Raw genomic sequence first — 57,671 nt, forward strand, 5'->3', positions numbered from 1 at the left:
TAACCCAGTTCACCACCTTCATGGATTGAACCGGGCGTATCGGGTGACGCATGACTGGGAATGCCGCCAGGGAAGGAGAATTGCCGGAAAAGCTGGCGCAGGCCATCTTCGTCGGGACCGATGGCAGGATAGACCTCGCTATAGGTGCCCTCGAGCCATGTGTTGGCGACGACACCTGGTGCGCCATGACCAGGCCCGGCGATGAAGAGCGCATTGAGGCCGCGCGCCTTGATGACACGATTGAGGTGCACATAGAGGAAGTTAAGCCCGGGGGTCGTACCCCAGTGTCCAAGCAGCCGCGGCTTGACGTGATCCATCTTGAGCGGTTCGCGGAGCAGCGGATTATCGAGAAGATAAATCTGCCCAACCGAGAGGTAATTGGCGGCGCGCCACCAGGCGTGGATCAGGCCGATCTCATCGCTGGAGAGTGGCTGGCCATTTGCCTCGGGCTGCGGGTCCATGGTCATTCTTCCTGAAACTGAAAAGGCATGGGTTCCCGGCCGCCTAGCCGGAGCTGGTGTAATGCCGGAACGCTGATGCGCCACCGCGCAGCGCTCGAACTGCTTGCGCACCCATGAATGGCGCAGACCGCTCGCAACATGCGTATTGATACGGATGGCAGTGCCGCACACTTATGCCAGGCAATCACGTCGCTTCCGGCATCAGCTCAGCCCCCTACTCCGATACCGTCCTGGTTCGGCAGCGTGCGCGTGCCCCGGCCGCCAGCTCAACCACCTCGGCGGTGATTTCCTCCTGACGCGTCAGCCGTTCCTCGCGTTCAAGCGCCTGGAGTCTGGCGTCGATATTGGTTTTCGCGGCCGCCATCGTCGCCATGCGAGCCTCGTTTTCAGCGGCGAAGGCCTCGGTGGCCGCTTCGCACAACTGGGCGAAGACATATTCCTGGGCCAAGCGCTCGACGAGTTCGCCTGCCGTCAGATTGATCAGGGGTATCGACCCAACTGGCTCCGGCGGAAACATATCTGGATCGAGCGGCAAAAGACTGCGGCGGACGACCGACGCACCATGCCCTGCCGTCCAGACCGGATAGATCATTGCGACCGGGACCGCGCCGGCCATGGCCACATAGTCGTAGAGGGCGCCAAGCAGCTCGGTTGCCATATCGGCAAGCGCAGCGGCGCGACTAGGAAGGCTGGTGGCCCAGGCAACGGGCAGTGTCCGCTCGGCAGCAAGCGCGGCGGCACGATCGCCGACGAGGAAGATGTGCGCCACTCGGGAATCGCTCGCAGCGGCGTTCAAGACCTGCTCTGGAAAGGCGCCCGCGAACCCCTGCTCTGCGCCGAAGACGATAAGACCTGTCTTGCCCTTTGCGCTGTTCAGCGGCGGTGCCGCAGATCCTGTCTGTAGCTGCCGCGCCCTCCCAATCGCATGGCCCGCCGTCGCGGCATAGGCGCGGATCGCGGGCAACAACGCGCGGCCCTGCTGGGCACGGGCGCCGGCGATGCCGCGCATCGCATTGACCACCGCACCGAGTTGCCGCACCGTGGCGATCCGTCGCCCGACAGTGGCCAGACGATCGCTCATGTCGCGGCGCCAGCGCTGGAACTGGCGATCATCCGCTTTACGGCCGCCAACAATGCGGCCCGCAACGTCGCATCCATTGTCCCCTTTTCCTCGACCTGCCCTATGAGCTCGGCGGCATTGGCATCGAGCCATGACGGCAGCGTCGCGCGGATCGCAGCGATGTCGGGGATCGCCAGGGCATCCAGGAGGCCCTCCGTGAGCGCGATTGCCAGCGCCACCTGATCCACGACCCGCAGAGGCTGGAAGCGCGGCTGGGAGAGCAATGCGCGCAGCCGCCTCCCACGCTCGATCTGGGCCTTCACGCGCGGCTCTGGCTGCTCGCCGAAGCGGGTGAACATCTCGAGTTCGAGGAACTGGGCATAGTCGAGCCGCATCGTGCCGCTCGTGTCCCGCAGCGCCCGGGCCTGCGTCTTGCCGCCTACGCGACTGACGCTGGTGCCGACATCGACCGCGGGTTTGTGGCCTTCGGCGAACATCCGGGTGTCGAGCACGATCTGCCCGTCAGTGATCGAGATCAGGTTGGTCGGGATATAGGCGCTGACATTGCCGGCATCGGTCTCCGCGATCGGCAGCGCCGTGAGCGAACCGCCGCCCTTTTCGGGCGACATGCGGGCGGCGCGCTCCAGCAACCGCGAATGGAGGTAGAAAACGTCGCCCGGATAGGCCTCGCGTCCCGGCGGCTGGCCGGTCAGCAGCGCGATCTCGCGGTGCGTGGCGGCATGCCTGGTGAGGTCGTCGAGCACGACGAGCGCATGACCGCCCTGATCGCGGAAATATTCCGCCATGGTGAACGCGGCAAATGGCGCGACCCATTGCAACCCCGGTGCGGAAGCCGGGCTCGCGACCACGAAGATGCAGCGTTCCGGCGCGCCATGGCGGCGCACCTGATCGATCACGCGCGCGACACTGGAGGATTTCTGGCCGATCGCGACATAGATGCATATCATGTCGCTCGACCGCTGGTTGATGATCGCATCGACGGCGAGCGCGGTCTTGCCGGTCGCGCGGTCGCCCAGGATCAGCTCGCGCTGGCCGCGGCCGAGCGCGAACATCGCGTCGATGACCAAAATCCCGGTCTGCACCGGCTGAACGACGAGGTCGCGCTCGATAATCGACGGCGCGGGACGCTCCACCGGCTCGAACCGCTCGGCGACGATCGCCGGCCCGCCGTCGAGTGGCCGGCCGAGTGGATCGACGATACGGCCGAGCAGTCCCCGCCCCACTTGCGTGCGCACCACTGCGCCGGTGCCCGAGACGATGTCCCCCGCCTCGATGCTGTCAGCATCCTCGAGCATCACGCAGCCGATGCGATCGCGGTCGAGCGTTTGTACGAAGCCCGCCTGACCTCCGGCAAACTGCAGCAATTCGTCGAGCCGGGCCTCCGCCAAACCCGAGACCAGCGCTACGCCATCGCCGATGGATTCGACGCGGCCGATCTGGCGGACCTGTGCGCCGATTTCCGCCGCGGCCACGCGCGTCGCGGCCCGGGCAAGCCATTCATCCGCGGAGCCCGGCATGATCGTCCTCCTTGAGTGCCGCCAGCTGCGTGTCGAGATCGGCTCGCCAGCTGTTGCGGACGAGCATGTGCGGTCCATGGAGCTCGAACCCGGCAATCAGCGCGGGATCGACGGTGAAAGTCGGTGCTGCAAGCCCCGGCAGCGCCTCTGCGAGCTTTTGCACGCACCGCGCCTGGGCCTCCCCATCGAGCGCGGCCGGCGTCACGATGGCGAGAGGAGCGTCACCGGCCAGGGCCCGGCGTTCCTCGATCGGCAGGCGTTCGATCCGTTCGAGCAGGGCAGCGAACATCATATCGGTGGTGGCCCCGGCCGGTAGCCGGTGCAGCAACGCAGACGCCATCTGTCCCGCGAGCACCGCCGCTTTTTCCTCTAGCTGTGTCGCCATGCCCTTTTGCGCATCTCGACAGAAGCAAGCGCCTGCTTCGCTTTTGCATCGGTCTCGGTCGTGGCCGCATCAAGGAGGCGGCTGCGTTCGGCCTCTATGCTGGCCAGCAAAGCTGACCGGCGTGCCTCTCCATCGGCGGCGAAGGCGTCGGTCTGCGCCTTGAGATCCGCTTCCAGCTTGAGCGCAGCTGCCTTCGCAGACTCCGCATCGGCGAGCAGCTGGTCCATAGCCGTCTGGCGCGCGGTGATAGCCCCCATCACCGGACGAAACAGGAAGCGTGCGAGCAGCCAGACGAGGATGACGACGTTGATCGCCTGCAGCGCCAGCGTCCACCAGTCGATACGCATGTCAGGCGAAGGGATTGGCGAAGAGCAGCAGCAGCGCGATCACGAGACAATAGATCGCCATCGTCTCGATCATGGCCAGGCCCACGAACAGGGTGCGCGAGACGGTGTTCGCCGCCTCAGGCTGGCGAGCGATCGCGTCCATCGCTGCGGCGACCGCCTTGCCTTGGGCGAGTGCTGGCGCGATCGCGCCGATGGCGATGGCGAACGCCGCGCCGAGGATGCTGACGATGTGGATCCAGTTCATGAAGAGACCTCGTGGTTCGGCGCTTTCGGGGATGGGTTCGCTTCGCTGATGGCGCTGCCGATAAAGACCATTGCGAGCGCGCCGAAGATGTAGGCCTGGACGGCTCCGGTCAGCATCTCGAGCGCCATCAGCGGGATCGGTACGAGCAACCCGGCAAGGCTCAGCACGACGCCGATCATGAACACGCCGCTCATGACATTGCCGAACAGGCGCACCATCAGGGAGAAGCTGCGGGTAAACAATTCAACGAGATTGAGCGGAGCGAGCAGGATCGACGGCTGTGCAAAGCTGCGCAGATAACCGCGCGCGCCAAGCGCCCGGACACCGAACCAGAGCGTCGCGCCGAACACGATCAAGGCCAGCGCCGCGTCAGTTTCGAGGGCCGCCGTAGGCGGTTCGACGCCCGGCAAAAGCGATGACCAGTTTGCGACGAGCAGGAAGATGAAGAGCGTCCCGATCAAAGGCAGATAGGGCCGGGGCTCCGCGTCCATCGTCTCGCGAATCTGGCGCGCGATCACATCGACCACCAGTTCCAGCGCCGCCTGGGTCCTGGTGGGACGAAGGCCGAGCCGCCGGGTCAGAAACCAACAGCCGATCGTCAGCACCGCCATGATGCCCCAGGTCGTGACAACCGGCTGGCTGATCGGAACCGGCCCGATCGTGAAGAGGATATGGCTTTCGAGCGGAGAAGCGATCTTCACGACACCGCTCCCAGTCGGTGCAGCACGACCTGTCGCGCCGCCATGAACCCAGCCGCGGCCGCGAGTAGGCCCCCCCAGCCCTGCCTTGCGGCAACGAGCAGCACGCCGAGCGTCAGGAGCATCCGGCCGAGCCGCAGGCCGAGCGACAGCATAATCGATCCGCCATGGACGAGCAGGTCAGCGTCCTTCGCGATAGCGAGGTAATGTGCTGTTCCGGCAGCGGCGCCGAGCAGCAGAAACAGGAGGACGGCCCAGGGCGTCATTGCCGCCCGATCCACTTCCAGGCCGACCAGCAGCCGAGGCTCACGCCAAGGATCAGCAGCGGCGCGGTCCAGAAGATGCCGCTGGACAGCCGATGGTCGAGCCAGCGGCCGATCGCGAGCGCGATCAGCGCCGGCACGACGATCTGCCAGCCAAGAACACCGATCTGGCCGAAATTGCGCGCAAAGGAGGGCAATCCCCGCGCCCTGCGTCGGCGTTCGGCGCGCTGTTTGACCGCGTCCACGAGCCGTTCCTGCTCGGGTGGCAGAGCCTCGGTCATAGACCGATCTCCGCCGGCCCGCCTTGCAGAGCCTCGACCATGCGCCGGATCGCGCGCATGCGCAGCCGCGTCGCGGAGGTGCGACCGCTGCGTTCGGCATCACCGCGCTCGCGGTAACGGCTAAGCACTACCGTCTCGAGTTCGTCGAGATCGTCGCCGACATGCGCCTCGCGCGTCGCGATCGCGACCTCCTTGCCGCCACTCACCGTCAGAATGCCGTTGCGTACCGCGCAGTAGCCGGCGCGCCCGTCCATGTCGCGCCAGGAGACGACCGAGATGTCGAGCGCGGTCAGGAAATCGGCGTGGCCGTTCAGGATGCCAAAGCTGCCCGTCGCATCCTCGGCGCGGATCGCGGCGACCTCCCGGTCGACCATGATCGCGGTGGGATCAGTGATGCGCAGCCTCATGGCTTGGGCCCCACCTTGCCGCGCGCCTCTTCCAGGTCTCCGACCATATAGAAGGCACTTTCGGGCCAGTCGTCGGCCTCGCCGCCGAGGATGGCGCGCACGCCATCAAGTGTGGCGTGGAGTGGCACCGATCGTCCGGGCTGGCCTGTAAAAGCCTGCGTTACGACAAAAGGCTGCGTCAGGAAGCGCTGGAGTCGGCGGGCACGGCCAACGATCAGCCGATCCTCCTGTCCCAGTTCCTCCATGCCGAGCAGCGCGATGATGTCCTGCAGCTCGCGATAATGAGCGATCGTCTCGCGGACCTTTTGGGCCAGCGCATAATGGTCCTCGCCCACGACCAGCGGATCGAGCAGGATCGAGGTGGAGGCAAGCGGATCGATCGCCGGGTACATGCCCTCCGCGGCCATCGTGCGTGACAGGAGCACATTGCTGTCGAGATGCGCCGAGATCGCCGTCACGGCAGGATCGGTGAAATCATCAGCGGGCACATAGACCGCTTCGATCGCGGTCACCGATGCGCCCGCGACCGAGGCGATCCGCTCCTGGAGCGCCGCGACTTCGCTCGCGAGCGTCGGCTGATAGCCGACCCGCGACGGCATCCGCCCCAAGAGCCCCGAAACTTCGCTGCCCGCCTGGACGAAGCGGAAGACATTATCCATCAGCAGCAGCACATTGCGTTTCTGCTCGTCGCGAAAATATTCGGCGATGGTAAGCGCGGTCAGGCCGACCCGCCAGCGCGCGCCCGGCGGCTCGTTCATCTGTCCGAAGACCAGCACGGTCTTCGCGATCACGCCGGAAGTGCGCATGTCGGTGAGCAGTTCATGCCCTTCGCGCGAGCGTTCGCCGATACCAGCAAACACCGACACGCCCTCGTAGCGTGCGACCATCGCGTTGATCAGTTCCATCACCAGCACGGTTTTGCCGACCCCGGCGCCGCCGAACATCGCCGCCTTGCCGCCTTGCGCGAGGGGCGCAAGCAGATCGATCACCTTGATCCCGGTCTCGAACATCGTCGTCGCTGTGCTCTGGGCATCGAGTGGCGGCGGTTGGCGATGGATTGGGCGAAGCGGAACGTCCACTGGAAGTGCCGCCCCGCCGTCGCCAATGACGCCGGTGGCATCGAGCAGGCGGCCCAGAACCGCATCGCCGACCGGTACCATGATCGCTGCACCCGTGGCCTCGACATGGACGCCGCGCGCGAGTCCGCTGGTGGTCTGGAGTGCGACCGCTCGGACGGTGCGCGCATCGACATGGCTCTGCACCTCGGCGATGTGCATTCCCGTTGGGGTTGCGATGCACAGCGCATCGTTGACTGGCGGGAGCGAGCCGGCGGCAAATTCCACGTCGAGCACGGGACCGCGGATCGCGCAGACGCGTCCGCTCGCCTTATCGATGTCGGTTGCCGCGGTGCTCATCTCAAGTTTCTCATAACGGGAGCTAAAGCGAGATCGGGCGCCATCGATATGCGGGACAATACGGATGCTCGTCTCTGCGCCGCGGCTTCGCCGGATCGCTAATGCAATCCGGTCTGGCGAAGTCTGATGCGTCCCGAATTCCAGGACGCCAATTTCGCTGTTCTGTCCGGCTCACGCTTCCCCGGTGGTGCACCTGCCGCAGTCCTGCGGCGCATCGTCGGCGGCCATCAGCAGAACAGGCGCGAAACCGCCACCGGCGGTGCGCATATTGGTGGTTTGGCCCTGATATAGTCGCGCAGCGGCAACAAGTGGCTCCCCATCATAGGTGTAGAGACGGACGTCGATCTTGCGCTTGACCATCTCTCCATCCAGCCGGATGGTCCGCTCGCTTGGCCGCACATAGGCTTGGGCGACATAGTCGCTCTCCAGGATCTCGGCCCACACCGATTTCGTCAGCTTGTCGCCACGATAGGCCGCTTTGCTCCCATACCCTCCGGCCGGCTTGAAGAAGAATTGCCTGCGGCCCGCCCAAAGCCGCTCGGCGGAAGCCTTGTCGACCCGTTCGGTTGCCGGAATCCCGGCAACAAGCGTGTCGACAATTGCCGGGTCGAAACCCCATTCCCGCAGCTGCGCGGTGTCGGACAGCAGGGTGAGATTGCGCTTGTCGGCGAATTTCGCGTGGACATGGGGATTGGGCGTTACGACCACCGAGCCATCGAGATATGCCGCTCGCAATGCCGAGTGCTCGGGTCGATCGAGCGAGAAATCGACGAGCCGGTTGTAGATGAGATCCACATTCCGGTCCCCATAGCGAAGAGTGCCGGACGCATAGGCGAATTCAGAAGGATCGGCGATGCAGACGCTATGGCCGGCCCGCTCCAGCAAATGGCGGGTCAGCAGAAACTCGGGAAACAGATATTGCGATACGGGATCGTCATCGACAATGGCGATAGAGACCGGTTCGCCGCTGCCGCGTTGATAGCGCCATTCCTTCGAGAACATGCCCGCGACCACGGTCTCGAAGGGATCTGCGCGAAGAAAATCTGTCGGCTCGGAAGGACAGCAGACTCGTTGCGCCCGCGCGAGCACGGCATTCAACATTGCTCCTCCTGCATTGGTATTTATTTCGATCAGGGCCGGGCCGCGCTCGCTCAGATGGAAGTCATAGCCCATGAAGACGCCGTGCGGACCAAAGTCCTGTCGGGCACTTACTGGCGCCCAGGCCATGGTGGCTGCTAGATAATCCGGGTGGCGGGCGACCGTCTCGATCGCGGCGATGATGCGCTGCATCCCGGCGAGTTGGGACGCATTGATGAACACCGCGACGTCCGAGAATAGATGTGGACGCGTTTCCAGATATGACGCTCCCATTGCCAGATCGCCCGTCTCCCGGACGAGGGCGTCGCTCAGGGCGGCGCGATCCAAGGTGACGCAAACGCATTCCGGACGTCCGTTCTGGAGGTCTGAGACTCGGGCTTCCTCTAGGCTCGGCACGCTATCGAGCTTCCCTGGAATAGAAACTGGACCCAGAACATAGCCTGATCCTTCTTTGGCTCATGCAAATTTCATTTCACGTGAGCGGCAACGACTTCGCCCTCCGCGCGATGACCTAAGAGGCTCGCTCACGGCGCGATCAGGCCCTGTTCCCGGGCGGCATCGTCATAAAGGAAGGCGGTATTGGGATCAGGATGACCATAGCGATCAGAATCCGTTTCTCCCAGCCGGGTCAGCATATCCCTGATCAGCGCGAGACGGGCCTGGTGCTTGTCGTCCCCTCGCACCACCGTCCAGGGTGCTGCGATGCTGTGCGTGCGGGCGAGCATTGCATCGCGCGCCTTGCTATAGGCCTTCCAGCGCTTGTTCGCCTGATCATCGATCGGGCTGATCTTCCACTGTTTGAGCGGATCCTCGCGTCGGGCGGTCAGGCGTTTCTTCTGTTCCGCCCTCGAGATATCGAGATAATATTTTACCAGCGTGACCCCGCAATGTTCGAGCAACTGCTCGAACATCGGGACGGTCGTCAGAAACTCCTCATATTCCTTGTCGGTGCAAAAGCCCATCACGCGCTCCACCCCGGCGCGATTGTACCAGCTACGATTGAACAGGACGATCTCGCCGGCAGCCGGCAGATGAGGGACCCAGCGCTGGAAATACCACGACCGGCGATCGTGATCCGATGGGGGCCCGAGTGCCACCACCCGGGTTTCGCGCGGGCTCAAGTGCTCGACGACACGCTTTATCGTGCCGTCTTTGCCGGCCGCGTCGCGCCCTTCAACGATGACCAGCACCTTGCGGCCATCCTCGATAATTCCCCGCTGCAGGGCGGTGAGCCCGATCTGGAGCGCGCGCAGCTGCTCGGCGTAACGGGGCTCGTTCTTCGCCTTCACCACCGGTTCTTTCTCCTGTCGGCAATCATACACACCACGGTAGCGGGCCGCGAGGGGCCGGGGCCGCACTCGTGGGCCGGTCTCAAACAGCGGCACCAACGGCATTGTGCTCCACCGCTGATGCCCGACTCATGCCGCCCCGACTGATACCCGCCAGCCGGGTGCGCTTCAGCAGCAGCGCGTTGACCGCGACGAGTGCGGAGCTGCCCGACATAGCCAGCGCAGCGACCTCGGGGCTCAGCAGCACCGGATAGAGCACACCTGCCGCGAGTGGAAAGGCGATCACATTGTAGCCGACCGCCCACCACAGATTTTGGTGCATCTTGCGAAGCGTGGCGCGTGAGAGCGCTATGGCACCGACAATATCATAAGGATCGCTCTTCATCAGGACGACATCGGCGCTTTCCATCGCGACGTCAGTGCCCGCCCCGATCGCAAACCCTACGTCGGCCTGGGTAAGCGCGGGGGCATCGTTGACTCCGTCACCGACCATGCCGACACGCTGGCCCTGGGCCTGCAGCTCCTTGACCTTCTCCGCCTTTTGACCGGGAAGCACGTCGGCAAGGACGATGTCGATGCCAAGCTCATCGGCGATTCGCTTGGCCGTGCCGGCGTTGTCGCCGGTAATCATCGCGACCTTGACGCCGCGCTCCCGAAGCGCCGCGACGGTCGCCTTCGCGGTTGGCCGCGCCGCATCCGCTATGGCGATCAACCCGAGAATCTCGCCGCCGCGCGCAACATGGACGACGGTGCGCCCAGCCCCTTTCAGGCGTTCGCCAGGTTCCTCGAGGGCACCCAGCGCGACTTTTCCTTCATCCATGAGGCGCCGGTTGCCAAGCAGCACGGTTGCGCCCTCGACTTGGGCGCTGGCGCCCTTCCCCTCGATATTGGCAAAGTCGCGCGTCTCAGGAAGGGTGATACCGGATGCACCTTCGAGGACCGCGATCGCAAGCGGGTGGTCGGAGTTGCGCTCGATCGCGCCGGCGATGCGAAGCACCTCGTCCCGGGTTATGCCTTCCGCTGTGACAACCTCGACAACGTTGGGCCGGCCCATGGTGAGCGTGCCCGTTTTGTCGAACACGATGACGTCAAGCTTGGTCGCATCCTCGAGCGCGCTGGCATTCTTGAACAGGATGCCGTTCATCGCGCCAAGGCCGGTGCCGACCATTATCGCCATCGGCGTGGCAAGGCCAAGGGCGTCCGGGCAGGCGATCACGAAGACCGTGATCGTCATGGTCAGCGCAAACAGCAGTGTCCCACCCAGCATCCAGTACCAGATGGCGAACGTCGCGAGACCGATCAGAATTGCCGCGAGCACCAGCCACTGCGATGCCCGGTCGGCGAGCAGTTGTGCCGGCGCCTTCGAGTTCTGCGCTTCCTGGACGAGCTTGACGATCTGGGCGAGCGCGGTGTCGGCGCCCACCTTGGTCGCACGGTAGCGGAAGCTGCCGCTGCGGTTGATCGTCGCGCCGATCACTGTGTCGCCGGGCGCCTTCGACACCGGCATCGATTCGCCCGTGAGCATCGACTCGTCGACCTCGGATTTGCCTTCGAGGATTTCGCCGTCGACAGGAATCTTGTTGCCCGGCCGGATCAGCACGACATCGCCGGCCAGTACCTCCGCGGTCGGCACTTCGACGTCCTTTCCGTCCCGCTCCACGGTCGCCATAGGCGGCGCCAGATCCATGAGCGCGCGGATTGCCTGGGACGCGCCGGCGCGGGCGCGCATCTCCAGCCAATGGCCGAGCAGGATGAAGATGAGCAGGACCGCGGAAGCCTCGTAAAATTGCTCGCCCTTGAACAGGAATGTCGACGCCACGCTGAACAGATAACCGGTACCGACGCTCAACAGGACGAGCACCGCCATGTTGAGCACACCGTTTCGAAGCGCGCGGATCGCGGCGACCACGAAGGGCCAGACCGGATAGAGGATCGCGGCGCTGGCAAGCAGGAACAGGGTCAGGTCGAGACTGAGTCCGAACATCGGTTTCAGCAGGGGATGGTCCAGGCCCATTGGCGACAGCGCGAAGATCGGCAGGCCAAAAACGAGGCTGACGATAAACCTGTTGCGCATGTCGCGCGCCATCGTCGCCATGTCCTTGCCGTCGCCATGGCCCATCTCGTGCGCCATGGCGTCGTGTTCGGCCGTCACGGGCTTGCGATCGGGAGCAACCGATTTGGCGGCGACTCCATCGGAACGATGATCGGCAGGGTGCGTCGCGGCGGGCAAGACAGAGGACAGGGTTGTGCTTCCGATCACGCACACATGCCGCGGGACGAGCCGGCCGCCGCAATGGAAGCCGCAATCCGCGATCTTCTCCTCTATCGCGGCTTCGCTGGTGCGCGCTTCATCAAAGCTGACGGTGACGCTGTCGGAGGCGGCGTTCGCGGAGACCCGCGTCACGCCGGGAACCCGCAGCAACTGCTTTTCGACCCCGAGATGGTCGAGTGTTCCGAATGATCCACGCAGATCGAAGGTCGACGTCTTCAAGGCAGGTCTCCGAAATCGAGGCAAGGCGCTGCCGACGGGTCGGCAGCCATAGATGCGCCCGCCGCGAAGGCCTGCGCGTGTGGGCCAGTCATCACGGCTGACCTATTGCCGCCGATCACCCATGAAGCGCAGCAGGAACAGGAACAGGTTGAGGAAGTCGAGATAGAGCGTCAGCGCTCCCATCACGACCGCCTTGCCGCGAAACTCGGTACCGGCCACATCGAAGTAGACGCTCTTGATCTTTTGCGTGTCAAACGCAGTCAGGCCCGCAAACAGAAGCACGCCGATCGCGCTGACGATGAGATCCAAAGTGGACGACCGCAGGAACATGTTGACAATCATGGCGATGAGCAGGCCGACGACGCCCATGATCAGGAAGGTCCCGAACGCCGACAGGTTCCTCTTGGTAGTGTACCCCCACAGGCTCAGGCCTCCGAAGGCTGCGGCCGTAACGAAGAATGTGCGTGCGACACTCACGCCGGTATAGGCGAGAAGGATGGTCGACAGCGACACGCCCATCAGGATCGCATACGTCCAGAACAATGCCTTGACGGTGGGTTCGGACAGCCGGTTGATACCGACGCTTAGCGTGAAGACGAGGGCGAGCGGTGCGAAGACCGCTATCCATCCGAGCAGTGTCGGAGTGCCGCTCGCGGCGAAAAACACGGCGCGTACCCCGGCGCTGTTCGCAACCAACATCGCGACGATCCCGGTCAACAACAGACCGCTGGCCATGTAGTTGTAGACTGCGAGCATATATGTTCGCAGTCCCGCATCGAAGGCGACCGCGGGGATTACCGGATTCCTGCCAGCAGTAAGCGGCGATGTGGTCGGTTTCAGCGGATCTGCCATAGCCAGTGCTTCTTCTCGGTGTGGCGGTTTCAAGGTTCAGTCACTTCGGCGAGGCGACCGGCACCGTACATGCAGCCGCGCCAGTCTGTGCGCCGCGTCCCGATGCCGGGCGGACGGCTGAGCGGTTCCCTCGGGATTTGCGCCGGTCGGCTGGCAGGGAATTCATCGCTGACCCGCTCCTGCGTCACGCTTTGCCCCGAACAGGCGCGCGAGGTGGGGCACGAACGGTGGAACGGTCTTTGTGTAGCGACGATAGGCATCGCCAAATTCGGCCAGCGCCTCACGCTCCTCGGTCCGCGCCAACCGCAAATACATGACGACGAGCACCGGGAACATCGCGAGCGTCAGGATCGTCGGCCATTGCAGCAGGAACCCGAATATCACCAGCACGAACCCGACATATTGCGGGTGCCGCACATAGGAATAGATGCCCTGGGTCGCGAGCTCGTGGACCTTTTGCGCGTCGTACAGCGCCTTCCAACCTGTCGAGATCAGAATGAACCCGCCGCCGATCAGGAAAAAGCTCATGATATGGAATGGCCCGGCATGCGGATTAGCCCGCCAGCCGAAAAGCATCTCAAGCAGATGCCCGGCATCATGTGAGAACCAGTCGATATTGGGATAATGGCTCTGCAGCCACCCGGACAGGACATAGAGGGTCAGTGGGAAGCCGTACATTTCGACGAACAGCGCCACAAGGAACGCGCTGAATGCGCTGAACGATCGCCAGTCCCGAGTGGTTCGCGGCTTGAAGAAACTGTAGGCGAACAGGATGAACACCGCCGCATTGACGACGACGAGATCCCAAAGGCCATAGGCTTGCGCATGGCCCGTCACTGGCCCTGAACCTCATGGGGCGAACGATCGGCCCCCGGCTGCGGTGTTCCATCGTGACTATGCCCATGTCCGTGATGCATGAAGAGGTGCATCAGGGGACACGACAGCAGCAGCAGAAAGGGCAGCGCGCCAAGTACATGCGCGCGATGCTCCGTGAACAGCAGCACGAAACCGAGCGCAAGAAAGCCCATCATCACGATGCCCGCGCGCGACGTCAGGAAATTCTCTTTCCCAGTATGTGCCGGTCGTTGCCGTTCCATGATCACGTTTCCTTGAATATAGAACTCGTTAAAAATTGCTGATTGCTCACTTGCGCTGCGCCGTCCTAGGGACGCTGCCAATGACCGATCCAATTGTGGAATGCGGCGAAGAGACCTCCCACGGCTGCTCCGAAGACGATCGACCAGCACAACCCCGCCCCCAGCGCGACGAACGATCCCGGCGGAGCTGGCGTGAACATCGTCACAAACATGTGTGACCCGATCGGACCGAACAAAGTCGCCGCGAGCCAGCAAAGCACGAAGACAGTGGAAAGAGCGGCAGCGCTGCTCGCGGCACATCGTATCACACTGAGCTTGCTTGCATCGGTCATGACGGCTTCCTTTCCCCCCAAATTTGGGCCGGATCGAAGACAGCCACTATACGTATTCCACCCAAGGCTTGGTCACTCGACGCTGGTCGATGCTGCCGTCAGCGGGAGGGCATCGCCCATGCCGCAGTCCTTGGCGTGACAACCATAAACCGCCGCATCGTACGGGAGAGATGCGCGTGGTCATTGAACCTCGCATCCGCTGCGGCTGCCATAAGGGGCCGTCAAGCGCTCGGAGGCCGCGCATAGCCCTGCAAGGCCAATGAGCCTTGCCGGACATCGTGGCCATTCCGGTCGGTCTGGGATTGTCTCTTGACCTGATTCTTCTTTTCGGGCTGGCGATGTTCGGTCTCTATCTATGGTGCAGGGCCGAGCGGGAATCCGGCTGGGTCCTCCCCTTTTTGTGCGATGTTCCAAGCAAATGAGTAGCGAATAGAGAAGCGTAAGACGCAAAGATGTCTCCCCGGAGCCTTTGATCCGTCCTCGTAACATTACGCATATTGAGTCGGGAGCTGGGTCCATAGTTCTGGTGGCGAAGAAAGGTTCTTCACCGCCAGGTTTCCTCGGCGGGTCTTGTAAACTCAGCCAAGGAGGCTTCCACCATGTTGCTCAAGAAGAAGATCACCATCGCGCTTGCTGGCCTCGCCATGCTCGGCGCCGCGCCCACCTTCGCCCAGGGCATCGGCCACAGCTTTTTCATGCGCGGATCGATCGTCGGCAAAGACTCGACCGGAACGGTCGTCTGCGTCGGCAAGGCCGATGGCGCGACTGTCGGACAGGTCCTCGAGGTCTACCGTGTGCAAAGCACGCCTGGTCCTTCGAAGACCCCCGGCGCGGGCTTCCGTCGCGTGGCCGTCGGGCACGTCAAGATCGATCATATCTTCGATGACCATTTCGCGCATGTGAGCGTCGCCGATGGCACTCCCGCGGTCCACGACATCGTCGAACTCCGCAAGAAATAAGCTGGCAGCGGGGACGGCGATCGCCGTCCCCTACCATCAACGCGACACCTCGCTGCGAAACCAGACCGGCACCAGCGCTCGCAATCAAACGACGAACACCGGACTTGGCGCTCGGGGACATGAATTGAAAGGAATCGAGATGCGTTTCAGGAAATCAATATCGCTGGCCCTCGCTGGTATCGCCCTCGCCGGCGCGGTTCCCGCTCTGGCGACCGGCATCGGCCACACATTCTTCATGCGCGGATCCATTGTCGGCAAAGACACGACCGGAACGATCGTGTGTGTCGGCAAAGCCGATGGCGCGACAGTCGGACAGGTGCTCGACGTCTATCGCATGAAGACGCTGCCCGGCTCCGGCTTCAAAGGAACTGGCCCCGCTTATCGTCGAGACCTCATCGGCCACGTCAGGGTCGACCATATTTTCGATGACCATTTCGCGCATGTGAGCGTCGCCGACGGCACGCCCGCAGTTCACGACATCGTCGAGCTCCGCAAGAAATAAGGGAGTGCCGGGGAGGGGCTTGCCGCTCCCCATGATGCCTGATGGCGACCGCAAGCAACGAAAAATCGCGCGGCGTTTGAGCGGACAGGAGAGCGGCGATGATCGACCGACGTCCAAATATTTCTCTTGACCCTGGACCTAGGTCCAAGCGGCACGGTGCCTCCGAGACTTGCCATGTCACGGCTTAGAATCGGTGAGCTGGCCGAGGCTGCCGGCGTTCGAAAGGATACCATACGCTATTATGAGCGCACCGGCCTGCTCCCCGCTCCGCAACGGACCAGTGCAGGATACCGCGTCTATCATCCTGCAGACGTCGAACGCATCAAGTTCGTTCGCGCTGCACAGGGGCTCGGTTACACCCTCACCGAAACGCAGGCGCTCCTGCTGGTGCGGGCCGGAGACGCCCTCGCCGGGTCGGAGATCCTCGCCGTCACGCGGGTCAAACTGCACGAAGCACTGGCCAGGGTGGAACAGCTCAAGCTTATCGAAACAGGCCTTGAGCAGCTGGGTGAAGCGCCCTCGCACGAAGCCGAAAGCGACCCTTGCCCGATCCTCTTTCTGGTTCGGGACGGGCGGCTGTCTCAATTGGCCGCAGATCAACCAGAACAAATTTCCGTGGGAGAGGACCACACCACCTGCACCGGGAAGGACTGAACATGAAATACTCTATCTCGCTGGGATTGCTACCACTGGCGCTGCTCGGCGCTTGCGCGACCATTCCGCCGACTAGCGCGCAGATCGCGAGCTGCAAGGCCATGGAAGACAATATGGGTCTCGCGACGCCCCATGATCACAACGAGATGAAGGGACAGGGGCGCAACCCGATGAATCTCTCGCACGATCGCTGCCTGCAGATTCTCAAGCAGCAATGACACCCTGATCCGTCGGTCGAGCACGCTTATCAAGCTCGTCCGACGGGATTTGCGTTCGACCGCTCACTCTCATTCGGAGACACATCATGAAGACTCACCTCACGAATACGTCCGGGAAGATCGTCTCGGGGCTCACAGCCCTTGCGCTTCTCGGAACGCTTGCTGCGTGCGGCAAGAAGACGGACGGCACGCAAAACCAGGCTGCCTCCAATGCCTCTGCAAGCGCGCCCGGCGCGCTTGAAAACGACACCGCCGCCGCCACGGACTCTGTCGGGACCGACAACGCGGCGGCCGATATGGATGAGCGCCACCGTCAGGATATGGACCACAGCGACATGCGCCGGGGTGGGCCGATGATGCCCAATGGCGCCCCGCCTACGAGCACGCCCGACAACAGTCAGTCCGCCCCGATGAAGGACATGTAAGCAAAGCGGGCGGGAACGCCCGGCGCTGCCTGGGCCGAGCAAGATCAAATCGAAGGAATAATGCCGCGACCTTTCGAATGGTCGCGGCAACGGAGACGCGCCATGACATATTTCACGATCGGAAAGCTGTCGCGTGCGCTCGGCATCCGTCCCGATACCATCCGCTATTACGAGCGCAACGGTCTGCTTCCTCCGCCCGCCCGGTCTTCTGCCGGTTACCGCACCTATGGCGACGCCGATCTCGAGCGCGTGCGGTTCATCCGCAAGGGGCAGCTGCTGGGTTTCACGCTTCGCGAAATCGGAAGCCTGCTCGATTTGCGCGCGTCCGACACCGCGACAACTGCCGATGTCCTGGCCATCACCGAGAGCAAGATCAATGAAGCGACCACCCGTATCGATGATCTGACCCGCATCAAGACCGCCCTGTCCGCCCTGTCCGCCCAATGCTCGATCGACATTCCCATCGCGGATTGCCCGATCCTCGCGCATCTCGCGAGCATTCCCAGGGAAGACGCACCAGGGCACGGAAACCCTCCTGCAGCCGGCGCGGTGAAGGCGCCCTCATGAGACCCGTTTTGCAGCGCTTGGGTCCGCCGTTGCTTTGGCCCGGCCGGTCCCCGTCGCTCCGCCGCCGAGCAGGTTTGGCCTTGGCTATCGTCGCTGCAGCTGGCGGCCTGGCCCAGCCTTCTGTTGCGGAGAGCCAGCCCGCCCAGGGTCGTGGCACGAAAACGGATCTTGTCGGTATCTGGTCGTTCGATGCCCGGTCCGGATGCGAGACCGGCACAGCCTGGGAGTTCAGGGCAGACGGCTCTTACAACGAACTCCGTTTGCCCGACCGGACACCGCGCGCCACCGGGAAGTGGTACGAACTCGGTGACACCATCTTCTATTCCCTGGCGCGGCCGGAGACCGCCGCCCCGGGGCCGCCCGAAAACGCATGGTGATCATCGAACGCGAACCCGATCGCCTCGTCGCATTGGGCGGTCGCAGGGTTCGCCACGTGATGCACCGGTGCCCGCGATGACCGAGAGCCTCATCGTGGAGGGCATCCACTGGATCACGCGGGCAATTGAAGTCACGGGGACGGCGATCATCGTCGTGGGCGCGGGTTCTTCGCTGATCAGATTCCTGCAGCAATCCGTGAAAGGTCCGATCGACCAGCATGTGGTGGGCAGCTTCAGGTCGAGCCTTGGCGAAGCCATTCTTCTCGGACTCGAATTCCTGGTCGCGGCCGACATCATCAACACCATCGCGATCCAGCCCACGCTCAGCAGCCTCGCGGTCCTTGCCGGCATCGTACTGATACGAACCTTCCTGAGTTTCTCGCTCGAGGTCGAGATCAAGGGCCGTTGGCCGTGGCAGAGAGCGACAGGAACCCCACGCGATGATTGAGTGTCGTCGCCGGCTCCTGGCGGCCAGGCGACGACGCCGGGCGAATAGGAAATTACGTATATTGGCCAAAATCCATCTGTGGTCCCTCAGAACCGTGGCCAGCCGGATGATCGGCCAGGTCATTGCAATGGAGTATTGATTATGATCATGACAGGTTCTTTCCGCTTGCGCGCGCTTGCGCTGGCAGGTTCCATCTTGCTGTCGCCCGCCATCGCTTCCGCCCAAGGGCAAGCCGCCGGCCAGACTTCGGCCCAGCCCGCGCCTCCCGCCGACAGGTCGATGCCGGCAGGCGGCATGATGGAGAAGCACGACGCGATGCCGGGCATGGCCGGCATGCCGATGCAGCACGACAAGATGCCCGCGGCCATGCCTCCGATGGCGAAGAAGGCCGGATGCTGCGGCATGAAGAAGAAGCCGATGGCCAAGCACAAGGCCGCCCCGCACCGCCATCCGAAACCCGCCGCCGCGAAGCCGGCGCCGATGCCCGCGGACAAGCCGATGCCCATGAAGGATGACATGTAAGGAAGTCCTCAGGTGACGCGCCCTCACAACAACATCACCGGCCTCAAGCTATCGCGGGCTTTGAGGACGAGCGGTATCGCACTCGCGCTGGCGATGATCTCCGGATCACCGCCAGCGTCGGCGCAGATGGCCGAGTCCGAGCACGCGTCGCATCATCCAGCGGGCGGAGCCGCCGCGCCAGCGGCGATGCCAGCGGGCAACGTGATGGGGGCAGCAGCTCCGGCCGCGGCGAAAGCTGCCGATCCCATGGCGGCGATGATGAAAGGGATGATGGCGCCGTCGCCGGGTGCCAAAATGGGCGCGGGACCGGCGGGATGCTGTGGGAACGGCGGCGCCAAACCCTTCTACCCCTCGCTGATGGACTGGCCCGTCCTGACCGATGAGGCACGACGGACGGTACGCGCCGCGGCTCTCGCCCGCCTGGGGTCGGGCGCCGAGGTCCTGACCGCGGAGCAAGCCCGGCTTCACCACGCTCTCATGTCGAACGACACGAAAGGAGCCCAGGATGCGATCAGGGGCGCTCGCGAAGGCCTCGCACTCGCGGACAGCGGAGCAGGCGCGCTCAGGGGCCTCGAAGAGGGCCGCCCTCCCCGGCAGATTGCCCTGAGCTGGTTCAAGACCCAGTCGGGTTTTGCCGAAAGCGACCAGATGGCATACGGAAACGAGCTGGCGGGCCTTTCCTGGTGGCACCTGATCGCGATGGCGCTGCTGGCGGCGGCTCTGGTTGCGGCGCTGCTACTCCGATGGGCGCGGCTGCGCCGCATCGCAAGCTTGATGGAGCGGCTCGCACCAGGCGGGGCTACACCACCGGCCAGGCCGGCCACCTCTCCGGCCCCGGCCGCTATCGTGCCGGCGCCCGCTGCTCCTGCAGGCGCAGCTACGCCCGGAAGCGCCACGCCGGCAGCGCCGCGACTGTGGAAAGGCGTCCTGCGGATCACCGCGATCTTCGACGAGACCCCGAGCGTCAAGACGTTCCGGCTCATGGAACCGAACCGCGGGCCGATGCCGTTCACGTTCCTGCCCGGCCAATATGCCTCGATCACCTCGGAGATCGAAGGCCAGAAGGTCCGCCGATCCTACACGATCTCGTCATCGCCCACACAGCGCGACTATATCGAGCTCACGATCAAGCGCGAACAATATGGGCTGGAATCGCGCCATCTCCATGATCATGCCGCCACGGGCGACCTTCTCGAGATTGCGGCGCCCGCGGGCCGGTTCTTCTTCACCGGCAAGGAAGCCGAGGGGATCGTCCTGATCGCCGGCGGAGTCGGCATCACACCGATGATGAGTGTGCTGCGCAGCCTGACGGACCGCTCCTATGAACACGACATCTACCTCCTCTACGGTGTCAACACGCCGACGGATCTGATCTTTCGCGAGGAATGCGACTATCTGGCGCGGCGCCACCACAAGCTTCACATCGTCTCCATCGTCGCAAAGCCCGAAGGGACCGACTGGGCCGGGCCTTCCGGTTATTTGACGGCCGATTTCATCGCCGCTTCCGTTCCCGAAATCGCCAGCAGGCGCGTTCACCTGTGCGGCCCGCCGCCGATGATGGACGCGGTGAAGGCGGCGCTTGCGCAGCTCAAGGTGCCGGCGGAGCAGGTCAAGACCGAGGAATTTGCCCCCCCCAAGGGCGGCCCCGTCCTTGAAGATGAACCGGCAGCGACCGCGACCGACAGCCAGGCATCGGCCACCCCGCAGACGCCGCCCGCCATTCCTTCTGCGCAGGCGACGATCTCATTTTCGAAGTCCGGCAAGAACGGCGCGCTCGCGCCCGACCAATCCGTCCTCGAGGCGGCCGAGGCGATTGGCGTGGCCATCGACTATGAATGCCGGGTCGGCATCTGCGGAAGGTGCAAGGTCCCCTTGCGGCAAGGCCAAGTGACGATGGAAGTGGAAGACGCGCTTGCCGCCGACGAGAAGGCTGACGGCATCATCCTCGCCTGCCAGGCAAAATCGGTGGGTGATCTCGTGGTGGACGCATGAAATGACCGAAACCGAGAAAGTAACGGTCGGCGCTCTGCTGAGCGCTCTTGCGCTGCTGGTCCCGGCCTTCCTGCTGCATTCCGCACCGCGTTTCCCCGGGAGCCTGGCAGGCGGACTGTTCGGCATCGCCGCCGCCCTGCTTTTCGTGCTTCTGCTCGTCTACAGCATCGTAAAGCGGCAGGCGTGGGTCAAGGAGCGCACGCAGCGCCTCGTCTCCCTCGGAGGACTGCTCAGCTTCCATGTGTATGCCGGCGCGATCGGCGCTCTGCTCGGAATCATCCATTCGGGGCACAAGTTTCAAAGCCCGATCGGCATCGCCCTCGTGATCGCGATGCTGACTGTCGTCGTCACGGGCTTCATTGGCCGATATTATCTGGCGCAGGTCGGGCAGGAATTGCGGTTTCAGCAAAAGGAACTCAAGGTTCTGCGCGACCGCTATGATGTGCTTGCCGCCGTATCGGCCGATCTGCGCCATCAAAGCGTCGTTGATCCGTCAGGGTTGCCGCTGGACTCGCTCCTTGGCGCAATATCCGACCTCGAATTCACGATTACTGCACGCGACGTCATCAAGGCCACGCTCGACAAGTGGGTCGTCGTGCATATTGTCGCTGCGATCATCATGTACGGATTGCTGACGATCCACATCTGGAGCAGCGTCTACTTCGGCTTGCGGTGGTGGCCATGAAGCGGACTGGTATCGTCTGCCTGATCCTCGCGACACTGGTCCTGGCCACCGCGATCATCATCCCCCTTACCATTTACCGCTCGGGCAGCGCCGCGCTGCCGCAATGGGCGGCGTCGGTTCGACCCGGTTCGCTGTCGAACGCCCATGCTTTTCTCGAGGGCAAATGCGAGAGTTGCCATACACCCAATCGGGGCATCAAGGCCGAGACCTGCATAGCCTGCCACGCAGCTTCGCCGGAAATCCTGAAGAAGCCTTCGACCGCTTTCCATGTCAACATCAAGGAATGCAGTGGCTGCCATATCGAGCATCAGGGAAACACGCTCCGTCCGGTCCGGATGGATCACCAGGTTCTCGAGCGCATCGCCGAACGGGCGACAGGGCGTGACACTCCTCTCGATTGCCAGTCCTGTCACGCCCCCCGCGACAAGCACCTGGGGTTCTTCGGCAGTGATTGTGCAAGCTGCCACACCACAACGAGCTGGAAAATCAGCGGGTATCTGCACCCCAGCCCCAAATCCACCGAATGCTCGCAGTGCCACAAGCCGCCGCCGAGCCACAACATGATGCACTTCGAAATGATGGACAAGATGATCAGCGGTGAAAAACGGGCGCGGGTTGATCAATGCTTCAGTTGCCACCAGACCGACTCGTTCAACAATATCAAGGGTGTCGGCATGGTCAAAGTGCACTGAAAATCCTCGCCAAACCCGACCTGCCATCGAAGAGCCCTCCAATTATCAAACCCGGCGACATCTTCGCCCAGGCGAGGAGTGTCACCGTGAACGCGCCCAATGATCCTGCGGAACGCTGTGTCCCCTTGCCCGGGCAGGCCGGGCAAGGGACCACGCTTCTTGAAGCCGATCTGCACTTGCCGCCGACCCCTGGCCAGGCCGCGGGCGAGGGGCAAGTGGCGATCCCGCACGCTCACCGGCTTCAGAGTATCGGGCGGATTTTTGGCCCGGGATTCATTGCCGGGGCGGCCGACGACGATCCAAGCGGGATTGCAACCTATGCGCAAGCGGGAGCGGCTTACGGTTACACGCTCGGTTGGACGATGTTGCTTACCTGGCCGCTCGCCGCAGCTGTGCAGGAGACGTGCGGGCGGATCGGCAGAACGACGGGCGAAGGTTTGACGGCGGCGATCAGCAAGCGCTGCCCGCTCGCGCTGCTCCGAACGGTCGTTCTGCTCCTCGTGGTCGCCAATGTCATCAACCTTGGTGCTGATCTGGGAGCGATGGGTTCGGCAATGTCGCTCATCGGCGGCGGCGCGCCGCACCTCTGGGTCATCATATTCGCCTTGCTCTCAACGCTGTTAGAGACCTTCCTCGACTACAAGCGCTACGCGCGTTTCCTGAGATGGATGACGCTGGCATTGCTGGCCTATGCGGCTACGGCATTTGCCGTGCACCTGTCATGGAGCGATGTGCTGCGTGGAGTCCTGCTACCGAGCATGCCGGACTCAAGCGCCTGGATGCTGGTAGCCGCGATCTTCGGCACCACGATCAGCCCCTATTTGTTTTTCTGGCAGGCCTCCCAGGAAGCAGAAGATGCCAGAGCTAAAGCGAAAAGCCTTTCGACATCGGAAGTCAGCGCCGGCGAAGAGCGCCGGATTAGCCTCGATAGCTGGTTCGGTATGTTTTTTTCAAACCTCATTGCCATTTTTATCATCATAACCACCGCCGCGACCTTGCATATCGCTGGTATTACGCAGATCGATACGGCCGCGCAGGCGGCCGAAGCACTCAGGCCGCTGGCGGGCGACTTTGCCTTTGCACTTTTTGCCAGCGGTATCATCGGGACCGGCCTTCTTGCCGTCCCGGTTCTAGCCGGCTCGGCGGCGTATGCGGTCTCCGAAGCCTTTGGGTGGCGTGCGGGCCTTGGGCTGGCACCTCGGAATGCCAAGGCTTTTTACAGCGTGATAGCTTCGGCCGGCATTCTGGGCATTCTCGTTCATTTCTCGCCGATCAGTCCCATGCAGGCGCTGCTGTGGAGTGCTGTCATCAACGGCTTTGTTGCAGCCCCACTTATTGCCCTGGTGATATGGCTCGGCTCGGATTCCGAAGCGATGAACGGTCACCCCATTCCCCGGCGGCTGCAACTGCTCGGTGGCGCGGCCTGTCTGGTCATGGTTGGCGTCGCCATCATGACGACGGTTTCGTGGATCGCGCCGGCCGCGCGGTAAATGATGATTGGCGCCTAGCGATCCAGCTTTCGCACTGACAGGTCAAGCTCGGCTTGAGATTGAAGCTTTCCGCCTCAGCCAATGCAGCATCGCGAATCCGAACGACGCGCGGCCTCGCTCAGGACGACATCGGTCAGCAAGTCTTGTGAACATTACGTAACGCTACGTGTGTGTGCCTGACATAAATCAAGGAAATGCAAGCCAATCGCCCAAGCCACCGCGCAAGCACTGACGCCTTAAAGCCGGCTTGGGTGCGCAATCCTGCGTCCAAGCTGCTCGGGCCGTGGGGACAGAATATCGGCCTTGACTCTGGACGGTGGTCGAAGCCCGACAACATGGTCGGGTCACGAATCCCACTCCTCAGAAACCGGCGTCCTGCCGCGGCGCGATCATGAGGGAGCAGCGGACGCGGCCTCCAGCCAGTGTAAGCCACTCCCAGAGACACTTTCATATTTGAGGTTGAGCATGAACCACTCTGTGATCATTCCCCCGCTCAAGCGTATTGCCGTGATAGGAACGTGCGTTCCGAGGCAGTGTGGCATCGCCACCTTCACCAACGATCTGCAGCAGGCATTGAAGAACTGCGATTCCGATCTTTCTTCAACGACGATCGCGCTGACGGACGATGCCAACACTTACGCCTATCCGCCCGATGTCGCCCTGGAGATCCAGCAGGCCACGCCCGCGTCCTATGCAGTCGCCGCCGATTTCCTCAACGTGTCGAACGTCGATCTCGTTTCTCTTCAGCACGAGTTCGGGATCTTCGGAGGCGAGGCCGGTGAATACATCCTTGGCCTTCTCAGCGGCCTCAGCGCTCCGATCGTCACGACGCTACACACCGTACTGGCCAACCCCAACCCTGCACAACGTCGCGTCATGGATGGCATCATCGAACATTCATCGCGCCTCGTCGTCATGGCGGACAAAGGACGGCGCATTCTGCAGGACGTCTATGATGTCCCGGCCGAGCACATCGCCGTGATACCACACGGCGTTCCGGACCGAGCCTTTATCGATCCGGCGATGGCGAAGCACAAACTGGGACTTGCAGACCGGACCCTGTTGATGACCTTTGGCCTGCTTGGTCCAGGCAAGGGTATCGAAACGGCAATTCGTGCAGTGCCGGCACTCGTTCGCGACCATCCCAATCTGCTCTATATGATCGTCGGCGCAACCCACCCCAACCTCGTTAGGGATGAAGGCGAACGCTATCGCGATAGCCTCGTTGCACTCGCAGCCGAACTCGGCGTCATCGAGAATATTTGCTTTGTCGACCGATATCTCTCACTGGATGAGCTGCTCGACCATTTGGCTGCATGCGATATCTACCTATCGCCTTACCCCAATGAAGCGCAGATCGTTTCAGGAACGCTGGCCTACGCTGTTGCCCTTGGTAAAGCGGTCGTCTCGACGCCCTTCTGGTATGCGCAGGAACTGCTCGCCGACCATTGTGGCGTTCTGGTGCCGTTTTCGGAACCGGATGCACTCGGAGCTGCCGTCGCTCGATTGATCGTCGATGGCGCGTCGCGTAGCGAGATTCGAACCCGCGCGTACGAGCGCGGTCGCGCGATGATCTGGTCGAGCGTGGCGAAGCAGTACCTGAAAGTCTTCTCCGATGTCCGATTTGAAAGACGCTCCGGCGCGTCGCGGGCTATACGTCCTTCAAATGACGAAGCCTGGAACAGGGCGCTTCCACCGATAACGACGGACCATCTCGCCGCTCTTACCGACATGGTCGGCATAACCCAGCACACAAAATTCGCGGTTCCGGACCGGAGGCACGGCTACTGTCTCGATGACAACGCGCGCGCGCTGTTGCTTCTCTCTGAACTCTCGACGCTGCGTTCTCTCACGCCACAGGAGGAGCAGCTTGCGCTGACATATGCCGCGTTCGTTGAGCACGCCTGGTCGCCAAAGGATAACCGCGTTCATAATTTCATGGGGTTCGACCGCACATGGCTCGACGATGCGGGAGCCGACGACGCGCATGGTCGCACGGTCTGGGCACTGGGCGCGTTCGCAATGCGAAAAGACGATCGATTCCTGGACGGATGGGCCGCCGCGCGCTTGCTGGAGATGGCACCCGCGTTGGTAGCGCTGACCACGCCGCGCGCCTGGGCCTACGGGCTGCTCGGCATCTCAAAACTTCTCCGGCGCTTCCCAGGCCATCGCAACCTGGAGCAGCTGCGAGGAGAACTGTCCAATCGCTTGTTCCAACGTTGGTGTGACGCAGCTGCGCCCGACTGGGTCTGGTTCGAAGACAGGCTCGGCTATGATAATGCCCGATTGTGTGAAGCTCTCATCGAAAGCGGCCATGACACCGGCAACCAGTCTCACCTTGATGCCGGCCTCGATACGCTACGGTGGCTGATGACGCTGCAGACGGCCGAAGTGGGGCACTTTCGGCCTATCGGAACCGAAACATTTGGAAGCGATCGGCGTCATCCGCAGCCATTCGACCAACAGCCCCTGGAAGCCTGTGCAGCGGTTGGTGCATGCCTTACCGCGGCGCGAGTCACGAGCGACGCATGGTGGCAGCGCGAAGCGCGCCGTGCATTCAACTGGTTTCTCGGGGCAAACGACCTTGGCATTCCCGTCGTGGACGTCAAACGAGGCGCCTGCTTCGATGGTCTCCATCCGGACCGGCGCAATGCCAACCAAGGCGCTGAATCGACGCTCGCATATCTTTCCGCGCTGACCGCGATCCTGAGCGCGGCCGAGAAGGATGCCTCGTTGAGTAAAGCCCCGCGCGTGGTCGAACTTTGCACGGCCGGTAATAAACCTCTCAGGCGGGTACCCAACGCATTCCGAACAGGTCTTCCCGAAGACCGCCCAGAATCTCAGCTCTCCTGTGGATGCCCAAATTCATGAAAGCGGACTCGGCACAGCTGGCTCAACCGGACGAAGCACTCGAAAGGCGCGCGATCGACACCATCCGCACGTTGGCGATGGATGCCGTACAGAAGGCCAATTCGGGCCATCCGGGCACGCCGATGGCGATGGCGCCGGTGGCCTACACGCTGTGGCGGGACTTCGTCCGCTACGATCCGGACACGCCCGACTGGCCGAACCGCGATCGCTTCGTTCTTTCGGTCGGCCATGCCTCGATGCTGCTCTATGCGGTGCTGCACTTGGCCTTGGTCAAGGAGATTGACCCGGACGGCAAGCCGACGGGCAGGCCCGCGGTCGGTCTCGACGACATCAAGCAGTTCCGCCAACTCGGCTCGAAGACCCCGGGCCACCCCGAGTACCGTATGACTACCGGTGTCGAGACGACGACCGGCCCGCTCGGCCAAGGGTGCGGCAATTCGGTCGGCATGGCGATTGCCGAGCGGGCGCTTGCCTCGCGCTTCAACCGCGACGGTTTCGAGCTGTTCGATCACAACATCTATGTGCTGTGCGGCGACGGCGACATGATGGAGGGCGTCTCGAGTGAGGCCGCATCACTCGCCGGACATCTCGCCCTGTCAAATCTCTGCTGGATCTACGACAGCAATCATATCTCGATCGAAGGTTCGACCGAGCTCGCCTTCACCGAGGATGTCGGCAAACGATTCGAGGGCTATGGCTGGAACGTCATCCAGGTCGATGACGCTAACGACACCAGGGCCGTCGCGCGCGCAATCGCGGCCTTTCGCGACGCCCATGACCGGCCGACCCTCATCGTCATCCGCTCGGTGATCGGCTGGGGCAGCCCCAGAGCAGGTAGCGAGAAGGCGCACGGCGAGCCACTGGGCGAAGACAATGTCCGCGCTACCAAGAAAGCCTATGGCTGGCCCGAAGGCGCCCAGTTTCTCGTGCCGGACGGTGTGGCAGAAGCGTTCAACGCCGCGGTTGCGGGACGCGGCAGGCCGGCACGCGAGGCGTGGGAGGAAACCTTGGCCCGCTACCGCGAGAGCTTTCCAGCTGAGGCCAGGGAGATGGACCTGCTGCGCCGGGGCAAGCTGCCGAGTGACTGGCAGGCAACAATCCCCACCTTTCCTCCCGATGCCGTGGGGCTGGCCTCGCGCGACAGCGGTGGCAAGGTGCTGAACGCAATCGCACCGCACGTGCCGCTGCTGATCGGGGGCGCGGCGGATCTCTCGCCCTCTACCAAGACTAGCCTGACTTTTCAGGGAGCGGGATCGTTTGGGAAGAACGACCATTCAGGTCGCAACATGCACTTCGGTGTGCGGGAGCATGCGATGGGATCGATCGCCAACGGCATGGCCCTATCCTACCTGCGCTCCTACACCGGCACCTTCCTGGTTTTCGCGGATTATATGCGCGCGCCGATAAGGCTGGCAGCGATCATGGAACTGCCGGTCGTGTTCGTGTTCACGCATGATTCTATTGGTGTCGGCGAGGACGGGCCGACTCACCAACCGATCGAACATCTGGCCACGCTTCGAGCCATCCCTGGGCTCGACACGATCCGGCCGGGCGACGCAAACGAGGTGGCGGCAGCGTGGAAGGTCGCTCTCAGCCACAGCCACGAGCCGACCGCGCTGATCCTCTCGCGCCAGGCGATCCCGACGCTCGATCGAACAAAATATGCGTCCGCCGACGGGCTGGAGAGAGGCGGCTACATCCTTGGCGACGCCGAGCGCGGCGATCCCGAGATCATCCTCATCGGTACCGGCAGCGAACTGCCGATGGTGGTGGCCGCCCACGAGAAGTTATCGGGCGAAGGCGTCCGATCGCGAGTGGTTTCGCTGCCGAGCTGGTATTTGTTCGAAAAGCAGGACGACGCCTATCGCGACAGAGTGTTCCCCGATGCGGTGCGCGCGCGGCTCGCCGTCGAACAGGGCGGATCGATGGGCTGGGACCGCTATGTCGGACATGACGGCGGGACAATAACTATGAAGACCTTCGGAGCCTCGGCGCCGCTCGCCAAGCTCCAGGAAAAATTCGGTTTCACCGTCGACAATATCTGCGCCGTGGCGCGCGATCTGATCGAGAAGAACAAATGACCCGCCGTCTCAAAAACCTTGGCGCTGCGGGACAGGCCGTGTGGCTAGACTTCGTCGACCGCAAATTTCTGAACGAAGGCGGGCTGCGCAAGCTGGTTGAGGAGGACGGTCTGACCGGCGTCACCTCCAACCCCTCGATCTTCGAGAAGGCGATGGGCCATGGCGACGCCTATGACGAGGGTTTTAACAACTTCCTCGGCAAGGCCGACGCGAGCGTCACCGATACCTACGAAAGCCAGGCGATCGCCGACATCAAGGCGGCAGCCGCCGATCTACGACCGGTGTACGACCGGCTCGGCGGCGGGGACGGCTATGTAAGCCTTGAGGTTTCGCCCAATCTCGCCAACAGCACCGACGACACGATCGAGGAAGCACGGCGACTGTGGGATATGGTGGCCGAGCCCAATCTGATGGTGAAGGTGCCCGGCACACGGGCTGGCATTCCTGCGATCCGTCAACTGATCGAGGATGGGCTCAACATCAATGTGACATTGCTTTTCTCGCTCACCGCTTATCAGGCGGTCGCGGAGGCTTATATGGCCGGCCTCGAGGCGCGGGTGAAGAAGGGAGAAGCGATCAACCGGATCGCGAGCGTCGCGAGCTTCTTCGTCAGCCGCATCGATGCGCAGATCGACAAGACGATTGATGCGCGCGTCAGGGAAGGCGACCCGGAAAGCGAGGCTCTAAATGCCATTCGCGGCCAAGTCGCAATCGCCAATGCCAAGCTTGCCTATGCCTGGTACCAGGAGTTGCTCGCGAGCGACCGATGGCAGGCGCTGGCCGCCAAGGGAGCGATGCCGCAGCGACTATTGTGGGCCTCGACCGGGGTTAAGGACCCCGCCTACCCCGATACGCTCTACATCGACTCGCTGATCGGACCCGACACCGTCAACACGATGCCGCCTGGGACGATGGACGCGTTCCGTGACCATGGCACGGCCCTGGCCACACTGACCGATAATCTGGATAAAGCACTCCATGTGCTGGCCGAAACCGAGCGTCTCGGCCTTAAACTGGGTGATATTGCGGACAGGTTGGTCGAGGCGGGTGTGACGCTGTTCGCCGATGCGGCGGATGCACTGCTTGGCGCGGTCGCGGGCAAGCGTACCGCGTTCCTCGGCCGCCGACAAAACTTGATGGCAGTCGATCTCCCGGCAGGACTTCAGGAGGCTGTCGCCACGCGCCTCGAAACCGCTCGCGCCGAGGCTTGGCCGCGCCGGCTGTGGAAGGGCGATGCCTCGCTCTGGACCGGCAAGGACGAGGGCAAATGGCTCGGGTGGCTCGCCGCCGCCCGCAGTGAGCAGGTTGATCCAGACACGCTCAAGATGCTCGGTGAAGAAGCCAAAGGCTTCAAGGACGCGGTGCTGCTCGGCATGGGCGGATCGAGCCTCGGCCCCGAGGTGATCGCGCGCATCCTCGGCAGCGCAAAGGGTAGCCCAAAGCTGCACGTGCTCGACACCAGCGACCCCGGCCAGATCGCGACGGTCGCGGCAGCGATCGACCCGGCGAACACGCTGTTCATAATATCCTCCAAATCGGGATCGACAATGGAGCCTGAGCTCCTGCGCGCCTATTTCTATGCAGCGGCCGGCCAGGACGGCAGCCATTTCGTTGCGGTCACCGACCCTGGATCAAAGCTGGACCAGACCGCGAAGGCGGATGGCTTCGCGCATATCTTCGCAGGGGATCCCGCGATCGGCGGGCGCTATTCGGTGCTGTCGGCTTTCGGCATGGTTCCCGCCGCCGCGATGGGCATCGATATCCAGGATTTCTACGAGAAAACCCAGCCAATGGTCTTCGCCTGCGGTGCCGATTCACCTCCTGCAGCAAACCCTGGCGTGCGCCTTGGGGTGATAATCGGCGAGGCGGCTATCGGCGGGCGCGACAAGCTAACCATCTTGGCATCCAAGGGACTAGAACCGTTCGGGGCCTGGCTCGAGCAGTTGCTTGCTGAGTCGACAGGCAAGAAAGGCAAGGGGATTATTCCGGTCGACCTTGAGCCCGCGGGACCGCCGGAGGTTTACGGGAGCGATCGCCTGTTCGTGCATCTTCACCTCGAAGGAGACGCGGAGGACGGGCTGGACAGCAAGCTCGCGCAGCTAAAGCAGGCCGGCCATCCCCTCATCCGGATCACGGTCGCCTCACGCGATTTGATCGGCCAGGAGTTCTTCCGCTGGGAAATCGCGACGGCAATTGCAAGCGCCGTTATTGGGATCAATCCGTTCGACCAGCCCGACGTGGAGGATGCCAAAATCGCCACGCGCGAGCTCGTCGATGCTTATGAAGCTTCCAGTGCGCTTGAACCAGAGATCGCGATCGCGGAAGACGCAGACTTGGCGATCTACGCTGCTGGCGAAAGCGGATTCGGCTCGGGCGATCCGGTGAACCTGCTGCGGCTCCACTTTGCCCGGCTGAAGCCCGGACATTATGCCGGTTTCCTCGGATTTATCGAGCGCGACGAGGCGAATGCGGCGGCAATGGCCGCGATGCGGATGGCGGTGCGTGCTACCAAGGCGGTGGCGACGGTCGCGGGTTTTGGGCCGCGTTTCCTACACTCAACGGGGCAGGCCTATAAAGGCGGCCCGGCGAGCGGGTTGTTTCTGACGATCACGCGCGATCCCCATCCCGATCTGTCGATCCCAGGCAGGAAGGCGAGCTTCGGCACCATTCAGATTGCGCAGGCGCGCGGCGACATGGCCGTGCTTGCTGCGCGCGGGCGGCCCGTTCTGCGGGTCCACATCAAGAAGGACGGCAGCGGCATCGAAGCCTTGCGCGCAGCTGTCATCGCGGCAACCCAAAACTGAGGAATGAGCACATGCGTATAGCGATGATCGGCCTTGGCAGAATGGGAGCCAATATTGCGCGCCGTCTGATGCGCGGCGGTCACGAGATCGTCGCCTTCGATCGGAACCCGCCGCTGGTGGACATGCTGGCCGGCGAAGGCGCAACCGCTGCCGCTTCGCTTGAAGAGGTCGCAGCCAAACTGGAGGGCCCGCGCATCTTCTGGGTGATGCTGCCGGCTGGGCCGCCGACAGAGAGCACGATCGAGACGCTGATGGGCCTGGCCTCCCCAGGCGACATCATCATCGACGGCGGCAACAGCTTCTACAAGGACGACATCCGCCGGGCGAAGCTGTGCGCCATGAAAGGGCTCCACTATGTCGATGTGGGCACCTCGGGCGGTGTGTGGGGCCTTGACCGAGGCTATTGCATGATGATCGGAGGCGATGCCGCGACGCTCGACAGTCTCGATCCTCTCTTCGAGGCCATGGCACCAGGCTTTGGGACGATCGCACGCACACCGGATCGCGGCGGTCCCAACGAGGACACCCGTGCCGAGAAGGGGTATATCCATGCCGGTCCAGCCGCTCGGGCCATTTCGTCAAGATGGTTCACAACGGCATCGAATACGGCTTGATGCAGGCCTATGCCGAGGGGTTCGACATCCTGAAGGGCAAGTCATCCGCCAAGCTGCCGGAAGACGAGCGCTTCGACCTCAACCTCACTGACATCGCCGAGGTCTGGCGCCGCGGCAGCGTGATTTCGTCGTGGTTGCTCGATCTGACCGCGACGGCGCTCGCCAAAGACCAAATGCTGGAGCAGTTCTCGGGCCAGGTCGCGGATTCCGGCGAGGGTCACTGGACGATCGAGGCGGCAATGGAGGAGGCGGTCCCTGCCTACGTGCTCTCAGCGGCACTGTTCGCGCGCTACCGCAGCCGGGTCGACACGACGTTCGGCGACAAGCTGCTCTCGGCGATGCGGTTCGGCTTCGGCGGCCATGTCGAGATGCCGCAATGAGCGATGCTCTGACTGCACCCTCTGCTACTTTCGTTATCTTCGGCGCATTTGGGGACCTCGCCCGCCGATTGCTGATACCCGCGCTCGTTAACCTCGCTCGGGCCGGCTTGCTGAATGAGGACATGGCGCTCGTCGGTGTCAGCCATCATGACAGCGACGACGAGCAGCTGCGCCAGGCGCTTGACGAATTCGTGAAGGACGATGCCAACTGGCCATGGCTCCGCAGTCGTATCCGCTATTTGAAGGGCGATTTCGCCGATTCGACTATGTATCAGGCTCTCGGCCGCCAACTTACCGGGAACGCGATCTTCTACCTCGCCACAGCGCCGGCCTTCTTCGGTACCGTCGTAAATCAGCTCGGCGATGAAGGGCTGCTCAACGAGACCGATGGTTTCCGCCGCGTCGTGATCGAAAAACCGTTCGGGACCGACCTTGCCTCTGCACAGGCGCTGAACCGGCAAATCCTTTCCCGCGCCAGCGAGTCCCAGATCTACCGGATCGATCATTTCCTTGGGAAGGAGACCGTGCAGAACATCATGGTCACACGCTTCGGCAACACCATGATGGAAGCCGTCTGGAACAACCGCTACGTCGATCATGTCCAAATAACGGCGGCCGAGGCGGTGACCGTCGGCACCCGCGGCAGCTTCTACGATGCCACCGGCGCATTGCGCGACATGGTTCCCAATCATCTCTTCCAGCTGCTGGCGCTGATAGCGATGGAGCCGCCGATCAGCTTCGATGCCGATGCGATCCGGACGGAGAAAGAGAAGGTCATTGCCGCCATCCGCCCGATCGACCCGACCGAGGCAATTCGCGGGCGCTATTGCTCCGGCGCCATCGCTGGCAAGGCCGTTTCCGCCTATCTCGATGAGCCCGACGTTGACCCTGCCAGCCGCACGGAGACCTTCGCCGCGCTCAAGTTGCACGTGGAGACGTGGCGGTGGTCGGGCGTGCCCTTCTATCTGCGCACCGGGAAGGCGCTGGCGACCCGTGATACCGAGATCGTCGTCCAATTCCGCGACGTGCCGCTGGCGCTTTTCCAGGAGACGGTGGTGGACCGGCTGCCCCCCAACCGTCTTGTGGTGCAAATTCAGCCCGACGAGGGCATCAGCCTTGAGTTTGTGGTCAAGCGGCCTGGGCTCGTCGTGAACACTGCGCCGGTCGCCATGGATTTCCGCTACCGGGACCATTTCGACGTGGGCCACCAGACCGGCTACGAAACTTTGCTCTATGACGTGCAATCGGGCGACCAGACGCTGTTTCAGCGTGCCGCGCAGATCGAAGGTGGCTGGCGCGCCGTGCAGCCGCTCCTCGATCTGTGGGCGCAAGGCACCCCCGAGGGATACGCCGCAGGCAGCGCCGGCCCCGAAAGTGCAGATGCGCTGATGCACCGCGCGCATCGACGCTGGCATCACCTTGGATGAGCGGCCCTATTCGCCTGATCGTCTCCGATATAGATGGCACGCTCCTCCGCCAGGACAAAAGCCTCTCCGACGGCGTGATCTCTGCGGTTGGAAGGGCCAGGACGGCTGGTATTGCGGTGAGCCTGATCAGTGCCCGCCCGCCCAGCGGCATGCTCTGGATCGCGAAACGGCTGGAGCTCACAGGCGTCATCGGTGCCTTCAACGGCGGCACGATCGTCCGGCCCGACGGGACTGTCGTTTCGGCAGATCAACTTGAGCCCGAATGCGCCGCGCGAGCACTCGCCCTGCTTGAGCACCCGGCCGTCACGCCGTGGCTGTTCTCGGGTGGCCTCTGGTATGCCCAAGCAACCGACGATGTGTATGTTCCACGCGAGCGGCGCGCGGCAAGCATCGAGCCGATAATCAAGGACGACTTCGCGGCATTGCTCGCTCATCCCGACAAGATCGTCGGCGTCAGCGGTGACCATGCATTGCTCGCGCGACTTGACGGCGAGATCGCGGCAGCGCTCGGACAGTTTGCGACTGTCGGCCGTTCGCAGCCTTACTATCTCGACATTACCGCTCCCCAGGCCAACAAGGGCGATGGCGTCGCCGCGCTGGCAGCCGCGATCGGCGTACCGCTCGCCAACGTTGCCGTGCTCGGCGACGAGCGTAATGACCTGCCGATGTTCGCGCGCGCCGGCCTCTCGATTGCGATGGGGCAGGGTCCCGATGCGGTCCGCTCCGCCGCTGACCAGGTGACCCTGTCGAACGAGGAGGACGGCGCTGCCCAAGCGATAGACAATATCATCCTGATGGAGGCTTCGAGATGATCGAGCCTGGCCAAGAGCGGATCCGCCGCGACATCTTGGAAAAGTTCATCGCGTTCGGAGGGCCGTCAAAGCCGGCTATCGTGCAGGCGATCCTCGATACAACCGTCGCACCGGTTACCGTCCGCCTGAAGAATATCGAACCCGATCGCTCGAGCGCCGCCTATCCGCCGAGCGACAGCACCCTGATTGGAGTCCACCGATGAAGCGCCTTATCGCCTTCGACCTTGACGGCACCCTGGCCGAGAGCAAACAGCCTATAGGCCAAGAAACGGCCGAGTTGCTTGCCAAGCTGCTTGATCTCGTCGGCGTCGCGGTGATCTCCGGTGGCGACTGGCCTCAGTTCGAAGCACAAGTCGTGTCGCGATTGCCCATCAGAGCTGACGTCCGTCAGTTATTCATCATGCCAACCACGGGCACCAAGCTCTACCGCTTCACGGATGCCTGGAAGCCGGTCTATGCTGATGTATTCGACCCCGACGAGCGCAGGCGCATTCTTCAGGCGTTTGAACTGGCCCCATGGGAAGTGGGCCTTCCGGACGAGAGGACATGGGGTGAGCGGATCGAGGACCGCGGGAGCAGATTACTTTCTCTGGACTTGGACAGGAGGCGCCGCTCGACGCAAAGAAAGCGTGGGATCCCGACTTCGCCAAGCGCAAGGCACTGCAGGCAGCGCTTCGATCACGACTGCCCGAGCTGTCCGTCAACGTGGGGGGATCAACCTCCATCGACATCACTCGCCAAGGCATCGACAAGGCTTATGGAATGCGCCGTCTTTCCGAGGAATCCGGCATTCCGCAGTCGGCTATGCTGTTCATGGGAGACGCGATCTATCCCGGTGGCAACGATGATCCCGTTCGCACAGCCGGAATCGACGTAATCCCCGTGCGAGACGTGGCGGAGACCCGGACCGCGATGATGGCAATTCTCGCTTGCCTCAAACCCTGATCCGATTGCTATGGCATGGTATCCCCTGTGCACAGCCAACATCGCTAAACGACGCGCGGCCGCCCCGAATTGACGTTCGTCTTCCTTGAACGGCATCTACCGCTCGAACAGTCTGCAATTCCCAATCAGTTCGAGTGACCTACTCCATCACACTTAGGAGGTTATCAATCGAGGCCGTAGCAAAGGCAGTGAAGCTATCGGCCACCCCATAGGGTAGTAACATCGTTCGATCGTGAACGATCACACCGCAGCTATAGACGACGTTGGGTACGTACCCGTCCCTCTCGTGCGGGCTCGGGGCCAGTACCGGGCGCGGCGTGCGCGCCAGCAGCTTTGATGGGTCATTCTTGTCGAGCAGGCATGCGCCAATGCAATAGTTGCGGACCGTACCAACGCCGTGGGTCATCACTAACCAGCCTTCGTCAATCTCGATCGGCGACCCGCAATTGCCCATCTGGACGAATTCCCAAGGGAATTTTGGTGTAATGAGCTTTTCGCCACCTGCCCAGTTAAGCAGTTCATCGGAGAAGTGAAGCCAGATGTTCTTGCTGTCCTGACGCCCAAGCATGGCGTATTTTCCCGCTATGCGGCGAGGGAAAAGGGCCATGCCCTTTCCACTCGAGGCCTGGCCGGTCAGGACGCGCATCTCGAACGATCTAAAATCGGCCGTGCTCAGCAATTCCGATCGCACTTGGCCACCGCCGAACGCTGTATATGTACCATGGTAGCTGATGCTGCCATCATCCTCGCAGAAGCGAACAAGGCGCGTATCCTCGATACCCTGCGTTTGGCTCGGCAGGACCGGGAAAAGCACTGTCTCCGAGATCGTGCGACTGCCGGCGCAACACAGGCGTGCTGCTATGCCCTCCCCTCTCCCGCATGTATCGATGAGGGGCGATACCGATGTCGGGCTGGGATCATCGACCAAAAGTGCGCCGCCAGGCGTCCAGGTGCCGGTGCGGAACGTCACGGAAGATACATGCCCCTCGCCGATGCCTCGCAGCGACATCACGAAACGAAGCGTGCCCTCGGGCAGACCCGACTGGTCGGGATGGAGCACGGCGCTTGGGTTGAACAAGGCGGCGGCCTCATATGCAAATTCTTCGCTGCAGTAGGCGCCTATTAATCGCCGCTGCTTGGCGTTGATACGATCGGCACCCGCGATCCCGCTGGCGACTTCGTTGAACCGGCGAAGCAACATCGCATCGACGTCGCGGTGGTTCTCGTCCAGGGATAGTGTGACGCCTTTCAGCTGACGCGCCAACTCAGCCTCATCGAGCGCCACGATCAGATCGACAGTCTCCTGGGTGCGGGACGTGCCGCCGTCGAAATCTCTGGGATAATTCGGCTCAAAAGGACGGACGACGGTGCGCGATGGATCGGGTCGAAGAACGCGATCATAGAAGTTTAGCTTTGCGCGTGCGGTCATGCTGGTCGGTCTCCATTCGAATAATCCGCGCAGATCAATAAAGGCGCGAGCGCCAATATCGCGAGCCCGTCCTGGGCCCGACATTCGCCCTCGGTGGATGGCACTGTCGCGTCGGTAGGGCATGGTGCCTTCGCGCCGAATTGGGATTGTTACGTAGCCATTTCAGTGCCGCGCGCAGCGCACCAGGGAAACGTGATGCCTGCGTTTGGCCTGCTCGATCGAATGCGCGATGTTCTAGCGGAATGCCTTGATCGCCGCGCTCAGATTGACCCTGGCAGATCGATCGTAGTGACTGACTGGCGGGATCTGCGCATCGATTCCGAGAAGCTGATAGACCGCCATTTGCGCGGCCCGCACCGAATATTCGACGGTGAAGACGACATCTTCGGGTATTTCGACGAACTGACTGACAAAGGCGAGATTCCGCGTCGTTTCGGGAACCGGGAACGGCCGTTCGCCTTTCGAGCGCGGCATGAACATGCTCGTAATATAGGGCATCCGGCAGGGGATGCAGTTTGCCGTTTCAAAGACTGTCATGTCGATATTGAGATGGCCACATAGCTCGATCAGAAGGTCCTCCCCACAGCAGGCTGACATCGCCTTTGGCACGAAATCGCCGATGCGATCGGGGTGCAGAGCATACCCCCAGAACACCCGGCTCGTCGCCGGCTGGTCGGGGAAATGCGGTTGATGCGCCAATACCACCGACATCAACCAGCGCGAATCCTTGAAGGTCACAAGTCCGCCCGTGCCCGCCACGTTTCCGGTGAAGGATTCCATATGGTCGAAGAAGCGCGTGTTTCCCTGCGTGACCGTGAACGATATCCAGCAAGATTCGGCGATCGAGCTATTGAAGGCGGCTGGGTTCCCAAAGCCGGGATGCTCCGCGGCGAGCTTCTCCCATAGGGCCCACCCGCCGCTGTCATGTTTCGTCCGATGCGGCGGCGCACTGGTCATGGATCCCAGGCTCGAGGCGTCGGTCATCGAACCGTTCTGAAAAAAGACGAGGTCTTCGGGTCCGACGTCAATGGCTTCGGCCGCTTCGCCGTGGCGCAGCAGGATGCGGCTGACCGCTGACTTGCCGCCGATCGGGGCGAGGACGAGGTCTGTGACCAATGTGTCCCTGGCGAAATGGACGCCCCGTTCTTCGAGCCAGGCGGCCAGAGGACGGACCAGGGAATCATATTGGTTGTAGACCGTGCGCTTTACGCCCGCGAGCGTTTCGATCCTCGAGAATTCCTTGATGAAACGATGGAGGTAGCGCCTGAATTCGACCGCGCTGTGCCATGGCTGAAAGGCGAAGGTCGTTGCCCACATATACCAGAATTTGGTCTCGAAAAATGAAGGCGAGAGCCAATCGGTAATCCGTGTGGCGCCCAATCGCTCTTCACTGGCGACGGAAAGGCTGAGCAATTCCAGCCGGTCGTTCATCGAGAAGCCCATCGAGGTCACGTCGAGGATGGCACAATCGCGGTCGATCAGGCGTGCCTTCGAATGCGATCGTACACGTTCGTTGAACGCGATCGTCTCCTCGAAGACGGTCAAGCCGGGATGTTCGAGCGAGGGGATCGTCTTGAACAGACCCCAGGTGCATTCGTAATTATCCGTTGTCAGCATCCGGCCGCCGCGCATCGAATAGCCATCCGATGCGCTGCCGCGCCGTCGAGGCTGCCGCCAAGGATCGGAAGCATTTCATAGACGGTAATGTCGCTGCCCTTCAGGCCACCGTCGCGGATCAGGAAGGCCGCTGCGGCCAGGGAGCCGATGCCGCCGCCGACAAGATACGCTTTTCTACCGCTTGCCATGTTGTTCTCCACTGGCGCCAAGTGGCGCCATGATCGAAATGAGCCGGAGTCCCGGTCCGAGCGATGCCACTATGCCGGGGGCCGACGGCGCGGCGGTTCTCACCAAAAGATCGGACCTGCCGGGACGATGTGGGCGCACGCACGGGTGGTTGGGCACAGGCGGGGCACACCGTCAGAGCATTCGCTTGGTCAGTGGGCGCCGCCCTCGAAATCGATCACGATCCGCCCCTCGATTTCACCATGATGCATGCGCGCGAAAATATCGTTGATGTTCTCCAGCGTGTCCGTCGTGACGGTCGCGCGAACCTTGCCCTCCGAGGCAAAATCAAGCGCTTCCTGCAGATCGAGCCGCGTGCCGACGATGGAGCCACGAACAGTGATCCCGTTCAGGACCGTGTCGAAAATCGACAGCGGAAAGTCGCCTGGCGGAAGCCCGTTCAACGCCACCGTGCCTCCCCGCCTGACCATGCCGAGTGCTTGCTGGAATGCGATCGGCGACACTGCTGTGACAAGTGCGCCATGGGCGCCACCGATCTCCTTCTTGATGAATGCGGCAGGGTCGACGTTGCGCGCGTTGACGGTGAGATCCGCGCCCAGTCGCTCCGCGAGCACGAGTTTGGCGTCGTCGATGTCGACGGCCACGACATTGAGCCCCATTGCCTTGGCATATTGCACGGCCATATGTCCGAGACCGCCGATGCCCGAGATCGCCACCCAATTACCGGGCCTCGTCTCGGTGACCTTCAGCCCCTTGTAGACCGTCACGCCGGCGCACAGGATCGGAGCGATGTCGATGAACCCGATATTGGCCGGCAGGTGACCGACATAATTGGGATCGGCAAGAACATATTCCGCAAAACTGCCATTCACCGAATAGCCGGTATTTTGCTGGGCCTCGCACAGGGTTTCCCATCCGCCGAGGCAATGAACGCAGTGCCCGCAGGCCGTGTAGAGCCAGGGGACGCCGACACGGTCGCCCTCTTTCACATAGGTCACGCCGCTACCTACCGCGACCACATGACCGACACCCTCATGGCCTGGGATGAAGGGCGGATTGGGCTTCACCGGCCAGTCTCCCTCGGCCGCATGAAGGTCGGTATGACAGACGCCGGTCGCCGCGATCTTCACCAGGATCTGGCCCGGGCCCGGCATCGTGACAGGCACTTCTTCGATCACCAGCGGTTGGCCGAATTCGCGTACGACCGCGGCCTTCATTGTCTTGTTCATAGTGGAGTTCCTTGCGGTGACGGCCGCGCGGGTTAGCCGCAGCCGGAGTGAGCCGGGTCAAAAAAGGCCGAGGGACGTCTCGTCGTAGCTGACCAACAGATTCTTGGTCTGCTGATAGTGGTCGAGCATCATCTTGTGGTTTTCGCGCCCGAATCCGGAGGCCTTGTAACCTCCGAATGCCGCGTGCGCCGGGTAGGCATGGTAGCAATTGGTCCACACCCGGCCCGCCTCGATCGCGCGGCCCAGCCGATAGGCATCATTGCCGCTGCGGGTCCACACGCCGGCGCCCAATCCATAGATGGTGTCGTTGGCGATCGAGATCGCCTCTTCGACCGTCTTGAACGGCGTCACCGACAGGACCGGCCCAAAAATCTCCTCCTGGAAAATCCGCATCTTGTTGTTGCCGACAAACACGGTGGGCTCGACGAAGAAGCCGTCGTCGAACTCGCCTCCCGGACGGCGCGCTGTCCCCCCGTCAGGCACTCGGCGCCTTCCTGCTTGCCGATGTCGATATAGCCCAGGATCTTGTGAAGCTGATCCTCCGATGCCTGCGCGCCCATCTGCGTGAGCGGATCGAGCGGGTCGCCGACCCGGATCGCCCCGACGCGCGCGACCGCTCTTTCGACAAACCGATCGAAGATCGATTCATGGACGAGCGCGCGCGAGGGGCAGGTGCAGACCTCGCCCTTGTTGAACGCGAACAGGGCGAAGCCTTCCAGTGCCTTGTCGAGGAAACTGTCGTCCTCGTTCATGACGTCTGCCAGAAAGATGTTCGGGGACTTTCCGCCCAGCTCCATCGTCTGCGGGATCAGATGCTCGGCGGCATAGCCCATGATCTGCCGGCCGGTCGTCGTTTCGCCGGTGAAGGACACTTTCGCAATCCGCGGATTGGCCGCAATCGCGCGCCCGACCGACGCGCCGGGTCCGGTCACGATATTTACCACCCCAGGCGGCAGGATATCGGCGGTCAGCTCGGCGAACAGCAGCAGCGAAAGAGGTGTCTGCGAGGCCGGCTTGATGACGGTGCAGTTGCCGGCCGCCAGCGCCGGGGCGATCTTCCATGCCGCCATCAGCAGCGGGAAATTCCACGGGATGATCTGCCCGACGACGCCCAGCGGTTCCCTGAAATGGTAGGCGATCGTCTTGTCGTCGATTGTCGAGATCGCCCCTTCTTCTGCGCGGACGCAGCCGGCAAAATAGCGGAAGTGGTCGATGGCCAGCGGCACATCGGCGCCGCGCGTTTCGCGGATCGGCTTGCCGTTGTCCATGGTCTCGGCAAGCGCGAGCAGCTCGAGATTCTCCTCGAGCCGGTCGGCCACGCAATTGAGGATCTTTGCGCGCTCGGCAGGGGCCATGCGCGCCCAGCCCTCCTTCGCCCGGTGAGCAGCGTCCAGCGCTGCCTCCACATCCTCTGGCGAAGACTTGGCGATCTCGGCCAGCTGCCGGCCGTTGATCGGACTATGGTCTGTAAAATATTCCCCGCGAATGGGTTCCACCCATCGGCCGCCAATGAAGTTGCCGTAGCGTGACGGTGCGTGACCCTTCGCCCGGACGGTGTCGATCGCTTGCTGGAACATGAAACGTCTCCGCTACACATGGCCGGGCCCCCAGGTGTGCGGCACCGCGAACCCGATATTCTCCCTCGCAGGAGGGCTGAGTTGGGGTGTGCGAGCTGACGACTTTGCGAAATATTGGGATTGTTACGTAGCTGCTGGGCGACCAATCCGAGGGCGGGATGATGCGCCGCGGATCGGACGCTAGAAGCAGTGTATCGGGGCCGAACGCCGACACCGGCGTCAACGTCAGTAATAATCGGCGAGCGTCAGCCGCCGCACGATACCGGATCCGTCGACGAGCCTAACGTGCGTGCCGGCAGGGAGGAAGCGCCAGCGCCAAAGCTCCCCGCGCGTGTAGCTGGCATTGATTGGCCGACCGTCAATACGGACGATCTGATCGCCGATCGACCAGCCGCTCATCTCGGCCGGACTATGGGCCGCGACGTGGGCGACGGTCAGGGCCGAAGGCGAAACCGCCAAGCCGAAGCCTGAGCGGTCTTTCAGCATCGGAAGCCTGCGCTTTGGCGGCGCCGGGCGCAGCCACAGACTTTCCGCGGTGATATCCATGATCACATCGAATTGCGCGATAAGCGGCAATCCGATGCTGCCCACCGCGCTGTCGGATTGCCAATGATCCAGCCCCGCCACCGGCACCACGACAATGTGGCTCCGCCGATAGCAACGTCGTCCAGGACAAAGGCGGTCACGATCTGAACCCCATCGAGGCTTCCCAACGCCGCGGTCGACCGGGCTTTGCCGGCGAGGAGATTCTGCGCGGCCACCAAGGCGGTGGACAGCATGAGCGCATTTGCACTCCCGAGATCGAAGATGAGCTGCACGGGGCTTCCGCCCCCGATAGACGCGGCGACCAGGAGCTCGCGACGTGTCCCATGCGTCAGAGGGAGGCGACGCCAGCCGCTCCCACCAGCAAAACTCCCCGTCTGCGCGAAGCCGATCCGATCCTGCGTGAAGTCGAGGGCGACACAGCGTCCGGCGAGGATGTCCTCACCCAGGACCAGATCGATCGGGCGGCCGAATGCCGACGATATTGCCGCAAGGTCGCTCACGATGGCGAACGGCAAGCGCCTACGATCGTCGGCGACGGTGAGGGCAACGTCGCTGATCTCGGTGACTTCGACGCGGCCGCCGGTGCCGCGAATGATACGTTTCCCGGATGGGGCGATGCCCAGCCTCTTCACCAGGCGCGTATTGATGATCGAAGCGGCGCTTCCGCTGTCCAGAATGGCGCGGACGGGACTACCGGCCACGTCTGCGGAGATCATCAGCGTATCGCCCATCGCTATCTCCGCAGGCGTCCACGCAAAGGAACCCCACCCTTCGCCTGTGTGGGTGAGAGCCGCCAGAGGGCCGGCAACGGACGAGGCGCCCACAAGCGACGCAGCCGACAGACCGCGGGCGAGAAGCGTTCGACGATCCATCGCGTCGTAATCGTCTCCGTCGTTTTCCAATCAGCCCTGCCTGCTTCTGGGAGACAGCCCGTACGACGATCAAAGCCGCACCGGGGGGTCTCATCGCCCGGTATGATAGTTCGCATGCCGCGCCCGACGGCGGGCATCCGTAACAAAACGTATATTCCCCGAGCGGCACGAACGGCACTTCTGCCGACATCTTCAAACGGATCGAAATCTTGCGGTCCCCTTTCCAATTCTTCGAGGAGCCAAGTCATGCAGAATGTTTTCCGTCGCAAAGCTGGCCTGATCGTCCCCGCCATCGCTGCACTTGTCGCGCTCTCGGCGACACAGGCCTGGGCGGACGAGGCCCCGCCCGTACCGGCGAAACTCGTCAAGCACCAAAACCACCAGGCGCATCAGGCCCATCAGGGAGGGATGAAGCATGGCGCGAGGCAGATGCATGACGAGATGATGCATGACCATCAGATGGGGATGAACGCGTCGGGCGGCATGCAGATGGGATGTGGCGGTACGGCCGGGTGCAAGGACAAAATGCCGATGGCGCCCAAGGCAAAGCCGGACCAGGCACCGCCCGCCGCCAACATGCCCTCCGCGCCCATGGGCGACGACATGTAGGAAACGCGGAAGCGAAGGGCCGACAGCGTTGGCGAGACAGATGCGAGGGTCCGCCGGATACGGATGCCCCATTGGATCCTGACCCTGTGTGCCTTTCGCTTCTTCGGCCAGGTTTCATACGCCTGGCCCCGCCTACCGGGTCCGCCGTGCTACGAACATACATCCGCGTGGCAATCGGCACCGCGGCGTCACTTTAGGGCTGCTTCCGAAAGATCGAATTGATGCGGACTCCACTTCCCCCTTTCGCCGAGACGACCACCGGTCGCAGAGGCTTCGTGCAAGGTCTCTTGCTCGCGACAGCTCTTGCCACGCTGGGTTGGCCCGCCCATGCGTTCGCGGTGCCGGCGGTGACGACGCCGACCGTACTGAGCGGCACTGAACTCGATCTCGAAATCGGCCGGGTCACGGTCAATTATTCCGGAAAAGCCAGTGTCGCCACCGCCGTCAACGGGAGCGTGCCGGGGCCGCTGATCAGGCTGCGCGAAGGCGACGCTGTAACGATCAGGGTCAAGAACAACCTGGACGAAATGACCAGCATCCATTGGCACGGCCTGATTCTGCCGACGGAGATGGATGGCGTGCCAGGGATCAGCTTTGGTGGAATCGCGCCGGGCGAAACCTTTACCTACCGCTTCGTCGTGAAGCAGAGCGGCACCTTCTGGTACCATGCTCATACATTGGCGGAGCAGACGGGCCTCTACGGCCCGATGATCATCGAACCGAAGAGCGAACCGCCTCTCGCAGCGACCGCGATTATACGATCATGCTCAGCGACTGGACGGACGAGGCTCCGCTTCAGGTCTATCTGAACCTGAAGAAGATGAGCGGCTATTATAATTTCGCGCAGCCGACCGTCGGCGATTTTGCGAGCGATGCCGGCAAGCTCGGGCTGAGCGGCGCTCTGTCGAAGCGGGCGATGTGGAACAAGGCGCGCATGAATCCGACCGATCTGAGCGACGTATCGGCCGCTACCTACACCTATCTCCTGAACGGCGCCCCCTCCGCCAGGCGCTGGACGGGAATTGCGAGGAAGGGCGAAAGGGTTCGCCTGCGCTTTATCGGCGCCGGAACCGCCACCTATTTCGACGTTCGGATTCCCGGCCTGATGCTCACGGTCGTCGCCGCCGACGGACAACCCGTCGAGCCGGTCGACGTGGATGAATTCCGGATCGGACCCGGTGAAACCTACGACGTCATCGCGACCATCGCGGACGACAAGGCCTATGCGATCTTCGCCCAGTCCATGGATCGCACCGGCTTTGTCCACGGCGTGCTCGCGCCGCGTGACGGCATGAGCGCGGACATTCCCCCGGTCGATCCGCGCTCCTGGCTCGATCCGATCGACATGATGGGTGGGATGGCCGGGATGGCGGGGATGGGACCGGCCGGTCACGACCATGGCATGGTCGAGACGACACCCAAAGCCCGCCATGCGCGTACCGAATATGGTGCCAATACCGACATGCGCGTCGACTTTCCGCGTACCAATCTCGATGATCCCGGCGTCGGGCTGCGGCGCAATGGGCGCCGGACCCTGACCTATGCGGATCTGAAGACAGCAGGGCCGGCGGCAGACCCCCGCGAACCGCAGCGCGAGATCGAACTCCATCTGACCGGCAACATGGAACGCTTCGTGTGGGCATTCGACGGCGTGAAGCTCAACGATTCGAAGCCCCTGCATTTCACCCCGAACGAACGGCTCAGGATCATCCTCGTCAACGATACGATGATGACCCACCCGATGCACCTGCACGGGATGTGGAGCGATCTTGAATCGCCCGACGGACAGTTCCAGGTCCGCAAGCACACCATTTCGGTGCAACCGGCCCAGCGCGTGGCCTTTCGCGTGACGGCCGACGCGATGGGCCGGTGGGCCTTTCACTGCCACCTTCTCTACCACATGGCGGCGGGCATGTTCCGCGAGGTGGTCGTGGCATGACAAGCTCGCGCTCAACTTGGTTGCTGGCTCTCACCGGGCTCGCGATGACCACCATCACCGAACCCGCGCTCAGCCAGCAGGTGAAACCCGCGGGCAACGCCGAGGCCGCCAGCTCCAATGATCAGGCCATGCCGCCGGATATGCAGATGGGCGACCAGCAAAAAGATGGCAGCAGCGCGCCCCCGATGAACATGCCCGGCATGGACATGAGTGGCGGAAAGCCCGGCGCCGATGCGCGCGACCCGGACGCTTATTCCGACGGCTACAGGAATTCGACGCTGCCCGGCTATGAGATGGCCGACAAAATTTCGGTGGCCAAGGTGCTCGTGGATGAGCTCGAGTTCCTCACGAACAAGCAAGGCCAAGGCATCAGCTGGTCGGGTCAGATTACCAATGGCCCGGACAACGACAAACTCTTGCTGCGGAGCCAGGGCCTGAAACAATCCGGTGAGCGGCTTGATCCGGAATCCTCGGTCGAGGCGTTCTGGTGGCACGGACAGCGCCCGTTTTGGGGAACGATCCTTGGCGTGCGTCAGGACATCGGCCCGGGAGCCCATCGCTGGATCGCCGGGGGGATCGAGGGCCTGGCCCCCTATTGGTTCGATGTCCAGCTGACCGGCTACGTTGGAGACGATGGCCGTCTCGCGGCACGTCTGAAGGCATCCTATGACGTGCTGCTCACCAACCGCCTCATCCTCGTACCGCAGCTGGAATCGAACGCCTACAGCAAGGCGGCTCCCGAGCGCGGGCTCGGCGGAGGCCTGAGCAACCTCGAGCTCGGCTTGCGGATGCGCTACGAGATTCACCGAAAAGTCGCTCCCTATGTCGGCTTTGTATGGGAGCGCTCCTTTGGTGAGACGGCGGATTTTCGTCGCCTTGCTGGCGAAAATCCCACCGAACACCGGTTTGTGGCTGGCTTACGGATCTGGTGGTGAGACGCGCGCTGAACCGCAGCGGCTAAACTTTTTGGAAAGGACCAAATCATGCTTGATCGTCGCGCCGTCATCGGTTCGGGACTCACCTTCGCGGCGCTTACCGGGGCTGTCGCCGCGGCAGGCCCGGCCATCGCGGCGCCAAGGAAGCGTGGTGACGGCATGATGACGCTCGACGAGTGCGTCGACAGCTGTATCGCATCGCACCGCATGTGCCTGGAAACCGCGCGATACTGCACCGAGCAAGGCGCACCGGCTCATATCGAGGCGACGCACATCGCTTTGCTTCTGGACTGCGCGGAGCTCTGCCAGACAACCGCCAATTCCATGCTGCGCCGATCGCCGCAGCATGCCCTGTTGTGCGACGCCTGTGCCCGGATGTGCGAAGCCTGCGCGCGCGATTGCGCGAAGATCTCCGGCGACGCCCGCATGCAGGCCTGCGCCCAGACCTGCAGGGATTGCGCGGCGAGCTGCAAGGAAATGGCCAGTATGGGAATGTGATCTGGCCGGTCACCGCTTGCCTCCGGATCCGCACCCGACGTTCATTCCGCAAGCCACGCGACCGGCCAATCAGCCGCGGGCACGATCGTGCCAGATTTCCGCTGCGGACCGCATGTTTGCCGGCCCCAGGCCACCCGTCTGAGCCAGCAACAACTTCCCGGCGCTTTGCGTTCTGGCGCAACAGCATCTGGCATATCCGTCCCGCACTCATAGGGCGCCGCATCCGAGCCGGCATAAGCACGAGAAGCATTCGTATATTTCCGTAGAGACCCGGCGCGACCCAATTGCGACTTTCAATGCATGGAGGCGGTCATGAACGAGTGCGATATTCCTTACTTGCTACGGCGCGTGCGCGCCCACCGGTCACAGGCAGCGGCGGCGAATTGCCCCGAGGCGCGCTTGATCCACCGACGCTTCGTCGAGAATTATCAGCATTTGCTGGTGGGAATACGGCGGGACCAACTTCGTGAGCGAGGCGACCGGGGAAGCCAGCCTTGTGCTGAACGCGCCTGCCTTTGCGAAGGGCAAGACCCGGAAATGGCCCAGAGCCGTCGCGCAACATCCGCAGCCGCCGCAGCGGGTGAACGTGGAGAAAATGAGGCGGTCCCAGCCATTCGGTACAAGCCGGCCAGCGTACTGGTCCATCACGACCTGACCGCCCTTGGCCGACAGAGCGTTCCTGAAGCCCCTCAGCTTTTCAACGCGAACGTAACTGTCGCGACGGCCAGTGCTGCGACGGCGGCACACCAACGCATCAACCCTGCCGACCGCCAGGCTCAAGCGATGGCGATGGACGCCACAGCCTGAATGGCGCCATTGAGGTTGCCGCTGGATATGCTCTGATGGACTGGACCAACGCCACGCCGCTCGCTGCCTTGACGGGCGGAATATTGATCGGATTGGCGTGCGCGATCATGTTGCTCGGCCTCGGCCGGATAGCGGGCGTGAGCGGCCTCGCCGCGCGTGCCTTCGCCCTCTCACAGACTGGCCCGCCCTGGAGCATCGCTGCGGCTTTCATTGTCGGCCTGCCGTTCGGAGCGGGGATCGTGAACCTGATCTCAGGTCCGGTAATTGCCCGTTTTCCATCCTCGCCGGCGGTGGTCCTGATCGGCGGGCTGCTGGTCGGCTTCGGTACCCGGATGGGCAGCGGCTGTACCAGCGGCCACGGCGTGTGTGGCCTCTCCCGCCTGTCAGCGCGATCGATCGTAGCAACTTTGAGCTTCGTGAGCTTTGGCTTCGCGACCGTCGCGGTGATGCGCGTGCTAGGCGTTTCGTGGTGAGGGTCCGCATCCCTATCGCACTCATTGCCGGGCTCCTGTTTGGCGCAGGACTCGCCTGTTCCGGCATGTCAGATCCGACCCGCGTGCGTGCCTTCCTCGATCTGTTCGGAGGCCGCTGGGACCCTACGCTTGCTTTCGTGATGGGAGGCGCCATCGCCCCGATGGCCTTGGCCTGGGTGATCCGGCGGCGGATGGAGACGCCACTTGCCGACAGCCGCTTCTCGCTGCCGGATGCCCGCGAGATCACCGCGCGCCTGATCGGCGGTAGTGCAATCTTCGGGATCGGCTGGGGAATTGCCGGCCTCTGCCCCGGTCCGGCGATTGCGGACCTTGCCATCCGCCCGACGCTTGCCGCGCCCTTCGTGATCGCGATGCTGGCAGGGTTCGCGGTGCACCGCTTCATCGATCGCCCGAAGATCTGAATCGGAGCCGGCCCTTTGATGTACTTTGACGACGGAGCGAACGAGAGGCGCCTCAATCTTTCAACCGTAACGTCATCGCCGTGACCGCCAACGCGGCGGCAGCGGCAAGCCACAGCATCAAATGCTCCGACGCGCTTGCCCATCCAGTGACGATCGACGCCGCAGCCTGACTGGCGCTCACCGCCGCGTACTGGAGCGCAAGGCCCGAACCTGCGTGCCCGGAGACGCTTTCGACGTCAGATAATTGGTGAGCAGCTTCAGCGTCGCGGTGCTCCAGCCGGCGAGCAGAAATACAGGCACGAGCACCCACAAGGTCCGGGCGAAGACGGCAATGATCAATGCGGCGGCCAGCCCGGCGAGCATTGGCCGCAACAGCCAGGCCGCGCCGACCGTGACTCTGCGCCCTGTGAACGGGACGAGCTGCGCCACCAGCATCGCTCCGCCGCACAGAGCGAACAGCATCGAGACGTTCTCGCGGGACAGATCCCGCGCGCCCGATCCAAGCGACAACGTCAGATGCAGAACGGTGAGGCACCCGGACGCAATGGCCGAGATCAGGAGCAGCGGGACAAGCGCCTCACGCGCTTTCGGGCGTGGAACGCTGCCGACCGGACCAGTGGCACTTTCCCGTGAAACCAGAAGAAGACCGGGCATGGCGATCGCGCTCAATGCAGCTGGCGCCAGGAATGGCGACGTTGCTCCGAGCGCCACCGAAATTTCTCCAAGGAGCGGGCCGGTCAGGTCGCCCGCGAAGACCAGGGCGTTCAGCCAGGTGAACTGACGCGCTCGCCGAACCAGATCTGGTGAACGATCGGCGACCATCGCAAATGCCGTCGGCACGACGGCCGCCGCAAACACGCCATTGAGCAACCGCAAAACATAGAGTCGCTCGAATCCGACCGCGGAATACAACGCCATTGTCAGGCTGAAACCCAACAGCCCCACGACCAGGATCGGCCACCGTTTCCACCGGTCGGAAATCCAGCCCCATAACGGCGCCGACAGACACCCTGCGATCTGGGAAACCGTGACCAGGGCGACGACAAGGCGCCCTCTCGCGAGGGCACTCGCGTCCGGAGACATTTGACCCACCATTCTGGCAGGAATGGCAGGACGACGCTATTACCCAGGGCAACCGCCGTGGCCGCGAAGAGAAGAACGACGAAGCCAAGTTCGCCCCGATCGCGCGCCGCTTCGATGACCGTGGCGGGCAAGCTCGCCTCCATATGCTACGACCCGGCCATGAATACCCGGATCGCGCTGGCCCCGCCCTTGCAGTCACCAGGGCCGGGCGCGCCCGCGAAGAAGATCGCACGCGGAATCGCGCGCATATCCACCATCAGAAGGCGGCGGAGAAAATGCCTTGTGGGACGAGCGCCGGTCCCGGGAAGGTGCGAGGATGTCGCAGAGGTTCCGATCACGCGCGATATTCCATTTCCCTAGCAGTGATCGCTGCCAACTTTCCGCCCGGCGGAGATTACTTCGCCGATGGTCTGTACCAGCACACCATCGCGCAGAGGTTTCTCGAGCACAGCGGCAAAGCCCGCTTCCTGCGCGCTTTCGGCGAGCTTATCCGCGTAATGCGCCGTGATCAGGATCGCCGGCCCACACCAGCCCGCCGACCGAAGCTTCCTCAGGATCGAAATGCCGTCGATGTCCGGCATAAGATAATCGACCACGAGGCAATCGCCCGATTGCGTTTGCGGATCGAGCAGCAAGGCATTGCCACTCGCATAGGACAGGACGCCAAAGCCGCGGGACCGCAACAAGAGATGAAGGGACCTGCGTACCGAGACATCGTCGTCAGACAACAGGATCAGGGCCGCTTTCTCGCTCGTTTGGTGATCGATAACGCCCATGACCGACGATGCTGCCTCTTCGCTGATCCACCCTCGGATCCTGGGCATGCATCGCAAATGAACAGGAGGCCGTCGCTACGTAGTGATCCCAAGCTCACGATTCCGGCGCATCGCCCAATCCGGCCGAAAACGCGATCCTCAGCGCGTCCGACAGGCTATGCACTTCGAGCTTGGTCATGAGGTTCGCCCGATGAACTTCCACCGTTCGAGTCGATATGTCGAGATCATAGGCGATCGTCTTGTTGGGAAAGCCGTTGGCGAGGCCGATGAGAACCTCTCGTTCGCGAGGCGTGAGCACGGCGACCCGCACCCTCGCCTCCGCCTCTCGAAGCGACCGCGCGTCGGAATTATCGAGTCTCGAGAATGCCACGCCGATCGAGGCCAGGAGCGCGGTCTTCTCGAACGGCTTCTCCAGGAAATCGACCGCCCCTGCCTTCATGACGCGAACCGCGATCCCGACATCGCCATGCCCGGTCAAAACGATCACCGGCATGGTGACACCACGCTCTGCAAGCACCTCCTGGACCTCGAGCCCGTCCATGCCGGGCATGCGAACGTCGAGCAGAATGCATCCCGGCTCAGCGGTCTTGACGGCTTTCAGAAACGCAATGCCGGAGGCATAGGTCTGGACGGCGAATCCCGATGTCTTCAGCATGAAGCCGGCCGACTTGCGGATGGATTCTTCGTCATCGACCAAATGGACAATACGTTTAGGCGTCATGCTCATCCTCCGGGCGGGCCTGCATCAAGGTGAAATGAAAAGCAGCGCCTCCGTTCGGCGCGCCGTCGGTCCAGATCCGGCCGCCATGGGCTTCGATGATCGTTCGACAGATCGAAAGGCCAAGGCCCATGCCGTCGGTCTTGCTGCTCACAAAGGCTTCGAAAAGTTGGGGCGCGACCTGCTCGGATATGCCTGGGCCCGTGTCCGCCACGGACACCTGAACCATTGCCTTCGGCCGCCGCCGCGTCGTGATCGTGAGGTCGCGAATGGCGACCTGCGCCATCGCCTCGACCGCATTGCGGATCAGATTCACGAGGACCTGCTGAACCTGTATGCGATCGGCGAGCACCGGCGAGGCCGCCGGATCAAAATCGAAAAAACTGCGAACGCCTCGTTCACGGGCGCCGACAAGGCCGAGAGCAGCGGCTTCCTCAAACAGCCGCGGCAAATCCTCGATCCGCTTCTCGGTCTCCCCTCGCGCCACGAAATCACGAAGTCTTCGGACGATATGCCCCGCGCGGTGGGACTCCTTAGCTGCCTCGTCGAGCGCGTCGCGCACGATCGCGACGGTCTCGGCATCGGGATCGACAAGCAGGTCGCGCGTCGTTTCCAGATAATTGGCGATCGCGGTAAGCGGCTGGTTCAACTCATGGGCCAGCGTCGACGCCATCGTGCCCATCGCGCTGAGGCGCGAGACGTGAATCAATTCGGCTTGCAGCTCCTTGAGCTGCAGTTCGTTGCGGTCGCTTTCTGTCAGGTCGTGAATGAAGCCCGTGAAGACCCGGTGGCCACGGTGACCGGCCTCTCCGATCGAGAGTTCCATCGGAAAGGTGGTACCGTCCCGCCGTTGGCCAACGACGATCCTGCCAATACCGATGATCCGCCGTTCGCTCGTCGACAGATATCGGCCGATATAGGAATCATGCCGTTCACGGTCTGGGGACGGCATGAGGCTGCTCACATTGGCGCCGAGCACCTCTGCTTCCGAATATCCGAACAAGCGCTCGGCCGCGGCGCTGAAGGACGTTATCAGCCCGCGCTCATCGATGATGACCATGGCATCGGGAACTGTATCCAGGATCGACTGGAGGTGCTGCTCGCGGGCAACGATCGCTTCCTTGGTCGCGGCTTCATCGGTCGTGTCGCGCAGGATCTTGCCATAGCCGCTCAGCTGGCCGGTTTCATCCCGGAGCGCCGTCGTCGTCAGATGTGCGAGAAACTCTGACCCGTTTTTCCGGACGCGCCACGACTCCTGCTCGACCCTGCCAAGCTGCTCGACCTGCGCGAGGTGCCTGTCCGCAACGCCCGCCGCGACATCTTCCGCGCAATACAGGAACGAATGGTGTTTCCCGATCGCGTCGGAGCTGGCCCATCCCGTAATGTCTTCACAGCCCTTGTTCCAGACTGTTACGAGGCCCCCAAGGTCAAGCGCATAAACGGCGTAATTTGGTGCGCTCTCCACAACCTGGAGGATCGTGCCCGAAGCAGCATCATGCCGATTTGCCTTGTCGCCCTCAATCATGCCCCCGTCCATCTCCTCGTCATCCACAGTCAAACAAGGTTGGAATGGATTTGCGGACAGGCGCCGACAGGCGTCGGAGGCAGGGTTTCTGCCATCGTTCCCGCCATGCACCCGGCGAGCGAAAATCGGCGTTGGCTTTCGAAACGAGACATCAAGCGTGGCTCCCCATAACCCTATACGCAGGAGCAGCGGTTACCCCTCACGCTCCGTTTCCAGTCCTTCGATGGACCGGACATCGTCCGGATGGCCGTTGTGGACCTTGGACCATAGTCCAGGGTCAAGCGGTATCGACGAGCCGGGCGCGTTCATGATGACACGCGGATAGCGTTGAATGCGGGTGGGAGGGCCGGTCGCTGTCGATCGAGGGGCAAGAAAACGTGGCGTTGGCTGCCGCGATGAGCTGCACCCGCTGTTCGCTGGTCTTCTGCGAGTTTCCGGACGGGATCAGGCGACCGTGAATTGCCCCATCATGCCTTCATCCTCATGTTCCAGGATATGGCAATGATACATAAAAGGTGCTTTCGTCGCCGGCTGGTCGAACCGGACCAACAGTTCCACCGCCTCCTTCACGACGATCGTATCGCGAGGCCCCTGATCGAGAACGTCCGGGTCGTCGCCATCGCGGCGTAGCACATCGAAATGCACGCCATGGATATGGAAGGGATGTGGCATCTTCCGCCCGGAGACTTTCCATATCTCGACGTCCCCGAGGCGGACTTCCTCATCGATGCGGCCAATGTCGAACGACCTGTCGTTGATCGTGAGGGCGTCGCCATCGCTGCCCATCATCCCCTCCCCTTCCGTCGACATATTGAGCACGAAGCGCCGGCGCGTTACGGCCGCATCGGGATCTGGCACGGTGCGTGCTGCCAGGAGCGTTGGGACAGGGGCTGCGGCCCGCCCGCCCAAGCCTGGGCGCGGCGAGAAGGCCAGCACCGTCTCCGTCGTTGAAGCGTCGTCTTCATCGTCGTGATGGCCGCCCATCATGCCCATGCCTCCCATCATTCCCATCATCGACGCGTTCGCATCTTGGCCGGTGACCAGGGAGACCGGCTGGCCGTCGGCGAAGCTGACCAGTATCTCTGCACGCTGACCCGGCGCCAGGGTGATGGCCTGCAGTTCAACGGACCTCGCCAGGAGACCGCCCTCGGTGCCGATCCAATGAAACGTCCGATCATCGCTGAACGAAAGCTCATAGATGCGGGCGTTCGAACCGTTCACGAGCCGCAGCCGCACCAGACCGTTCGGAACGTCGGCGCGAGGCGTGGGTGCGCCGTTGACCAGGATGGTGTTGCCGCGGCGGCCCTGCGACGCAATCATCATGCCGGTCGGCATGACCAGACGGCCGTCCTCGAATTGCCGATCCTGGATCAGTACCGGGAGATCATCCACGCCATAGTCCGATGGCAGGCCAAGCCCCTGCTCTTCCTCGTCCGTCACGACCAGCATGCCCGCCAGCCCGGAATAGACTTGCTCGCCCGTCAAACCATGCGCGTGCGAATGATAGAAGAGGGTCGCCGCCGGCTGGCGGATCGGTAGCGTAGGACGCCAGGTCGCACCGGATGCGATCAGCTGGTGCGGGCTGCCATCCAGTTCTCCCGGCACCAGCAGCCCGTGCCAGTGAACCGTCGTATCGGCCGACAGGCTATTGCGGACGGCCATCGTCACATCGTCGCCGCGATGAACCCGCAGCGTCGGGCCGAGATAGCTGCCATTATATCCGAGCGTGGTGCTTCGCCGGCCCGGGAAGAACGCGGTCTCGCCCTTTTGTGCCTGCAGGCTGATCAGCTGGCCCTGTTGGCGCGCATCGATCAGGCGCGGGATCGGAAGCGTCCCGGCACGCTCGGGCGACGCGAATTTTCGGGTACACGCCGCCGCCAGGAGCAGGCCCCCGCCCGCCAGCAATGTCCGCCGGTCCAATAACGTCATGGCCGCCTCTTGGTTAGCGCGTAGCGCCGGTTTGCAAAATGAGCATTCAGCGCGCCACCAGCTTATCGATCATCGGACAGGCTCGCCGGCCGTTGCCCCGGCATTGTCCGGCGACATCGAGCAGCGCCACGCGCATCGCCTCGATGCTGCCGGCGCAACCATGAATGGGGAAGACCGCTCGCAACATGCGTATTGATACGGATGGCAGTGCCGCAAACGTATGCAAGGCAGTCACGTCGCCACCGGCGTCATCTCAGCCACCCTTACTCCGATACCGTCCGGGTTCGGCCGCGTGCGCGTGCTCCGGCCGCCAGCTCAACCACCTCGGCGGTGATTTCCTCCTGACGCGTCAGTCGTTCCTCACGTTCAAGTGCCTGGAGTCCACCCCGATCATTGTATCCTTTGACACGGTTGCCGTCCTTTCCGCTCAGTGGTCCTAACTCCACTATCCTGGCACATCTCGATGCCGTCTGGGGAGGGCGGCAACCACCCCATCTCGTTTGACCGCTGACCACCCATCACTCGCCGCCTTTCGTGAGGGTCCGCGAGCTGTCCTAATCTGCCGCCCTCAACAAGACCGGGTTCCGGCGGCGCTTACGACCGGATCGCGTAGGATGCGAAGTCGGATAACCGCAGAGGGCGTATCAGAGCCCCGCCATTGGTATGCGGATTGGGACTCATCTGTCTGTCGCCAGCCATCGCAACGGCTGCAATTTCAGGCCGAAGCCGACTGCGATCGTCGAACAGCTCGGCATAAATCGCACGCCATGCACCGTTGACACAGCGGTAGAGCTTCGTACCAGTGGTCGGCATCAGCCACAGCCGCTCGCGCACGGCGCCGATCGGCAAGCGCGAGGCGACTTGCCGATCGAATTGGGGTCAGTCGCCGCCCGAGATCACCGCAACATCGACCACGGCCAGCAGACGCGCGAACGTCGCCCCCATTTCAGCCGATAAAGGGCGCTTGCTCTCCGCAAGCGTCCCGTCGAGGTCGAACACGATCAGCCATTTCATGCTGCGTTGAGCGCCGGATCGCGGTAGGCGAGCAGCCGCAGAGCGTTGAACACGACCAGCAGCGTCGAGCCTTCATGCATCGCGACCGCCGGGCCGATGCCCAGGCCGAGGATTGTCGCCGGCACGAGGAACGCGACGACGCCGAGGCTGACGAACACATTCTGCCGGATGATGCCGCGGGTGTGGCGGCTCAGCCCCACCGCGAAGGGCAGATGCGCGAGATCGTCAGCCATCAGCGCGACGTCGGCTGTTTCCAGCGCCACGTCCGAGCCCGCAGCGCCCATTGCGATGCCGACGGTCGCCGACGCCATCGCCGGCGCGTCGTTGACGCCATCGCCAACCATCGCAACTTTGTCCTCGCCAGCGAGCTTCTTGATCGAGGCAACCTTGTCCTCCGGCATCAGGTCGCCCCATGCCTCGTCGAGCCCGACATCCTTGGCGATGGCGTCCGCCACCTTCTGATGATCGCCCGAGATCATGATCATCCGGGTGATGCCCATCTCGCGCAGCCGCTTGAGCGCGACCTTGGCCGCTTCGCGCGGCGTATCCATCAGCCCGATCGCGCCGATGTCCTTGTCGCCTTTGCGCACCACCATCGTCGTGCGCCCGCCCTCGCGCAGGGTGGCGATGGCGTCGGTCGCGGCCGCGTTCAGCGTGGGGATACCCTCCTTGCCGAACATCTCGGCCTTGCCGATCCATACCGTCTCGCCGTCGACGGTCGCGGTGACGCCGCGTCCGGTCAGGCTCTTGAGGTCGGTCGCGGTCGGCAGCTCGCGCCCGCCCAACCGCTCGCGTCCATCCTTCACAATCGCCTGTGCCAGCGGGTGATCGCTCAACCCCTCAACCGCGATGGCGAGCGCCAACAGATCCTCTTCGCTCGCGCCGTCGACGGGGACGACATCGGTGATGCGCGGCCGGCCTTCCGTCAGTGTCCCCGTCTTGTCGAAGGCGATCGCCTTTAGCGAGCCGAGGTTTTCGAGCGGTGCGCCGCCCTTTACCAGCACGCCGCCACGGGCGGCCCGCGCGACGCCGGACAGCACCGCGCTGGGTGTAGCGATCGCTAGCGCGCAGGGGCTGGCCGCGACCAGCACCGCCATCGCGCGATAGAAGCTGTCGCGGAACGGCTCGTCGACCACGACCCACGCGAACAGCAGGATGAACGAGAGCGCCAGGACCGCCGGCACGAAGACGCGCTCGAACCGATCGGTGAAGCGCTGCGTTGGGGACTTCTGCGTCTCCGCTTCGCTCACCATCTTCACGACCTTGGCGAGCGCGCTTTCGTTGGAACGCCGCGTCACTTCGATCTCGATCGCCGCACCGCCATTGATCGTGCCGGCGAACACCCGCGACGTCGCCTCGACCGCATCGGGCTTCGCGCGCGCCGCCTCGACATCGGCGACCGGCTCCTTGTCGACCGGAATGCTCTCGCCGGTGACGGGGGCCTGGTTGATCGCGCTCGACCCCTTGATGACGAAGCCGTCGGCGGGCAGGCGTTCGTTGGGGCGCACGACCACGATGTCGCCGACCACCAGCTCCTCGACCGGGATCTCCGTCGTCTGCCCGTCACGGCGCACCGTCGCCTTGTCGGGCGCGAGTTCGGCCAGCGCCTCGATCGCGCGCTTGGCGCGACCCATCGCATAATGCTCGAGCGCATGGCCGAGGCTGAACAGGAACAGCAGCAGCGCGCCTTCCGCCCAGGCGCCGAGCGCCGCGGCGCCGGCGGCCGCGACGAGCATCAGCGTATCGATCTCGAATTTCTTGAGC

At 63.0% G+C, this 57,671-nt stretch carries 54 protein-coding genes and 6 pseudogenes (2 of these 60 cut by a window edge); 29 read left to right on the plus strand and 31 right to left on the minus strand.

The annotated features are described in order from the left end of the window. The 17 genes from NW75_RS00505 to NW75_RS28005 form a co-directional block, all read right to left on the minus strand. On the minus strand, positions 1–461 hold the 5' portion of the coding sequence (locus tag NW75_RS00505; protein WP_033963140.1) for a phosphoketolase family protein. It extends 1,921 nt beyond the left edge of the window; 461 of the gene's 2,382 nt are visible here — the first part of the coding sequence; its start codon is at positions 459–461; its stop codon lies beyond the left edge, outside the window. A 214-nt stretch (positions 462–675) separates the two neighbouring features. Beyond that, the gene (locus NW75_RS00510; protein WP_010405659.1) at positions 676–1,542 is read right to left on the minus strand and encodes a F0F1 ATP synthase subunit gamma; all 867 of its coding nucleotides are present in this window, start codon (positions 1,540–1,542) and stop codon (positions 676–678) included. Next, complete coding sequence (locus NW75_RS00515; protein ID WP_033963044.1) at positions 1,539–3,059, minus strand: F0F1 ATP synthase subunit alpha; 1,521 nt, start codon at positions 3,057–3,059, stop codon at positions 1,539–1,541. The genes NW75_RS00510 and NW75_RS00515 overlap by 4 nt, the downstream gene beginning before the upstream one ends. Continuing rightward, positions 3,040–3,444: a hypothetical protein gene (locus NW75_RS00520; RefSeq protein ID WP_052191966.1), complete on the minus strand. Its 405-nt coding sequence runs from the start codon at positions 3,442–3,444 to the stop codon at positions 3,040–3,042. The genes NW75_RS00515 and NW75_RS00520 overlap by 20 nt, the downstream gene beginning before the upstream one ends. After that, complete coding sequence (locus NW75_RS00525) at positions 3,429–3,791, minus strand: hypothetical protein (RefSeq protein ID WP_033963045.1); 363 nt, start codon at positions 3,789–3,791, stop codon at positions 3,429–3,431. Before NW75_RS00525 ends, NW75_RS00520 begins: the two co-directional genes overlap by 16 nt. A gap of 1 nt (position 3,792) precedes the next feature. Further along, on the minus strand, positions 3,793–4,035 hold the full coding sequence (locus tag NW75_RS00530) for a F0F1 ATP synthase subunit C (protein WP_010405656.1): 243 nt from the start codon (positions 4,033–4,035) through the stop codon (positions 3,793–3,795). Next, the gene (locus tag NW75_RS00535) at positions 4,032–4,736 is read right to left on the minus strand and encodes a F0F1 ATP synthase subunit A (protein ID WP_010405655.1); all 705 of its coding nucleotides are present in this window, start codon (positions 4,734–4,736) and stop codon (positions 4,032–4,034) included. Before NW75_RS00535 ends, NW75_RS00530 begins: the two co-directional genes overlap by 4 nt. Further along, a complete protein-coding gene (locus tag NW75_RS00540) occupies positions 4,733–4,999 on the minus strand; it encodes an N-ATPase subunit AtpR (protein WP_010405654.1) in 267 nt (88 codons plus the stop codon). Before NW75_RS00540 ends, NW75_RS00535 begins: the two co-directional genes overlap by 4 nt. After that, a complete protein-coding gene (locus NW75_RS00545) occupies positions 4,996–5,277 on the minus strand; it encodes an AtpZ/AtpI family protein (protein WP_010405653.1) in 282 nt (93 codons plus the stop codon). The genes NW75_RS00540 and NW75_RS00545 overlap by 4 nt, the downstream gene beginning before the upstream one ends. Further along, a complete protein-coding gene (locus NW75_RS00550; RefSeq protein WP_010405651.1) occupies positions 5,274–5,684 on the minus strand; it encodes a F0F1 ATP synthase subunit epsilon in 411 nt (136 codons plus the stop codon). Before NW75_RS00550 ends, NW75_RS00545 begins: the two co-directional genes overlap by 4 nt. After that, the gene (atpD, locus tag NW75_RS00555) at positions 5,681–7,099 is read right to left on the minus strand and encodes a F0F1 ATP synthase subunit beta (RefSeq protein ID WP_010405650.1); all 1,419 of its coding nucleotides are present in this window, start codon (positions 7,097–7,099) and stop codon (positions 5,681–5,683) included. The genes NW75_RS00550 and atpD overlap by 4 nt, the downstream gene beginning before the upstream one ends. Before the next feature lie 171 nt (positions 7,100–7,270). After that, positions 7,271–8,524, minus strand: coding sequence for a hypothetical protein (locus NW75_RS00560; protein ID WP_231564832.1), 1,254 nt, complete (start codon positions 8,522–8,524; stop codon positions 7,271–7,273). A 197-nt stretch (positions 8,525–8,721) separates the two neighbouring features. Continuing rightward, positions 8,722–9,486 carry a polyphosphate kinase 2 gene (ppk2, locus tag NW75_RS00565; protein ID WP_231564834.1) on the minus strand — a complete coding sequence of 255 codons (765 nt, stop codon included), beginning with the start codon at positions 9,484–9,486 and terminating at the stop codon, positions 8,722–8,724. An 82-nt stretch (positions 9,487–9,568) separates the two neighbouring features. Then, positions 9,569–12,001 carry a heavy metal translocating P-type ATPase gene (locus NW75_RS00570; RefSeq protein WP_231564836.1) on the minus strand — a complete coding sequence of 811 codons (2,433 nt, stop codon included), beginning with the start codon at positions 11,999–12,001 and terminating at the stop codon, positions 9,569–9,571. A 78-nt stretch (positions 12,002–12,079) separates the two neighbouring features. Further along, positions 12,080–12,829 carry a Bax inhibitor-1/YccA family protein gene (locus tag NW75_RS00575; protein ID WP_010405646.1) on the minus strand — a complete coding sequence of 250 codons (750 nt, stop codon included), beginning with the start codon at positions 12,827–12,829 and terminating at the stop codon, positions 12,080–12,082. 162 nt (positions 12,830–12,991) lie between these two features. Then, complete coding sequence (locus NW75_RS00580; protein WP_010405645.1) at positions 12,992–13,666, minus strand: methyltransferase family protein; 675 nt, start codon at positions 13,664–13,666, stop codon at positions 12,992–12,994. Then, complete coding sequence (locus tag NW75_RS28005) at positions 13,663–14,076, minus strand: DUF2933 domain-containing protein (protein WP_231564837.1); 414 nt, start codon at positions 14,074–14,076, stop codon at positions 13,663–13,665. Before NW75_RS28005 ends, NW75_RS00580 begins: the two co-directional genes overlap by 4 nt. Positions 14,077–14,524: 448 nt before the next feature. Here NW75_RS28005 and NW75_RS24845 point away from each other — a divergent pair, with 448 nt between their 5' ends. From NW75_RS24845 to NW75_RS00690, 22 genes and pseudogenes are all read left to right on the plus strand, one after another. Then, entirely contained in the window at positions 14,525–14,680 is a 156-nt protein-coding gene (locus tag NW75_RS24845) for a hypothetical protein (RefSeq protein WP_197057680.1), read from the plus strand. A 177-nt stretch (positions 14,681–14,857) separates the two neighbouring features. Continuing rightward, positions 14,858–15,217, plus strand: coding sequence for a hypothetical protein (locus NW75_RS00595; protein ID WP_010405642.1), 360 nt, complete (start codon positions 14,858–14,860; stop codon positions 15,215–15,217). Positions 15,218–15,356: 139 nt separating this feature from the next. Further along, a complete protein-coding gene (locus NW75_RS00600; RefSeq protein ID WP_010405641.1) occupies positions 15,357–15,719 on the plus strand; it encodes a hypothetical protein in 363 nt (120 codons plus the stop codon). Positions 15,720–15,893: 174 nt separating this feature from the next. Next, positions 15,894–16,373 carry a MerR family transcriptional regulator gene (locus tag NW75_RS00605; protein ID WP_033963057.1) on the plus strand — a complete coding sequence of 160 codons (480 nt, stop codon included), beginning with the start codon at positions 15,894–15,896 and terminating at the stop codon, positions 16,371–16,373. A 2-nt stretch (positions 16,374–16,375) separates the two neighbouring features. Beyond that, entirely contained in the window at positions 16,376–16,591 is a 216-nt protein-coding gene (locus NW75_RS00610; protein WP_010405639.1) for a hypothetical protein, read from the plus strand. An 86-nt stretch (positions 16,592–16,677) separates the two neighbouring features. After that, positions 16,678–17,016: a hypothetical protein gene (locus tag NW75_RS00615; protein WP_010405638.1), complete on the plus strand. Its 339-nt coding sequence runs from the start codon at positions 16,678–16,680 to the stop codon at positions 17,014–17,016. Positions 17,017–17,118: 102 nt separating this feature from the next. Continuing rightward, complete coding sequence (locus tag NW75_RS00620) at positions 17,119–17,583, plus strand: heavy metal-responsive transcriptional regulator (RefSeq protein WP_010405637.1); 465 nt, start codon at positions 17,119–17,121, stop codon at positions 17,581–17,583. A gap of 80 nt (positions 17,584–17,663) precedes the next feature. Then, positions 17,664–17,960, plus strand: a complete 297-nt coding sequence (locus NW75_RS24185) for a hypothetical protein (protein ID WP_156142944.1) — start codon at positions 17,664–17,666, stop codon at positions 17,958–17,960. Between the two features lie 76 nt (positions 17,961–18,036). Continuing rightward, positions 18,037–18,408 carry a DUF1622 domain-containing protein gene (locus tag NW75_RS00625; RefSeq protein WP_033963148.1) on the plus strand — a complete coding sequence of 124 codons (372 nt, stop codon included), beginning with the start codon at positions 18,037–18,039 and terminating at the stop codon, positions 18,406–18,408. A gap of 141 nt (positions 18,409–18,549) precedes the next feature. Beyond that, positions 18,550–18,930 (plus strand): hypothetical protein, encoded by a 381-nt coding sequence (locus tag NW75_RS00630; RefSeq protein WP_033963060.1) that lies wholly within the window; start codon positions 18,550–18,552, stop codon positions 18,928–18,930. Positions 18,931–18,942: 12 nt separating this feature from the next. After that, the gene (locus NW75_RS00635; RefSeq protein ID WP_010405631.1) at positions 18,943–20,922 is read left to right on the plus strand and encodes an FAD-binding oxidoreductase; all 1,980 of its coding nucleotides are present in this window, start codon (positions 18,943–18,945) and stop codon (positions 20,920–20,922) included. Position 20,923: 1 nt separating this feature from the next. Then, a complete protein-coding gene (locus NW75_RS00640) occupies positions 20,924–21,607 on the plus strand; it encodes an iron reductase (RefSeq protein WP_029622672.1) in 684 nt (227 codons plus the stop codon). Continuing rightward, positions 21,604–22,299 carry a cytochrome c3 family protein gene (locus NW75_RS00645; protein WP_029622670.1) on the plus strand — a complete coding sequence of 232 codons (696 nt, stop codon included), beginning with the start codon at positions 21,604–21,606 and terminating at the stop codon, positions 22,297–22,299. Before NW75_RS00640 ends, NW75_RS00645 begins: the two co-directional genes overlap by 4 nt. Before the next feature lie 86 nt (positions 22,300–22,385). Beyond that, entirely contained in the window at positions 22,386–23,789 is a 1,404-nt protein-coding gene (locus NW75_RS00650) for an NRAMP family divalent metal transporter (protein ID WP_010405628.1), read from the plus strand. 465 nt (positions 23,790–24,254) lie between these two features. Beyond that, positions 24,255–26,660 carry a glycosyltransferase family 4 protein gene (locus NW75_RS00655; protein ID WP_231564839.1) on the plus strand — a complete coding sequence of 802 codons (2,406 nt, stop codon included), beginning with the start codon at positions 24,255–24,257 and terminating at the stop codon, positions 26,658–26,660. Further along, entirely contained in the window at positions 26,657–28,741 is a 2,085-nt protein-coding gene (gene tkt, locus NW75_RS00660) for a transketolase (protein ID WP_010405626.1), read from the plus strand. Before NW75_RS00655 ends, tkt begins: the two co-directional genes overlap by 4 nt. After that, on the plus strand, positions 28,738–31,545 hold the full coding sequence (locus tag NW75_RS00665; protein WP_010405625.1) for a bifunctional transaldolase/phosoglucose isomerase: 2,808 nt from the start codon (positions 28,738–28,740) through the stop codon (positions 31,543–31,545). The genes tkt and NW75_RS00665 overlap by 4 nt, the downstream gene beginning before the upstream one ends. 11 nt (positions 31,546–31,556) lie before the next feature. Beyond that, a pseudogene (gene gnd / locus NW75_RS00670) lies at positions 31,557–32,539 on the plus strand (phosphogluconate dehydrogenase (NAD(+)-dependent, decarboxylating)). Then, a complete protein-coding gene (gene zwf, locus NW75_RS00675; protein WP_029622668.1) occupies positions 32,536–33,966 on the plus strand; it encodes a glucose-6-phosphate dehydrogenase in 1,431 nt (476 codons plus the stop codon). The pseudogene gnd and the gene zwf overlap by 4 nt, the downstream one beginning before the upstream one ends. Further along, positions 33,963–34,778 carry a Cof-type HAD-IIB family hydrolase gene (locus NW75_RS00680; protein WP_033963066.1) on the plus strand — a complete coding sequence of 272 codons (816 nt, stop codon included), beginning with the start codon at positions 33,963–33,965 and terminating at the stop codon, positions 34,776–34,778. The genes zwf and NW75_RS00680 overlap by 4 nt, the downstream gene beginning before the upstream one ends. Next, a complete protein-coding gene (locus NW75_RS00685; RefSeq protein WP_010405619.1) occupies positions 34,775–34,981 on the plus strand; it encodes a hypothetical protein in 207 nt (68 codons plus the stop codon). Before NW75_RS00680 ends, NW75_RS00685 begins: the two co-directional genes overlap by 4 nt. Beyond that, positions 34,978–35,723: pseudogene (locus tag NW75_RS00690) on the plus strand (HAD-IIB family hydrolase). The gene NW75_RS00685 and the pseudogene NW75_RS00690 overlap by 4 nt, the downstream one beginning before the upstream one ends. 139 nt (positions 35,724–35,862) lie before the next feature. Here NW75_RS00690 and NW75_RS00695 read toward each other — a convergent pair. From NW75_RS00695 to NW75_RS25585, 6 genes and pseudogenes are all read right to left on the minus strand, one after another. After that, a complete protein-coding gene (locus NW75_RS00695; RefSeq protein ID WP_010405616.1) occupies positions 35,863–37,152 on the minus strand; it encodes a glycoside hydrolase family 130 protein in 1,290 nt (429 codons plus the stop codon). Between the two features lie 234 nt (positions 37,153–37,386). Beyond that, a pseudogene (locus tag NW75_RS00700) lies at positions 37,387–38,957 on the minus strand (oleate hydratase). A 189-nt stretch (positions 38,958–39,146) separates the two neighbouring features. Next, positions 39,147–40,184, minus strand: a complete 1,038-nt coding sequence (gene adhP, locus NW75_RS00705; RefSeq protein ID WP_033963068.1) for an alcohol dehydrogenase AdhP — start codon at positions 40,182–40,184, stop codon at positions 39,147–39,149. 57 nt (positions 40,185–40,241) lie between these two features. Further along, positions 40,242–41,761: pseudogene (locus tag NW75_RS00710) on the minus strand (aldehyde dehydrogenase family protein). A gap of 225 nt (positions 41,762–41,986) precedes the next feature. Continuing rightward, positions 41,987–42,388, minus strand: a complete 402-nt coding sequence (locus NW75_RS25580; protein WP_231564849.1) for a PDZ domain-containing protein — start codon at positions 42,386–42,388, stop codon at positions 41,987–41,989. Next, a complete protein-coding gene (locus tag NW75_RS25585) occupies positions 42,310–43,038 on the minus strand; it encodes a retropepsin-like aspartic protease (RefSeq protein ID WP_231564850.1) in 729 nt (242 codons plus the stop codon). The genes NW75_RS25580 and NW75_RS25585 overlap by 79 nt, the downstream gene beginning before the upstream one ends. A 387-nt stretch (positions 43,039–43,425) precedes the next feature. Here NW75_RS25585 and NW75_RS22585 point away from each other — a divergent pair, with 387 nt between their 5' ends. From NW75_RS22585 to NW75_RS00755, 7 genes and pseudogenes are all read left to right on the plus strand, one after another. Then, complete coding sequence (locus NW75_RS22585) at positions 43,426–43,788, plus strand: hypothetical protein (RefSeq protein WP_052191971.1); 363 nt, start codon at positions 43,426–43,428, stop codon at positions 43,786–43,788. A 221-nt stretch (positions 43,789–44,009) separates the two neighbouring features. Further along, positions 44,010–45,727: pseudogene (locus tag NW75_RS00730) on the plus strand (copper resistance system multicopper oxidase). 44 nt (positions 45,728–45,771) lie between these two features. Then, complete coding sequence (locus NW75_RS00735) at positions 45,772–46,662, plus strand: copper resistance protein B (RefSeq protein ID WP_370569401.1); 891 nt, start codon at positions 45,772–45,774, stop codon at positions 46,660–46,662. Between the two features lie 48 nt (positions 46,663–46,710). Further along, a complete protein-coding gene (locus NW75_RS00740; RefSeq protein ID WP_024018487.1) occupies positions 46,711–47,160 on the plus strand; it encodes a four-helix bundle copper-binding protein in 450 nt (149 codons plus the stop codon). Between the two features lie 312 nt (positions 47,161–47,472). Next, a complete protein-coding gene (locus NW75_RS24190) occupies positions 47,473–47,967 on the plus strand; it encodes a hypothetical protein (RefSeq protein ID WP_130752805.1) in 495 nt (164 codons plus the stop codon). A gap of 35 nt (positions 47,968–48,002) precedes the next feature. Next, on the plus strand, positions 48,003–48,440 hold the full coding sequence (locus NW75_RS00750) for a YeeE/YedE family protein (protein WP_024018485.1): 438 nt from the start codon (positions 48,003–48,005) through the stop codon (positions 48,438–48,440). Further along, positions 48,437–48,862, plus strand: a complete 426-nt coding sequence (locus NW75_RS00755; RefSeq protein WP_031308708.1) for a DUF6691 family protein — start codon at positions 48,437–48,439, stop codon at positions 48,860–48,862. Before NW75_RS00750 ends, NW75_RS00755 begins: the two co-directional genes overlap by 4 nt. Before the next feature lie 52 nt (positions 48,863–48,914). Here NW75_RS00755 and NW75_RS27155 read toward each other — a convergent pair whose 3' ends face one another. The 8 genes and pseudogenes from NW75_RS27155 to NW75_RS00790 form a co-directional block, all read right to left on the minus strand. Continuing rightward, positions 48,915–49,043 (minus strand): hypothetical protein, encoded by a 129-nt coding sequence (locus NW75_RS27155; RefSeq protein ID WP_269430242.1) that lies wholly within the window; start codon positions 49,041–49,043, stop codon positions 48,915–48,917. Then, positions 49,040–49,957, minus strand: coding sequence for an MFS transporter (locus tag NW75_RS00760; protein ID WP_081988559.1), 918 nt, complete (start codon positions 49,955–49,957; stop codon positions 49,040–49,042). Before NW75_RS00760 ends, NW75_RS27155 begins: the two co-directional genes overlap by 4 nt. Positions 49,958–50,301: 344 nt before the next feature. Beyond that, entirely contained in the window at positions 50,302–50,721 is a 420-nt protein-coding gene (locus tag NW75_RS00765) for a response regulator (RefSeq protein WP_052191973.1), read from the minus strand. Between the two features lie 94 nt (positions 50,722–50,815). Beyond that, complete coding sequence (locus NW75_RS00770; RefSeq protein WP_033963074.1) at positions 50,816–51,442, minus strand: response regulator transcription factor; 627 nt, start codon at positions 51,440–51,442, stop codon at positions 50,816–50,818. Further along, the gene (locus NW75_RS00775) at positions 51,432–52,964 is read right to left on the minus strand and encodes a PAS domain-containing sensor histidine kinase (RefSeq protein ID WP_033963157.1); all 1,533 of its coding nucleotides are present in this window, start codon (positions 52,962–52,964) and stop codon (positions 51,432–51,434) included. Before NW75_RS00775 ends, NW75_RS00770 begins: the two co-directional genes overlap by 11 nt. A gap of 444 nt (positions 52,965–53,408) precedes the next feature. Then, positions 53,409–54,869 (minus strand): multicopper oxidase family protein, encoded by a 1,461-nt coding sequence (locus NW75_RS00780; protein WP_231564851.1) that lies wholly within the window; start codon positions 54,867–54,869, stop codon positions 53,409–53,411. Positions 54,870–55,619: 750 nt separating this feature from the next. Then, positions 55,620–55,907: pseudogene (locus NW75_RS00785) on the minus strand (HAD family hydrolase); the annotation flags it as partial. Then, positions 55,904–57,671, minus strand: the 3' portion of a protein-coding gene (locus tag NW75_RS00790; protein WP_010405585.1) for a heavy metal translocating P-type ATPase. 758 nt of this gene lie beyond the right edge of the window; the window shows 1,768 of its 2,526 coding nt (coding positions 759–2,526); the start codon falls outside the window, past its right edge; it ends in the stop codon at positions 55,904–55,906. The gene NW75_RS00790 and the pseudogene NW75_RS00785, both read right to left, overlap by 4 nt.

The organism is Sphingomonas sp. Ant H11 (genome assembly GCF_000797515.1).
In the GTDB taxonomy this organism is placed as follows: Bacteria; Pseudomonadota; Alphaproteobacteria; order Sphingomonadales; family Sphingomonadaceae; genus Sphingomonas.

Bases quoted from the DNA above. Each gene is read 5' to 3' on its own strand.
- NW75_RS00625 (WP_033963148.1), top strand. From the start codon at position 18,037: ATGACCGAGAGCCTCATCGTGGAGGGCATCCACTGGATCACGCGGGCA.
- NW75_RS00525 (WP_033963045.1), bottom strand. From the start codon at position 3,791: ATGCGTATCGACTGGTGGACGCTGGCGCTGCAGGCGATCAACGTCGTC.
- adhP (WP_033963068.1), bottom strand. From the start codon at position 40,184: ATGAACAAGACAATGAAGGCCGCGGTCGTACGCGAATTCGGCCAACCG.
- NW75_RS00655 (WP_231564839.1), top strand. From the start codon at position 24,255: ATGAACCACTCTGTGATCATTCCCCCGCTCAAGCGTATTGCCGTGATA.
- NW75_RS00640 (WP_029622672.1), top strand. From the start codon at position 20,924: ATGACCGAAACCGAGAAAGTAACGGTCGGCGCTCTGCTGAGCGCTCTT.
- NW75_RS00550 (WP_010405651.1), bottom strand. From the start codon at position 5,684: ATGAGGCTGCGCATCACTGATCCCACCGCGATCATGGTCGACCGGGAG.
- NW75_RS00595 (WP_010405642.1), top strand. From the start codon at position 14,858: ATGTTGCTCAAGAAGAAGATCACCATCGCGCTTGCTGGCCTCGCCATG.
- NW75_RS22585 (WP_052191971.1), top strand. From the start codon at position 43,426: ATGCAGAATGTTTTCCGTCGCAAAGCTGGCCTGATCGTCCCCGCCATC.
- NW75_RS00760 (WP_081988559.1), bottom strand. From the start codon at position 49,957: ATGGTGGGTCAAATGTCTCCGGACGCGAGTGCCCTCGCGAGAGGGCGC.
- NW75_RS00680 (WP_033963066.1), top strand. From the start codon at position 33,963: ATGAGCGGCCCTATTCGCCTGATCGTCTCCGATATAGATGGCACGCTC.
- NW75_RS00575 (WP_010405646.1), bottom strand. From the start codon at position 12,829: ATGGCAGATCCGCTGAAACCGACCACATCGCCGCTTACTGCTGGCAGG.
- NW75_RS00610 (WP_010405639.1), top strand. From the start codon at position 16,376: ATGAAATACTCTATCTCGCTGGGATTGCTACCACTGGCGCTGCTCGGC.
- NW75_RS00530 (WP_010405656.1), bottom strand. From the start codon at position 4,035: ATGAACTGGATCCACATCGTCAGCATCCTCGGCGCGGCGTTCGCCATC.
- NW75_RS00645 (WP_029622670.1), top strand. From the start codon at position 21,604: ATGAAGCGGACTGGTATCGTCTGCCTGATCCTCGCGACACTGGTCCTG.
- zwf (WP_029622668.1), top strand. From the start codon at position 32,536: ATGAGCGATGCTCTGACTGCACCCTCTGCTACTTTCGTTATCTTCGGC.
- NW75_RS00685 (WP_010405619.1), top strand. From the start codon at position 34,775: ATGATCGAGCCTGGCCAAGAGCGGATCCGCCGCGACATCTTGGAAAAG.
- atpD (WP_010405650.1), bottom strand. From the start codon at position 7,099: ATGAGCACCGCGGCAACCGACATCGATAAGGCGAGCGGACGCGTCTGC.
- NW75_RS00775 (WP_033963157.1), bottom strand. From the start codon at position 52,964: ATGATTGAGGGCGACAAGGCAAATCGGCATGATGCTGCTTCGGGCACG.
- NW75_RS00605 (WP_033963057.1), top strand. From the start codon at position 15,894: ATGTCACGGCTTAGAATCGGTGAGCTGGCCGAGGCTGCCGGCGTTCGA.
- NW75_RS00695 (WP_010405616.1), bottom strand. From the start codon at position 37,152: ATGACCGCACGCGCAAAGCTAAACTTCTATGATCGCGTTCTTCGACCC.
- NW75_RS25585 (WP_231564850.1), bottom strand. From the start codon at position 43,038: ATGGGCGATACGCTGATGATCTCCGCAGACGTGGCCGGTAGTCCCGTC.
- NW75_RS00665 (WP_010405625.1), top strand. From the start codon at position 28,738: ATGACCCGCCGTCTCAAAAACCTTGGCGCTGCGGGACAGGCCGTGTGG.
- NW75_RS00540 (WP_010405654.1), bottom strand. From the start codon at position 4,999: ATGACGCCCTGGGCCGTCCTCCTGTTTCTGCTGCTCGGCGCCGCTGCC.
- NW75_RS00515 (WP_033963044.1), bottom strand. From the start codon at position 3,059: ATGCCGGGCTCCGCGGATGAATGGCTTGCCCGGGCCGCGACGCGCGTG.
- NW75_RS00545 (WP_010405653.1), bottom strand. From the start codon at position 5,277: ATGACCGAGGCTCTGCCACCCGAGCAGGAACGGCTCGTGGACGCGGTC.
- NW75_RS00620 (WP_010405637.1), top strand. From the start codon at position 17,119: ATGACATATTTCACGATCGGAAAGCTGTCGCGTGCGCTCGGCATCCGT.
- tkt (WP_010405626.1), top strand. From the start codon at position 26,657: ATGAAAGCGGACTCGGCACAGCTGGCTCAACCGGACGAAGCACTCGAA.
- NW75_RS00615 (WP_010405638.1), top strand. From the start codon at position 16,678: ATGAAGACTCACCTCACGAATACGTCCGGGAAGATCGTCTCGGGGCTC.
- NW75_RS00735 (WP_370569401.1), top strand. From the start codon at position 45,772: ATGACCACCATCACCGAACCCGCGCTCAGCCAGCAGGTGAAACCCGCG.
- NW75_RS00600 (WP_010405641.1), top strand. From the start codon at position 15,357: ATGCGTTTCAGGAAATCAATATCGCTGGCCCTCGCTGGTATCGCCCTC.
- NW75_RS00750 (WP_024018485.1), top strand. From the start codon at position 48,003: ATGGACTGGACCAACGCCACGCCGCTCGCTGCCTTGACGGGCGGAATA.
- NW75_RS00510 (WP_010405659.1), bottom strand. From the start codon at position 1,542: ATGAGCGATCGTCTGGCCACTGTCGGGCGACGGATCGCCACGGTGCGG.
- NW75_RS00765 (WP_052191973.1), bottom strand. From the start codon at position 50,721: ATGGGCGTTATCGATCACCAAACGAGCGAGAAAGCGGCCCTGATCCTG.
- NW75_RS00520 (WP_052191966.1), bottom strand. From the start codon at position 3,444: ATGGCGACACAGCTAGAGGAAAAAGCGGCGGTGCTCGCGGGACAGATG.
- NW75_RS24190 (WP_130752805.1), top strand. From the start codon at position 47,473: ATGAACGAGTGCGATATTCCTTACTTGCTACGGCGCGTGCGCGCCCAC.
- NW75_RS00630 (WP_033963060.1), top strand. From the start codon at position 18,550: ATGATCATGACAGGTTCTTTCCGCTTGCGCGCGCTTGCGCTGGCAGGT.
- NW75_RS00770 (WP_033963074.1), bottom strand. From the start codon at position 51,442: ATGACGCCTAAACGTATTGTCCATTTGGTCGATGACGAAGAATCCATC.
- NW75_RS00740 (WP_024018487.1), top strand. From the start codon at position 46,711: ATGCTTGATCGTCGCGCCGTCATCGGTTCGGGACTCACCTTCGCGGCG.